At 72.9% G+C, this 57,086-nt stretch carries 51 protein-coding genes (1 of these 51 running past the window's edge); 24 read left to right on the top strand and 27 right to left on the bottom strand.

The features are described 5' to 3' along the window. The 4 genes from ACZ6S5_RS02855 to ACZ6S5_RS02840 all read right to left on the bottom strand — a co-directional run. Positions 1–9 carry the 5' end (the start) of a DinB family protein gene (locus ACZ6S5_RS02855; protein WP_465997089.1) on the bottom strand. It extends 564 nt beyond the left edge of the window, so only the first 9 of its 573 coding nucleotides appear in the window; the start codon lies at positions 7–9; its stop codon lies off the left edge, out of view. Between the two features lie 258 nt (positions 10–267). Then, positions 268–741 carry an HIT family protein gene (locus tag ACZ6S5_RS02850; protein ID WP_465997087.1) on the bottom strand — a complete coding sequence of 158 codons (474 nt, stop codon included), beginning with the start codon at positions 739–741 and terminating at the stop codon, positions 268–270. Positions 742–827: 86 nt separating this feature from the next. Next, the gene (locus ACZ6S5_RS02845) at positions 828–4,331 is read right to left on the bottom strand and encodes a glycosyl hydrolase (protein WP_465997085.1); all 3,504 of its coding nucleotides are present in this window, start codon (positions 4,329–4,331) and stop codon (positions 828–830) included. A 412-nt stretch (positions 4,332–4,743) separates the two neighbouring features. Further along, entirely contained in the window at positions 4,744–5,097 is a 354-nt protein-coding gene (locus tag ACZ6S5_RS02840) for a hypothetical protein (protein WP_465997083.1), read from the bottom strand. A gap of 119 nt (positions 5,098–5,216) precedes the next feature. Between ACZ6S5_RS02840 and ACZ6S5_RS02835 the strand changes: the two genes are divergently transcribed. After that, a complete protein-coding gene (locus ACZ6S5_RS02835) occupies positions 5,217–5,837 on the top strand; it encodes an L-threonylcarbamoyladenylate synthase (protein WP_465997081.1) in 621 nt (206 codons plus the stop codon). A gap of 50 nt (positions 5,838–5,887) precedes the next feature. On the opposite strand, the gene ACZ6S5_RS02830 is transcribed toward ACZ6S5_RS02835, so the two are convergent. Then, positions 5,888–6,286: a VOC family protein gene (locus tag ACZ6S5_RS02830; RefSeq protein ID WP_465997079.1), complete on the bottom strand. Its 399-nt coding sequence runs from the start codon at positions 6,284–6,286 to the stop codon at positions 5,888–5,890. Positions 6,287–6,370: 84 nt separating this feature from the next. On the opposite strand from ACZ6S5_RS02830, the gene ACZ6S5_RS02825 reads away from it, so the two are divergent. The 5 genes from ACZ6S5_RS02825 to ACZ6S5_RS02805 all read left to right on the top strand — a co-directional run bounded on the left by ACZ6S5_RS02825 (position 6,371) and on the right by ACZ6S5_RS02805 (position 12,301). Beyond that, on the top strand, positions 6,371–7,135 hold the full coding sequence (locus tag ACZ6S5_RS02825) for a TetR/AcrR family transcriptional regulator (protein ID WP_465997077.1): 765 nt from the start codon (positions 6,371–6,373) through the stop codon (positions 7,133–7,135). 95 nt (positions 7,136–7,230) lie between these two features. Further along, entirely contained in the window at positions 7,231–8,805 is a 1,575-nt protein-coding gene (locus ACZ6S5_RS02820; RefSeq protein ID WP_465997075.1) for a Na+/H+ antiporter, read from the top strand. 107 nt (positions 8,806–8,912) lie between these two features. Further along, positions 8,913–10,253 carry a nicotinate phosphoribosyltransferase gene (locus ACZ6S5_RS02815; protein ID WP_465997073.1) on the top strand — a complete coding sequence of 447 codons (1,341 nt, stop codon included), beginning with the start codon at positions 8,913–8,915 and terminating at the stop codon, positions 10,251–10,253. Positions 10,254–10,407: 154 nt separating this feature from the next. Next, positions 10,408–10,740, top strand: coding sequence for a nuclear transport factor 2 family protein (locus tag ACZ6S5_RS02810; RefSeq protein WP_465997071.1), 333 nt, complete (start codon positions 10,408–10,410; stop codon positions 10,738–10,740). A 163-nt stretch (positions 10,741–10,903) separates the two neighbouring features. Continuing rightward, positions 10,904–12,301 carry an acyltransferase family protein gene (locus ACZ6S5_RS02805; RefSeq protein WP_465997069.1) on the top strand — a complete coding sequence of 466 codons (1,398 nt, stop codon included), beginning with the start codon at positions 10,904–10,906 and terminating at the stop codon, positions 12,299–12,301. 123 nt (positions 12,302–12,424) lie between these two features. Here ACZ6S5_RS02805 and ACZ6S5_RS02800 read toward each other — a convergent pair whose 3' ends face one another. Then, the gene (locus ACZ6S5_RS02800; protein WP_465997067.1) at positions 12,425–13,258 is read right to left on the bottom strand and encodes an alpha/beta fold hydrolase; all 834 of its coding nucleotides are present in this window, start codon (positions 13,256–13,258) and stop codon (positions 12,425–12,427) included. A gap of 98 nt (positions 13,259–13,356) precedes the next feature. After that, positions 13,357–14,121: a DUF427 domain-containing protein gene (locus ACZ6S5_RS02795; protein ID WP_465997065.1), complete on the bottom strand. Its 765-nt coding sequence runs from the start codon at positions 14,119–14,121 to the stop codon at positions 13,357–13,359. Between the two features lie 135 nt (positions 14,122–14,256). Here ACZ6S5_RS02795 and ACZ6S5_RS02790 point away from each other — a divergent pair, with 135 nt between their 5' ends. Then, the gene (locus ACZ6S5_RS02790; RefSeq protein ID WP_465997063.1) at positions 14,257–15,552 is read left to right on the top strand and encodes a multidrug effflux MFS transporter; all 1,296 of its coding nucleotides are present in this window, start codon (positions 14,257–14,259) and stop codon (positions 15,550–15,552) included. 23 nt (positions 15,553–15,575) lie between these two features. Here the strand turns inward: ACZ6S5_RS02790 and ACZ6S5_RS02785 are convergent, their stop codons facing one another. Together ACZ6S5_RS02785 and ACZ6S5_RS02780 are read right to left on the bottom strand one after the other, a co-directional pair. After that, the gene (locus ACZ6S5_RS02785) at positions 15,576–16,790 is read right to left on the bottom strand and encodes a M23 family metallopeptidase (RefSeq protein WP_465997061.1); all 1,215 of its coding nucleotides are present in this window, start codon (positions 16,788–16,790) and stop codon (positions 15,576–15,578) included. A 33-nt stretch (positions 16,791–16,823) separates the two neighbouring features. After that, entirely contained in the window at positions 16,824–17,489 is a 666-nt protein-coding gene (locus ACZ6S5_RS02780) for a hypothetical protein (protein ID WP_465997059.1), read from the bottom strand. Between the two features lie 291 nt (positions 17,490–17,780). On the opposite strand from ACZ6S5_RS02780, the gene ACZ6S5_RS02775 reads away from it, so the two are divergent. After that, entirely contained in the window at positions 17,781–18,275 is a 495-nt protein-coding gene (locus ACZ6S5_RS02775; protein ID WP_465997057.1) for a DUF2690 domain-containing protein, read from the top strand. Positions 18,276–18,514: 239 nt separating this feature from the next. On the opposite strand, the gene ACZ6S5_RS02770 is transcribed toward ACZ6S5_RS02775, so the two are convergent. Both ACZ6S5_RS02770 and ACZ6S5_RS02765 read right to left on the bottom strand, forming a co-directional pair. Further along, on the bottom strand, positions 18,515–19,171 hold the full coding sequence (locus ACZ6S5_RS02770) for a methyltransferase domain-containing protein (protein ID WP_465997055.1): 657 nt from the start codon (positions 19,169–19,171) through the stop codon (positions 18,515–18,517). A 69-nt stretch (positions 19,172–19,240) separates the two neighbouring features. Continuing rightward, positions 19,241–20,494, bottom strand: coding sequence for a YncE family protein (locus tag ACZ6S5_RS02765; RefSeq protein WP_465997053.1), 1,254 nt, complete (start codon positions 20,492–20,494; stop codon positions 19,241–19,243). Between the two features lie 102 nt (positions 20,495–20,596). On the opposite strand from ACZ6S5_RS02765, the gene ACZ6S5_RS02760 reads away from it, so the two are divergent. The 3 genes from ACZ6S5_RS02760 to ACZ6S5_RS02750 all read left to right on the top strand — a co-directional run bounded on the left by ACZ6S5_RS02760 (position 20,597) and on the right by ACZ6S5_RS02750 (position 22,441). Next, complete coding sequence (locus ACZ6S5_RS02760) at positions 20,597–21,151, top strand: RNA polymerase sigma factor (RefSeq protein ID WP_465997414.1); 555 nt, start codon at positions 20,597–20,599, stop codon at positions 21,149–21,151. Continuing rightward, positions 21,144–21,863: a hypothetical protein gene (locus tag ACZ6S5_RS02755; RefSeq protein WP_465997051.1), complete on the top strand. Its 720-nt coding sequence runs from the start codon at positions 21,144–21,146 to the stop codon at positions 21,861–21,863. The genes ACZ6S5_RS02760 and ACZ6S5_RS02755 overlap by 8 nt, the downstream gene beginning before the upstream one ends. Positions 21,864–21,928: 65 nt before the next feature. Next, entirely contained in the window at positions 21,929–22,441 is a 513-nt protein-coding gene (locus tag ACZ6S5_RS02750) for a hypothetical protein (RefSeq protein WP_465997049.1), read from the top strand. Between the two features lie 33 nt (positions 22,442–22,474). On the opposite strand, the gene ACZ6S5_RS02745 is transcribed toward ACZ6S5_RS02750, so the two are convergent. After that, positions 22,475–22,807 carry a putative quinol monooxygenase gene (locus ACZ6S5_RS02745; RefSeq protein WP_465997047.1) on the bottom strand — a complete coding sequence of 111 codons (333 nt, stop codon included), beginning with the start codon at positions 22,805–22,807 and terminating at the stop codon, positions 22,475–22,477. Between the two features lie 55 nt (positions 22,808–22,862). Next, a complete protein-coding gene (locus tag ACZ6S5_RS02740) occupies positions 22,863–23,297 on the bottom strand; it encodes a hypothetical protein (protein ID WP_465997045.1) in 435 nt (144 codons plus the stop codon). 220 nt (positions 23,298–23,517) lie between these two features. On the opposite strand from ACZ6S5_RS02740, the gene ACZ6S5_RS02735 reads away from it, so the two are divergent. Together ACZ6S5_RS02735 and ACZ6S5_RS02730 are read left to right on the top strand one after the other, a co-directional pair. Further along, entirely contained in the window at positions 23,518–23,832 is a 315-nt protein-coding gene (locus tag ACZ6S5_RS02735; protein ID WP_465997043.1) for a DUF1330 domain-containing protein, read from the top strand. Positions 23,833–23,974: 142 nt separating this feature from the next. Continuing rightward, complete coding sequence (locus ACZ6S5_RS02730; protein ID WP_465997041.1) at positions 23,975–26,017, top strand: hypothetical protein; 2,043 nt, start codon at positions 23,975–23,977, stop codon at positions 26,015–26,017. Positions 26,018–26,039: 22 nt separating this feature from the next. Here the strand turns inward: ACZ6S5_RS02730 and ACZ6S5_RS02725 are convergent, their stop codons facing one another. The 5 genes from ACZ6S5_RS02725 to ACZ6S5_RS02705 form a co-directional block, all read right to left on the bottom strand. Then, the gene (locus ACZ6S5_RS02725) at positions 26,040–26,783 is read right to left on the bottom strand and encodes a hypothetical protein (protein ID WP_465997039.1); all 744 of its coding nucleotides are present in this window, start codon (positions 26,781–26,783) and stop codon (positions 26,040–26,042) included. 198 nt (positions 26,784–26,981) lie between these two features. Next, the gene (locus ACZ6S5_RS02720) at positions 26,982–27,998 is read right to left on the bottom strand and encodes a class 1 isoprenoid biosynthesis enzyme (RefSeq protein WP_465997037.1); all 1,017 of its coding nucleotides are present in this window, start codon (positions 27,996–27,998) and stop codon (positions 26,982–26,984) included. Positions 27,999–28,234: 236 nt separating this feature from the next. Beyond that, complete coding sequence (locus ACZ6S5_RS02715) at positions 28,235–28,981, bottom strand: N-acetyltransferase (protein ID WP_465997035.1); 747 nt, start codon at positions 28,979–28,981, stop codon at positions 28,235–28,237. Positions 28,982–29,044: 63 nt separating this feature from the next. Further along, complete coding sequence (locus ACZ6S5_RS02710) at positions 29,045–30,118, bottom strand: alcohol dehydrogenase catalytic domain-containing protein (protein ID WP_465997033.1); 1,074 nt, start codon at positions 30,116–30,118, stop codon at positions 29,045–29,047. Continuing rightward, positions 30,115–31,533 (bottom strand): aldehyde dehydrogenase family protein, encoded by a 1,419-nt coding sequence (locus ACZ6S5_RS02705; protein WP_465997031.1) that lies wholly within the window; start codon positions 31,531–31,533, stop codon positions 30,115–30,117. The genes ACZ6S5_RS02710 and ACZ6S5_RS02705 overlap by 4 nt, the downstream gene beginning before the upstream one ends. A 175-nt stretch (positions 31,534–31,708) precedes the next feature. Between ACZ6S5_RS02705 and ACZ6S5_RS02700 the strand changes: the two genes are divergently transcribed. Together ACZ6S5_RS02700 and ACZ6S5_RS02695 are read left to right on the top strand one after the other, a co-directional pair. Further along, entirely contained in the window at positions 31,709–32,881 is a 1,173-nt protein-coding gene (locus ACZ6S5_RS02700) for an acyl-CoA dehydrogenase family protein (RefSeq protein ID WP_465997029.1), read from the top strand. 34 nt (positions 32,882–32,915) lie between these two features. Further along, positions 32,916–33,338: an acyl-CoA thioesterase gene (locus ACZ6S5_RS02695; protein WP_465997027.1), complete on the top strand. Its 423-nt coding sequence runs from the start codon at positions 32,916–32,918 to the stop codon at positions 33,336–33,338. 17 nt (positions 33,339–33,355) lie between these two features. Here the strand turns inward: ACZ6S5_RS02695 and ACZ6S5_RS02690 are convergent, their stop codons facing one another. Next, on the bottom strand, positions 33,356–33,826 hold the full coding sequence (locus ACZ6S5_RS02690; RefSeq protein WP_465997025.1) for a hypothetical protein: 471 nt from the start codon (positions 33,824–33,826) through the stop codon (positions 33,356–33,358). A 144-nt stretch (positions 33,827–33,970) separates the two neighbouring features. On the opposite strand from ACZ6S5_RS02690, the gene ACZ6S5_RS02685 reads away from it, so the two are divergent. After that, entirely contained in the window at positions 33,971–34,258 is a 288-nt protein-coding gene (locus ACZ6S5_RS02685; protein ID WP_465997023.1) for a DUF1905 domain-containing protein, read from the top strand. Between the two features lie 40 nt (positions 34,259–34,298). Here the strand turns inward: ACZ6S5_RS02685 and ACZ6S5_RS02680 are convergent, their stop codons facing one another. From ACZ6S5_RS02680 to ACZ6S5_RS02670, 3 genes are all read right to left on the bottom strand, one after another. After that, entirely contained in the window at positions 34,299–35,141 is an 843-nt protein-coding gene (locus tag ACZ6S5_RS02680) for an SAM-dependent methyltransferase (protein ID WP_465997021.1), read from the bottom strand. Between the two features lie 89 nt (positions 35,142–35,230). Further along, a complete protein-coding gene (locus ACZ6S5_RS02675) occupies positions 35,231–36,859 on the bottom strand; it encodes an isovaleryl-CoA dehydrogenase (RefSeq protein WP_465997019.1) in 1,629 nt (542 codons plus the stop codon). Beyond that, the gene (locus ACZ6S5_RS02670; RefSeq protein ID WP_465997017.1) at positions 36,856–37,455 is read right to left on the bottom strand and encodes a TetR/AcrR family transcriptional regulator; all 600 of its coding nucleotides are present in this window, start codon (positions 37,453–37,455) and stop codon (positions 36,856–36,858) included. The genes ACZ6S5_RS02675 and ACZ6S5_RS02670 overlap by 4 nt, the downstream gene beginning before the upstream one ends. Positions 37,456–37,679: 224 nt before the next feature. Between ACZ6S5_RS02670 and ACZ6S5_RS02665 the strand changes: the two genes are divergently transcribed. The 4 genes from ACZ6S5_RS02665 to ACZ6S5_RS02650 all read left to right on the top strand — a co-directional run bounded on the left by ACZ6S5_RS02665 (position 37,680) and on the right by ACZ6S5_RS02650 (position 41,931). Continuing rightward, the gene (locus ACZ6S5_RS02665) at positions 37,680–38,498 is read left to right on the top strand and encodes a basic amino acid ABC transporter substrate-binding protein (RefSeq protein WP_465997015.1); all 819 of its coding nucleotides are present in this window, start codon (positions 37,680–37,682) and stop codon (positions 38,496–38,498) included. A gap of 82 nt (positions 38,499–38,580) precedes the next feature. Beyond that, the gene (locus ACZ6S5_RS02660) at positions 38,581–39,375 is read left to right on the top strand and encodes an amino acid ABC transporter permease (protein ID WP_465997013.1); all 795 of its coding nucleotides are present in this window, start codon (positions 38,581–38,583) and stop codon (positions 39,373–39,375) included. Positions 39,376–39,380: 5 nt separating this feature from the next. Continuing rightward, a complete protein-coding gene (locus ACZ6S5_RS02655; protein WP_465997011.1) occupies positions 39,381–40,220 on the top strand; it encodes an amino acid ABC transporter ATP-binding protein in 840 nt (279 codons plus the stop codon). Between the two features lie 94 nt (positions 40,221–40,314). Then, a complete protein-coding gene (locus tag ACZ6S5_RS02650) occupies positions 40,315–41,931 on the top strand; it encodes an FAD-dependent monooxygenase (RefSeq protein WP_465997009.1) in 1,617 nt (538 codons plus the stop codon). A 54-nt stretch (positions 41,932–41,985) separates the two neighbouring features. Here ACZ6S5_RS02650 and ACZ6S5_RS02645 read toward each other — a convergent pair whose 3' ends face one another. From ACZ6S5_RS02645 to ACZ6S5_RS02635, 3 genes are all read right to left on the bottom strand, one after another. Then, complete coding sequence (locus ACZ6S5_RS02645) at positions 41,986–44,229, bottom strand: hypothetical protein (protein WP_465997007.1); 2,244 nt, start codon at positions 44,227–44,229, stop codon at positions 41,986–41,988. A 119-nt stretch (positions 44,230–44,348) separates the two neighbouring features. Next, the gene (locus ACZ6S5_RS02640; RefSeq protein ID WP_465997005.1) at positions 44,349–45,245 is read right to left on the bottom strand and encodes a universal stress protein; all 897 of its coding nucleotides are present in this window, start codon (positions 45,243–45,245) and stop codon (positions 44,349–44,351) included. Then, positions 45,242–47,941, bottom strand: a complete 2,700-nt coding sequence (locus tag ACZ6S5_RS02635; protein ID WP_465997003.1) for a cation-translocating P-type ATPase — start codon at positions 47,939–47,941, stop codon at positions 45,242–45,244. Before ACZ6S5_RS02635 ends, ACZ6S5_RS02640 begins: the two co-directional genes overlap by 4 nt. A gap of 166 nt (positions 47,942–48,107) precedes the next feature. Here ACZ6S5_RS02635 and ACZ6S5_RS02630 point away from each other — a divergent pair, with 166 nt between their 5' ends. Continuing rightward, positions 48,108–48,854 carry a hypothetical protein gene (locus tag ACZ6S5_RS02630; RefSeq protein ID WP_465997001.1) on the top strand — a complete coding sequence of 249 codons (747 nt, stop codon included), beginning with the start codon at positions 48,108–48,110 and terminating at the stop codon, positions 48,852–48,854. 7 nt (positions 48,855–48,861) lie between these two features. On the opposite strand, the gene ACZ6S5_RS02625 is transcribed toward ACZ6S5_RS02630, so the two are convergent. Next, complete coding sequence (locus ACZ6S5_RS02625; RefSeq protein WP_465996999.1) at positions 48,862–50,127, bottom strand: ROK family transcriptional regulator; 1,266 nt, start codon at positions 50,125–50,127, stop codon at positions 48,862–48,864. A 77-nt stretch (positions 50,128–50,204) separates the two neighbouring features. Then, positions 50,205–51,245, bottom strand: coding sequence for a LacI family DNA-binding transcriptional regulator (locus ACZ6S5_RS02620; RefSeq protein WP_465996997.1), 1,041 nt, complete (start codon positions 51,243–51,245; stop codon positions 50,205–50,207). A gap of 278 nt (positions 51,246–51,523) precedes the next feature. Here ACZ6S5_RS02620 and ACZ6S5_RS02615 point away from each other — a divergent pair, with 278 nt between their 5' ends. The 3 genes from ACZ6S5_RS02615 to ACZ6S5_RS02605 all read left to right on the top strand — a co-directional run bounded on the left by ACZ6S5_RS02615 (position 51,524) and on the right by ACZ6S5_RS02605 (position 56,990). After that, on the top strand, positions 51,524–52,474 hold the full coding sequence (locus ACZ6S5_RS02615; RefSeq protein WP_465996995.1) for a LamG-like jellyroll fold domain-containing protein: 951 nt from the start codon (positions 51,524–51,526) through the stop codon (positions 52,472–52,474). 39 nt (positions 52,475–52,513) lie between these two features. Next, positions 52,514–54,619, top strand: a complete 2,106-nt coding sequence (locus ACZ6S5_RS02610) for a PQQ-dependent sugar dehydrogenase (RefSeq protein ID WP_465996994.1) — start codon at positions 52,514–52,516, stop codon at positions 54,617–54,619. Positions 54,620–54,944: 325 nt separating this feature from the next. Then, a complete protein-coding gene (locus ACZ6S5_RS02605; RefSeq protein WP_465996993.1) occupies positions 54,945–56,990 on the top strand; it encodes a ThuA domain-containing protein in 2,046 nt (681 codons plus the stop codon). The last annotated feature ends 96 nt before the right edge of the window (positions 56,991–57,086 follow it).

Genomic DNA, 57,086 nt, shown 5'->3' with positions numbered 1-57,086 from the left:
AACGTCCACGGCGCCGACACTAGCCTCAGAGCGTGTGGAGAAGGGGTGCCCCCTTGAGGTCGTCGAGGGGCCAGGCCCTGCTGACGTGTCGCGGGCCCGCCGTGGGCGAGACGGCGAACCATGCCGTGGACAACGGCCCGGCGAATCATCGCCTCGGAGGTGGTGGGGTGGCGCTTGTGGTCGCCTGCCCACCCGTTCGGGTGGTGGCGGCAGTGGTTCGATCAGCGCCCACTGTTCTGCGGACTTGTGCGCCTGGCCGAGGGTTGTTCAGCAGGGCTCGCGATCGTTCAGGTAGCGGGTGATGGTGGCGCGAAGGTGGTCGTGCTGCGGCCCGAGGGCGGTGTTCGGATCGTGCCACCGCTCCCGTGGATAGAGCCAGACCGGCATGCCGACGCGCTCGGCCGGCTCCCACTCGTACCGAGGCCAGATGTGGGCGTGCAGGTAGGGATCGGTGTTGCCGAGGATCTCCAGATTGATCCGGCGGAAGGCTGGATCGAGTTCGGCGCAGGCCCGCTCGACCGCCTCGCCGAGCCGTTCCATGCTCTCGAGGAACGCCAGCCGGGCCGGTCGGGGGAGGTCGGTCAGCCGTCCTACGCCCGGCTTGTCGCTGAGCAGCAGGCAGTAGCCGGGCAGCATCTGCACGTCGCCGATGACCGCGAAGCCCTGCGGCAGGCGGGCCAGCACGGTCGGGTTCGCTCCGCGCAGGGCCGAGCTGATGCGGTCGGTTCGCCAGTCCGTCATCGTGCCATCCTGCCCGCGCCGCCGGGAAGAGATCAACAGGAAGGGCGCCCCGACCGTACGGTCGGGGCGCCCGTGAAGACCTGCGGTCAGCCGGTGTACGGCAGGGTCACCTTGGACCGGTTGCCGACGCCGAGGGTGGTGTCGGTGCTGCCGATGGCGTTCCAGACCTCGACCTTGATCGTGCCGTTGGCCAGGTTGCCGAGGGTACCCACCCCCGACCAGAGGCCCTTGGCCTCGGTGTAGTGCTCCCAGCCGTTGACCGGGTCGGTGGCGAAGTAGTTGTACGTCTCCACCCGGTCGAAGGTGCCGTCCCCGGTCAGGTCGTAGGAGACCCGTACCTCGGTGCCGTTGCCGACGTTCGTGACGGCGTCGAGGAAGAGGTCGAAGCGGGTCTGCCCGCCGGCGTAGGTGGCGGTGACGCCGGTGGCGGTGTAGACCAGCGGGTTGTGCGGGCTGCCGACCCAGCTGCCGTTCGCGGCGGCGACCGTGGCGGTGGCGGCGGTGCCCGCCACGCCGGAGAGCGTCTGGCCGGTCAGGTACAGGTCCGCGGCGAAGCCGGTCGGGGGACCGGTCGGCGACGGCGACGTGGTCGGGCTGGTGCCGGTGTACGGGAGGACCAGCTGGGACGCGTTGCCGATGCCCAGCGTGGTGGCCGCGCTGCCGATGGCGTTCCAGACCTCGACCTTGACCGTGCCGCCGGACAGGTTGCCGAGCGTGCCGGTGGCCGACTTCAGGCCCTGGGTCTGCCGGTAGTGCTCGACCCCGGTGACCGGGTCGGTGGCGTAGTAGTTGTACGTCTCCACCCGGTCGAAGCTGCCGTCGCCGGTCAGGTCGTACGAGACCCGGGCCTGGACGCCGTTGCCGACCGCGGTGCCCGCGTCCACGGCTAGGTCGAAGGCGGTCGAACCGCCGTTGTACGTGCCGGTCAGCCCGGTGACGGTGAACACCTGCGGGTTGGCCGGCGTGCCGTCGTGGTTGCCGTTCGCCGCGGCCACCGACACCGTGCCGGCGGTGCCCGCCGTGCCGCCGAGCGCTCCACCGGCGAGCAGGTACTGGGTCGGGTTCAGCGACGGGGGCGGGCTGGTCGGACTCGGGCTCGGGCTGGTCGGGGTCGGGCTCGGGCTGGTCGGCGTCGGCGACGGGGAGTCCGTGGGCGGCGGACCGGTCGGCACGACGACGCCGCCAGTGGCGTTGCCGCCGCTCCAGGTCAGCGCGCCGGAGGTGACGGTCTTCCCGGCCGGCACGGCCAGCGTGGTGCCGTCGGAGAAGGTCACGGTCAGCGGCTGGGCGGTGATGTTCGACGCCACGTACGTGCGGGCGGTGCCCTTCTTGAACACCTTGGCGAGCGGGTGGTTCGCGGTGATCGCCGGCTCGACGTTGCCCAGCGCGGCCAGGTTGCGGATCCAGTGGAAGGTGTGCGCCTTGCTCTCGCCCTCCTCGCTGGCGAAGGTGCTGTTGGCCCGGAAGTTCTGCAGCGCCTGGTCGCCGTCGCCGAGGGCGAGGAACTCCCAGAGGATGTCCTGCCAGACCGTCGGTGGGCCGCCCTTGTTGGTGACCAGCTCGTTGTAGTTGGCCTTCACGTAGGCGGGGTCGTTGCCGAGGTAGAAGTGGCCGCCGGTGATCGGCAGCATGTTGATGCCCTGGATCATCTCGGGCGCGGAGGAGAACCAGGTGGCGTACGCCCCGCCGTCACCCCAGACCATGCCCACGGTCCGGTGGCCGAAGGCGGCCGGGAAGTTCTCGTCGTGCACGTCGAACCAGTACTCGGAGATCGCCGCGGCCTGCGTGGTCCAGATGTAGATGCCGGCGTCGCGGACGGCGGTGTCGCCGGTCGCCTGCCCCCACTGGATCAGGGCGTTGGCGAAGTTCATCCCCTCCGACGACGACTCCTGGTTGTTGCCGGCGAAGAACGGGGCCAGGCCGGAGGCCCAGTCGTGGCCAGCGTATATGTCGAAGTCGCGCAGGTACGGGAAGCGGCTGTCGGCGCGGTCGTAGTTGTTGGCGTCGCGGATCAGCATGTCCACCATGCCGCCGTACTGGCTGTCGGCGGCCCAGGCCGGATCGAACTTGGCGACCGTGGCCGCGGCCGCGACGAAGTAGCCGTAGTGGAAGTGGTGGTCGTTGAGGTCCTCGTCGGAGCCGTACGAGGCGGGGTAGCCGATCAGCGTGCCCCAGTTCCTGTCGTAGTAGAAGAGCTGGCCGGTCTCGCCGGAACCGGCGGTGAGCCAGTTGGTCAACCGGGCCTTCATGGCGCTGACGGCGGCGTCGCGGACGCTGGTGAGGCCGAGCTGGTCGGCGATCTCGGCGATCCGGGCCGCCCGGCCGAGGCCCTTGCCGGCCCAGTAGGTGTCCTTGCCGCTGACGCCCTCCGGGTTGGCCAGCTCGGCGTTGAGGTAGTTGGTGATCGTGCTGAGGTCGGCTCCGGTGGAGTCGCCAACCGCCGGCACCTCCGGCAGCACGCCGGTGTATCTCATGCTGGTGCTGAAGGCGGAGACGCCGGTGAGCACCCGCATCGCGCCGCGCGGGGAGACGTACGTCGGGGTGATCGGGGTGGCGCCGACGAGGCTGCGCCACTGGTGCGGGTAGAGCGCCACGATGGTTTTCGTCTCGCTGCCCTCGCGGGGCGTGGTGGTGAAGGTGTACGTGGTGCGCACCGTGCTGCTGGCCGGGTCGTAGGCGTAGGTCATGTTCGTGCCGGTGACGTGCGCGTGGGCGTACTTGCCGTACTCGGTGGCGAGGGCGGCCTTGTCGGCGCCGGCGGGGAGCACGGCGACCGAGAAGTAGTTCTTCCCGCCGAGGGTGGAGCTGATGCCGGCGCCGTTGACCGACCAGGTCGCGCCGGTCGGGGCGTACGCGACGTAGTCGTGGCCGTTGACCGTGAAGCCGATCGTGGAGCCGGAGTTCGACCAGACGGTCGGCGCGGTGGCGGCGGTGATCTGTGCGTTGCCGCCGCTGATGGTGTAGTAGCTGAACGGCAGGCCGTGGCCGATGGTGGCCCGCATGCTGCGCGCGCCGTCGTTCCAGTCGGCGGTGACGGTCCAGTCCGTCCAGTCGGCGGCCTTGACCACCGGCGCGCCGAGCCCGGCGACCCCGACCCGGATGTCCTCGGCGTACGGGTAGTGGTATTCGCCGACCCCGGTGGAGGTGCCGCTGATCGTGGCCGTGGTGGTGTACGACAGGCCGAGCCCGTTGTTCTCCGCGTGGTACGCCAGCGGGTGGGCCTGCATGTTCTCGCTGGTGGCGCAGTTGTTGCGCTTCCACAGCAGCGACGACCACCAGTCGTTGGTGGGGATCGCGCCCTTCGGGGCGTTGGTGGTCACGAAGAGCCGCGGGTTGGTGCTGATCTCGCCGCAGCCCTTGGGCAGTGCGGTGCCCGGGGGCTGCGTCTCGGTGTAGCTGCCGGCGCCGACGGTGCCGGCCGCGGCGGTGCCGCCGCCGGCCACGACGACGCCGAGGACGCCGGCGGCCAGGACGGATGCGGTCGCCAGGGCGAGGGCGCGCAGGCCGCGGGGGCGGCGGCCGGCCGGGGGTGGGACGGGTGTCGGTTGAGGACAGTCACCGGGGGAGAAGTCCCGGAGCGGGAGTGTCATGGGGGTTCCCTTCGCGATGAGGGATCGGGGTGGGGTGTGGGCCGACGAACAACTCGTGAGAGCGCTCTCTTGAAGGGCGAGGTTAGGTTTCGGTTACGCGGTCGTCAATGGCTCGTTGCGCCAGAGAGCGCTCTCTCAGCCGGCGTCGGAGGCCGTCGAGGCGGCCCTCGGTTCACGCCTGAGCAGGGCGAAGCATGTCCACAATGATCGATCGGTACGGCGGTCGGGTGGCCGAAACACGATGGAAATTTCTCGACCATTGATCGTGGACCCGGCCCCTGGGCGCGCTCCCGCCCCGAAGGGCAGGGAGAACGTTCCTCCCGCGCGGCACCGCCGTCGAGGAAGCGCTGTGCGGCCCGGCGGGGTCACCCCGCCGGGCCGGCCGTGGAACGCGTTGCTGCTGGAGCGGCTGTCAGGCGGCGAAGGTGACGGCCAGCTGCTCCAGGCGGGCGGGCGGCGCCGCCAGTTCCGGTCGGGCGGCCGGGATCAGTCCGGTGGACCACCCGGTCAACGGGTCGTCGCGGCGCTCGCCGATGACGTCGGCGGGCGCCGCGGGCGCGGGCTGCGCGGACCGGGCCGCGCGTAGCCCGTCCTGGGCGCTGTTCCAGGCGGCGCACGGCCAGGCCGCACCGACGCAGCTCGGGCTGACGCAGACCCGGTCGTCGTCGGGCTGGTGCCCGTCGGCCACCGCGGCGGCCAGGTCCCACAGCAGTGGGTCGGTCACCTCGGTGGGGCGGTCGGCGCGGTCTGTGCTGGCTTCGGACATGTGTGGTCCCCCCTCTTCGAGCGGCCCCACCTTTTCCGGTCCGGCGGCGCGCCAAACCTCCGACCGGTGACTTTTTCCGCCACTCGCGGTCCGGCCGGGCGCGGCATAGGCTCTCCGGTGTGGCGCGGTACTACGACCTGCACCCGGACAACCCCCAACCCCGGGTGCTCCGGCAGATCGTCGACCTGCTCCGGGACGACGGTCTGATCGCCTATCCGACGGACTCCTGCTACGCGCTGGGCTGCCAGCTCGGCAACCGGTCCGGGGTGGAGCGGATCCGGGAGATCCGCAAGCTCGACGACCGGCACCCGTTCACGCTGGTCTGCGCCGAATTTGCCCAGCTCGGCCAGTTCGTCAAGCTCAGCAACTCGGTGTTCCGGCAGGTCAAGGCCGCCATCCCGGGCCAGTACACGTTCATCCTGCCGGCCACCGCCGAGGTGCCCCGCCGGTTGCAGGACCCCCGCCGGCGCACCGTCGGGGTGCGGGTGCCGAAGCACACCGTCACCCAGGCGCTGCTCGCCGAGCTCGGTGAGCCGCTGCTGTCCAGCACCCTGCTGCTCCCCGGCGAGGAGGAGCCGATGACCCAGGGCTGGGAGATCAAGGAGCGGTTGGACCATCAGGTCGACGCGGTGGTCGACGCGGGCGACTGCGGGCTGGAGCCCACCACGGTGGTCGACCTGTCCGGCCCCGAGCCCGTGATCCTTCGTCGGGGCGCCGGCGACCCGGCCCGCTTCGAGTGACGTCCTCCCCGCCCGTGCGAAACGGGCGGGGAGAAGCTGACCTCGCCGGATCAGCCGGCCTCGGCCGGGGTGTGCACCCAGTGCACCAACTGGAGGATGACCCCGTTCGGGTCGGTGACCTGGAAGAAGCGCTCGCCCCAGGGCTCGGTCTGGATCGGGGTGGTGATCGGGACGCCGGCCGCCTGGATCCGGGCGTACTCGGTGTCGATGTCGTCCACCACGAAGGCGACGATCAGGCCCTCGGCGCGCTGCCCACGCAGGCGGTCCGGCTGGATGCTGGGCAGCCCGGCGCGCAGGAAGATCAGGTTGAAGCCGACCCCGTCGCGGGCCAGCGACACGAAGCCGTCGGCCGCCATCTCCTGGGTGAAGCCGAAGTGTTGCTGGACGAACGCGGCCGAGGCGGCCACGTCGTCGACGTTGAGCGAGAGGGCCGAGGCGGTGATCTGCACGTGGTTCTCCCTGGGGTCGAGGGGATTACTCCGTACATTGTACATCGTACCGCGTACGGGATTTCGATCTGAGAGGATCACCAGGTGCCCAACCACCGCAGCGGAGCCGGCGATCCGGCGCGTACCCTGCGCCTGCTCTGGCGGCAACCGGAGGAGGGCGCGCGCCGAGGGCCTCGCCCCGGCCGCTCGCTGGACGACATCGTCACCGCCGCGATCGAGCTGGCGGACGCCGACGGGCTGGACGCGGTGACCATGCGGTCGGTCGGCCAGGCGGTCGGCGTGGCGCCGATGACCCTCTACACGTACGTGCCGGGCAAGGCCGAACTGCTCGACCTGATGCTGGACCACTGCTACGCGCGGATGCCCCGGCCGGACCGCTCCGGTGAACCGTGGCGGTCCCGGGTGGCGGGGGTCGCCACGGACAATCGGGAGCTGTTCCAGGCCCACCCGTGGGCGGCCGAGGTCTCCACGAGCCGGCCACCGCTCGGCCCGGGGTTGATGGCCAAGTACGAGTACGAGCTGCGCGCCTTCGACGGCACCGGCCTGGACGACGTGCAACGGGACGCGGCGTTGACCTACGTCCTCGACTTTGTCCGGGCCGCGGCCCGCTCGGCGGCCGAGGTGCGGCTCGCTCACCAGCAGGACACGTGGAGCGACGAGCAGTGGTGGGCGGCGAACGCCCCGCTGCTCGCCCAGGTGCTCGACGAACAGCGGTACCCGACCGCCGTCCGGGTCGGCGCGGCGGCCGGATCGGCGCACAACGCCGCGTACAGCCCGGACCACGCCTACGAGTTCGGCCTGGCCCGGGTGCTCGACGGCCTGGGTGTCCTGATCGACGGCGGGCGCTGACCCGCACCGCGTGCGGGCTCTTGCGCCATTCCACCGCGCGAGCCGCCGCGGATGAGGCAGCGTGGGACCCGGCGGGCGGCTGACGGGGGTACGACGTGGGCGCACTCGTGCTGATCGCGGTGCTGGGTGCCACCGTGCTCATCGGCACCACCATCGGCGGCCGGTACCGGGTCGCCCCGCCCGTGCTGCTCATCTTCTTCGGCGCGCTGCTCGGCCTGCTACCGCCCTTCGAACACGTGGTGCTCGAACCCGAGGTGGTGCTGCTGCTCTTCCTGCCCGCGATCCTCTACCGGGAGAGCCTGGTCATCAGCCTCCGCGAGATCCGGGCCAACCTCGCGGTCATCGCCCTGCTCGCGGTCGCGCTGGTGATCATCACGACGGTCGCCGTCGCGTACGTCGCCCGCGCGCTCGGCGTCGACCCGGCGGCGGCCTGGGTGCTCGGCGCGGTCCTCGCCCCTACCGACGCCGCCGCGGTGGCCGGCCTGGCCAAGCGGATGCCGCGCGGCATCCTCACCACGCTGCGCGCGGAGAGCCTGATCAACGACGGTACGGCGCTGGTGCTCTTCGCCGTCACCGTGGGCGTGATCGCCGGCGGCGCGATCCCGGGGGCGCTCGCCCTGGGCGGCCAGTTCGTCGGCAAGTCCCTCGGCGGGATCGCCGCCGGGCTGCTCGTCGGCGGCGCGGTCATCCTGATCCGCAAGCACGTCGACGACCCGTTGCGCGAGGGCGGGCTGAGCATCCTCACCCCGTTCGTGGCGTTCCTGCTCGCCGAACTGGTGCACGCCAGCGGTGTCCTCGCCGTCGTGGTAGCCGGCCTGCTGCTGTCGTACGCGGGCCCCCGGGTGATCCGGGCCCGCTCCCGGATCACCGCCTACGCGTTCTGGGACCTGTCCACCTTCATGATCAACGGTAGCCTCTTCGTGCTGCTCGGGATGCAGGTGCCGCGCTCCCTGCGCGCCATCACCAGCCACTCGCCGACGACGTCGTTGGGCATCGCGGTGCTGGTCGCCCTGGTGGTGACGCTCGTCCGGCTGGTCTGGGTGCAGCTGTCCGTGTCCACCCTGCAGGGCCTCGACCGGCGCGAGTCCCGCCGGGCCCGCCGGTTCGACTTCCGGGTCCGTACCGCCGCCGGCTGGGCCGGCTTCCGCGGCGCGGTCTCCCTCGCCGCCGCGCTCGCGGTGCCGGTCACCACGCACGCCGGCACCCCGGTACGCGAGCGCGACCTGATCATCTTCGTCACGGTCGTGGTGATCGTGCTGATCATGTTGGTGCAGGGCACCACCCTGCCGCTCGTCGTCGGCTGGGCCGGGCTGATGGGCGACCGGGAACGCGAACACGAGGTGCGCTGGGCGCGGATCCGGGCCACCGAGGCGGCCCTCGCCGCGCTGCCGCAGGTCGCCGCGGAAGTCGGCGCGTCGCCGGACGCCGTCGACCGGCTCCGCTCCGACTACCAGGACCACCTGGACGACGTCCGGTCGCCGCAGACCGAGCAGACCGAGCAGGAACGCGAACTTGGCCGCCGACTGCACCTCGGCGTGCTCGACCACAAGCGGCGGGAGGTCACCCGGCTGCGCGACCGCAACGAGATCGACGACGCGGTGCTGCGCCAGCTGCAGGCCGCCATCGACATCGAGGAGATCCGGCTGATCGGGCCGGAACCCGAGGACTGACCCGTCGCGCCGCGGGACGGTGAAGTCCACCCTTCCGGGGAGTACCGCGAGACCGCCGGTGACGTCTCCCGGCCGACCACGATGATGAGGGCGACCGAGGAGGTGACATGACCGGACTGCGCACCGACCTGTACGAGCTGCGGATGGCCGCCAGTTACCTGCGCCGCGGGATGACGGAGCGCGCCACCTTCAGCCTCTTCGTCCGCCGCCTGCCGCACCGGCGAGGCTTCCTGGTCGCGGCCGGCCTGGCCGAGGCGCTGGCCTTCCTGGAGAGCTTCGCCTTCGACGACGACGAGCTGGGCTACCTGCGCGACGCCGTCGGGCTCGACGAGCGGACCGTGGCGACGCTGGCCGGGCTGCGGTTCACCGGGGACGTGTGGGCCGTACCGGAAGGGCGCGTCGTGTTCGCCGACGAGCCGCTGCTGGAGGTCACCGCCCCGATCGCGGAGGCGCAACTGGTGGAGACCGGGGTGCTGAACCTCATCACCTTCCACACCACGGTGGCCACCAAGTCCGCCCGCTGCCGGCTCGCGGCCGGCGACGCGCAGCTGATCGACTTCGCCTTCCGCCGCACGCACGGCATCGACGCCGGGGCGGGGGTGGCGCGGGCGTCGGCCATCGCCGGCTTCGCGGCGACCAGTCACGTGGAGGCCGCCCGGCGTTACGGCCTCGAGCCGTCCGGCACGATGGCCCACTCGTACGTCGAGGCGTTCCCCGACGAGCGGGCGGCGTTCCGGGCGTTCGCCACCGACTTCCCCACCAACCCGATCTTCCTCGTCGACACCTACGACACGCCGGCCGGAGTCCGGGCCGCCGTCGACGTCGTCGCCGAACTCGGGCTGACCGGGCCGGTCGGCGTACGGCTCGACTCCGGAGACCTCGCCGCGCTGGCCCGGCAGACCCGCGCGATCCTCGACGACGCCGGGCTGCGGCAGGCCCGGATCGTCGCCAGCGGCAGCCTCGACGAGGACGTCATCGCCGGGCTCGTCGCCGAGGGTGCGCCGATCGACGGGTACGGCGTGGGCACCAAAATGGGCGTCTCCTATGACGCGCCGTCGCTGGACAGCGCCTACAAGCTGGTCGCGTACGGCGAGCGACCCGTGCTCAAGCAGTCGCCGGGCAAGGCCACCCTGCCCGGCCCGAAGCAGGTCTTCCGTGATCCCGCCGGCGCCAGCGGCGACATCGTCGGATTGCGTGACGAGCCGCCGCCGGCGGGCCGGGACCTGCTCCTCGTACCGGTCATGCGCGACGGCCGCCGCGTCGAGGCCGCCGACCCGGCCGGCGAGGTGCGCGCCGCCCGCGGCCGGTTCGACGCCGATCTCGCCTGGCTGCCCGACGCGGCGCGCCGGCTGGCCGATCCGGTCCCGCTCACCGCCACGGTGAGCCCGGCGCTGGCCGCGCTCCATGACCGGGTGACCGCACGGCTGGCCGCGGCCGACAGCTCCTGACACCGGCGTTTGTCCTGCCCGAGACGGGGAAACGGCACCGCGCCGTGGACCAGCGGACTGTGCGCTCTGCAGCGGGCCTCCGCCCGCCGGCCGATGGGCGTACCGGGCCCGTGCGGCGCCACGTGAAAGCGGGCTCCGACGTGAGGAGAGAGACATGACCGTCACGATTCCCGACGTGATCGTCCGCTACTACCAGCTGATCGGCGAGACCGACGTGGACGCCTTCGTCGCGTGTTTCACCGATAACGCGATCGTCGCCGACGAGGACCGGACCTACCAGGGTCCGGCGGCGATCCGGGCCTGGCGCGAGCGGACCGCGGCCGAGTACGAGTACGACGCCGTGCCGGAGTCGGTCGAGGAGGAGGCCGGCGGGAACATCGTGGTGACCGCGCTCGTGTCAGGCACGTTCCCGGGCAGCCCGGTCCGGCTGCGCCATCGCTTCACCCTTCGCGACGGCCTGATCGGCGCCCTCGACATCCGGCCCTAGGGTCGACCATGGCCGGGCCGGCGGCTGGGCCCGGGGCAGCAGGCGGAGTCGCCCCGGGTGAGCAGGCCCAGCCGGCGTCCGCGACAGCGCAGCCCAGCCCGTCAGCGAGGGCCTGGTGGTGAAAGCCCACCGCCGTCGCCCGGCCCTGGCATAGCGTGGTCTCATGGGTCGCGTGCGGCAGCTCGCCGAGCTGACGCCGCCCGGACGGGAGCGCTACGTCGACCTGCTCCGGGCGCTGGCGATCAGCCTGGTGGTCCTCGGCCACTGGACGGACGTCGTCGTCGCCTACGACCGGTCCGGTCATCTCACCGGCTACTTCACGCTGTCCGAACTCCGTCCGGCCTATCCGTTGAGCTGGATCTTCCAGGTGATTCCGGTCTTCTTCCTGGTCGGCGGCTTCGCCAATGCCGCCTCGCTGAACACCCACCGAGCACGCGGTGGCACTCCCACCGAGTGGTTGCTCGACCGCAGCAGCCGATTGATCCGCCCGACCACGCTCCTGCTCGTCGCCCTTGTCGCCAGCAGTCTGCTGGCGAGCTCGCTCGGGACAGACCCGGCCGAAATCGGGCTAGCCGTCTCGTTCGCCACCATTCCGCTGTGGTTCCTCACGGCCTACATAGCCGTGTTGGCCCTGACCCCGATCATGTATGCGCTGCACCGCCGGTTCGGGTTCGTCGTACCACTGGTGCTGCTGGCATTGGTGGCCGCCGGCGATCTCGGACGGTTGCTCGGCCCCGGTCGGCTCTCCGGCGGCAACTTCCTCTTCGGTTGGCTCGTCATCCACCAGATCGGCTTCGCCTGGTACGACACCCATGCCGCGGCGGCGACGGGCGACGGCACGAAGGGTGACCCGCGGAGCGGGCGTGGTGGTCTGTTCGCTCACCGGCTGCCGATGGGTCGGCCGGTCGCCGTAGCCCTACTGACGGCGGGTCTCGTGGCGTTGCTGCTGCTCACTGTCGTCGGCCCCTATCCGGTCACCATGCTCAACCTGCCCGGCGAGCGGCTCAACAACGCCTCGCCGCCCAGCCTGGCGTTGCTCGCCCTGGCCACCCTCCAGCTCGGGGTGATCCTGCTGCTGCGCCGCCGCGCCGAACGATGGTTACGGCGCCGCTGCCCATGGCGGGCGGTGATCGGGATGAATTCCGTCGTCCTGACCACCTTCCTGTGGCATCTGACCGCCGTGCTGCTGCTGGCCGGCGCGCTCAACACGGTGCACTGGCTGCCCGCCCCGCCCGTCGACACGGCGAGGTGGTGGGCTTGGCGACTGCCCTGGGTGCTCGCGTTGACCGTGACACTGCTGGCGCTCGTCGCCGTCTTCGGTCCGGTCGAGGTACGCAGCGGCCACCGCCTGCGGGAACACGACGGCGATCGGAGGGGCATGGTTCGGTCGGCCGCCGTTCGGGCCGTCCTCACCACTGCCGGCTACGCGGCGGTGGTGCTCGGCCTGTTGATCAACACCATGACAGGAGCGTCCGGGCCCGAACCGCTGGGAATACCACCGATCGCGCTCGTGGCCTATCTGGTCGGGGCCGGCGCCTTACGACTTCTCCGATCGGTCTGATCCTCACGCGGCAACCGGTGCCAGCAGGCATCGTGCACGGATCGCCGGCCGCGCCCGTCACATACCACCAGCCGATCACCGAGGTCCTCGCCCCGTACGGCTGACCATCCCGGAACCGCCCGGTCAGCTCGGCTGGTCGTCGAGGAAGGCGAGGGTGGCGGCGGCGAACAGCGGCGAGCTGAAGATGCTGTAGTGGGTCAGCCCGGGCAGGATCGCCAGCGCGTGGCCGCCCTTCGGCCGTCCCTCGTTCATCCAGCCGCCGTCGCGCAGGCCCCCGTCGAGCAGCGCGAACGCCTCGACGTAGTGGCTCGGCGGGGCCATGTCGGCGTCGGCGGCCATGAGCAGCGTCGGCACCCGCAGGCCGCGGACGTCGTCGGTGAGGTCGAAGTCCTGCGCCATCAGCGCGCCGATCTTGTCGAGCAGCCGGGGGAAGTCCTCCGGGCGCGGCGCCACCCGCTCGTAGAGCTGGTACATCGGGGTTTCCTTCATGAACTCGGCCGCGGCCGCGCTTACCTGGCCCTGCTGTGCGCGCATCTCTGGGTAGACGGCGTCGGAGCGCAGGTGCGCCGAGGCCGCGACCAGCCGGCGGATCCTCTCCGGATATTTCACCGCGGCGCGCAGCGCCACCCCGCCGCCGAGCGAGTAGCCGACCAGGTCGGGCTTGTCCAGCTCGAGGTGGTCGATGAGCGCGGCGATGTCGTCGGCCATGAACTGCAGGTCGAGTGGTCGGTCGATGTCCGCGGTGCGGCCGTGCCCCTGCAGGTCGACCGCGACGACCCGGTGCCGTTCGGCCAGTGCGGGCAGGACGGGCCCGAACATCTCGCCCGAGCCGAGCCCGCCGTGCAGCAGGATCAGCGGGTGCCCGGTCCCGTGCGTCTCGAAGTAGAGATTGATGCCGTTGACCTCGGCGTACCGGCCGGTGCCCTCGACCCCGGCGGTCCAATCGGTGGCGGTCACAGCGACGTTTCCCCCGTCCTCGCTGGTGCTCCGATGGGCGTTTCCGTCTCACCGTAGACACGCGGTGTGACGCTCGCCGCCCTGCCGCGTCGGGCACGTCAGGAGAAGTGCGTCTTCGGCCGGGCGAGTCGCTCGCCGTCGACGATGAGGTCCACCTTCTCGTTGTAGAAGGCGACCAGGCCGGCGATCGGCAGCAGCGCGGCGGTGGGGAAGCCGTACGACCAGGCGAGGTCCGGGTGGACCGTGCCGCTGCTGCGGACCGACCACCAGGCGGTGGTCCGCCCCTTGTACGGGCAGGCGGTGCGGGTCTCCGACGGAACGAGGTGCCCGAAGTCCACGTCGGTGCGGTTCAGGTAGTAGCGGGTCGGCAGGCCGGTCTCGAAGACCAGCACGGGGGAGGAGGACTCGGCCAGCACCGTGCCGTCCAGCTCCACCCGCACCCGGCGGGTGGAGCGCAGCGCGTCGACCCGCGCGTACGGGTTGCGAGGGTGGACGAAGACCTCCTCGTCCTCCTCGAACCAGGCGTCCAGGGCGGCCCACTCGAACCGGATCGTGTCGGCCAGCCCGGGCAGCGCGTCGTCGTTGTACCACCGGGCGCAGGAATCCCGGATCGTGTCACCGACCAGCAGACCGTGCACCCAGGCGGTGCCGCGCCGGGACTCCGCCGTGCGGCCCTCGTCGACGAGGAACTCGCGGCGCACGTCGGCGACCGGGATGTAGTACTGCGGGTAGAACGGCCACTCCCAGACGTACTTCGCCCGGGTGGTGTCCAGCACCGGCTGGCCGGCGAGGAACGCGCGGACGCGGCGCGGCACCGGCTCGATCCGGTCGACCGTGGCGATGGCCTTCGGGTAGTCCGACACCGCGTCCTCCACTGCTGCGATAACGGGTATCGGTTCAACGATCGGCGCGGCGCGCGGTCGTCGGCGGGCGTGTGACCTGACGCACCTTTTCCTGGTCCGGGAATCAGATCACCCGGCGACGATTTGCTGCCAGGTGTGAGCGTTGCAGAAATCCCCGCCACGGACGTGACCCCCGCCGCCGAGCCGATCGAGACACCAGGTGACCTGATGAGCCCCCGGCAACGGCTGCGGCTCGTCCTCGTCCTCGGCTCGCTCATCGCGATCGGGCCACTGACCATCGACATGTACCTGCCCGCGCTGCCCGCCATCGCCGTCGACCTGCACACCACCTCCGCGGCCGTGCAGCTCACCCTGACCGGCACGCTCGCCGGCCTCGCCCTCGGTCAACTGCTGATCGGGCCGCTCTCGGACGCGGTCGGCCGGCGCCTGCCGCTGCTCGCCGGCATCGCGCTGCACATCGTGGCCTCGGTGCTCTGCGTCCTCGCGCCGAACATCGCCGTCGTCGGCGTGCTGCGGGTGCTCCAGGGGCTGGGTGTCGCGGCCGCCTCGGTGGTGGCCATGGCGGTCGTCCGTGACCTGTTCAGCGGCGCCTCGTTCGCCCGGCTGTTCTCCCGGCTGATGCTGGTGATGGGGGCGGCCCCGGTCCTCGCCCCGACCCTCGGCAGCGGGCTGCTGCGCTGGTCGGACTGGCGCGGCGTGTTCGTCGCGCTCGCGGTGTTCGGCGTCCTGCTGGCCACGGTCGCGGCGTTCGGGCTCGCCGAGACCCTGCCGCCCGCGCGGCGGCGCCACGGCGGCGTCACCACCATCCTCCGGGACTACCGGGCGCTGCTGCGCGACCGGACGTTCGTCGGGCTCGTCCTGGTCGCCGGCCTGGCCATGGCGGCGCTGTTCGCGTACGTGTCCGGCTCGTCGTTCGTCTTCCAGCAGCGGTACGGGCTGGACGAGCAGCAGTTCGGGCTGGCCTTCGGCGCCGGCGCGGTCGGCCTGATCGGCGCCACCCAGTGGAACGTCCGACTGCTGCGCCGGTACACGCCGCAGCGCATCCTGGTCACCGCCCTCGGGATGGGTGCCGCGGCCGGCCTGGTGCTGGTCGCCTTCGCGGCCACCGGCGTCGGTGGTCTCCCCGCCATCCTGGTGTCGCTGTGGGTGGTGCTCGCCGCGGCCGGGCTCGCCCTGCCGAACGCGCCCGCCCTGGCGCTGTCCCGGCACGGCGAGGCGGCGGGTACGGCCGCCGCGCTGCTCGGCGCGGTCCAGTTCGGCGTCGGCGCGGTGGCCGCGCCACTGGTCGGCGTCCTGGGTACCGGCAGCATGGCGATGGCCTCCGTGGTGGCCGGCGGGATGCTCGCGGCGATGGCCGTGCTGCTCACCGTCGTCGGGCGGGCCCGGCTGACCGGGGTGGAGGCGGGCGCCGTGGCGGTGGCCGCGCACTGAGCGCAGGGCGGCCGGCGGCCGGGTCAGACCCAGGACAGCGGGTCCACGGCCCGGCCGCCGAGGCGTACCTCGAAGTGCAGGTGGGGGCCGGTCGAGGCGCCGGTCGAGCCGACCAGCCCGATCACCTGGCCGGCCCGGACCCGCTGTCCCGGTGACACCAGCAGCCGCGACTGGTGGCCGTAACAGGTGGAGAGGCGCTGGCCGTCCGCCCGGCCGTGGTCGAGGCAGGTGTAGTTGCCGTAGCCGCCGTACCACCCGGCCCGGGTGACCCGGCCGTCCGCCGCCGCGACGATCGGGGTCCCGGCCGGGGCGGCGAGATCCACCCCGGGATGGAGCTGCCACACGTGGTAGTACGGGTCGAGCCGGACGCCGAACCGGCTGGTGAGCCGGCCCGCCAGCGGACGGCCGAGCAGCCGCGCCCCGCCCCGAGCGGTGACAGCGCGAGCCGGCGTTGCGGCCTCGGCCGGGACCGGGGCGGATCGAGCTGCCCGGTCGATCTCCTGCCGGATCCTCGTCTCGTCCTGCTGCCTCCGGGTGAGTTCGGCCTGCCCGGAGGCGAACGCGGCGGACAACGCGGCGGCCCGCCCGGTGGGCGTGTCGACCAGGTCCACGGAGTCTGCCCCGGCGATCGCCGGCACGCCGCCCGGTTCCCCACCGGCGGTGAGCGCGGTCAGCAACTGCAGCACCGGATCCGGATCCCGCTGCGCCCGCGCCAGGTCGTCGCGGGTGCGGGCGAGGACGTTCCGCAGGTACTGGATCCGGTGCTCGACCTCGGTCAGCCGGGCGACCCGGCGGGCCTGGGGCGTGGCGGCGGCGTCGACGGGCGGCTGCGGGTAGAGGTCCGCACCGGGGTCGGCGCTGATCAGCGCGGCGGCGGAGCCCGGGCTGATCAGCGGGTCGGCCGGGGAGTCCGGGCCGGGGGACGGGGGTGCGCCGCCAGCGGTCGACGGGTTCGTGGTGGTCGGCGCGGTGGGCCGGCTCGTCGGTCCGGAGGTCGGTGACGGCACGATCGGCGGCGGGAGCGGCGGCAGCGACGATGGCTTGACCAGGGAAGACGTGGGCGAGGGGAGCGGCAGCGGCGGCAGCGACAGGGACAACGACGGGCTGGGCAGGGGGAGCGGGCCCAGGGTGCCGGCCGCCGCGCGGTCCGGTGAGGCCGGCAGGGCCAGCGCGGTCATCGTCAGCGTCGCCGCCACGGTTCCCGCTGTCAGCGTCGCCCGCCGTCGCCGTCGCCCCATGCCGCACACTCCTGCTGCCGATGCCCTCAACTGCTACATCGGATCCGGCCCCCCGGCCGCAACAGGCGGTGGCACCTGGGGCGGGCCGGCTCCCGGGCGCCGGCGCCGACGGGCGAGCACCGCCACGCCCACCACGAGAACAGCGGCCCCCAGCGCCGACAGGGCCACGGCCAGCGTCGACCGCCGATGTGGCGGTTCGGGGGCGACCGCCTGCAGCGACGCCGCCGTAGCGCTGGTCGGGGTCGCTCCCGGCAGCAGGTACGCGTTGCTGGCCACCTGGGCGTCGTCGTCGGCGAACTCCGCCGAGGTGAGGGTGACCCGGTTGCGGACCAACCCGCCCGGCGCCGCGCCGTCGCGGATGCGGCCGGTGATCGTGACCCGGGGCGCCGCCGCACCGGAGGCCAGCCGCACGTCGCCGAGGTCGCAGACCACGGTACGGCTGGACACCGAGCACCGGCCGGGTTCGGCGCGGGCGGTGATGTCCTCCAGCTCGGCCGTGGTGGTGAAGGTGATCCGGCCGGCGGTCAGGGCCGCCGTACCGGAGATGGTGACCGTGTGGGTGACCTGCTGCCCGGGCAGCGCGCCGAACGGGGTGGTGGTCAGCACCGGCGTCGCGTCGACCGACGCCGTCGGCGTGGGGCCGGCCAGCACCGCGACGGCGGCCATTCCCGCCATCAACGCGGCCAGCGGTTCCCCCATGCAGACACTGTAGGCCTGTCGACGACGGTCCGCCGGGCGTACCGGAACCCTGTCCACCTCTGCCCGGCGGCCGGAAGGGCCGGGGTGCGACGGCGCCCCCGCCTCTCAAGATCATGGATGTGCCGCCCGGCTGCGGTGGCGTTCGTGGTGCTGCGGCACTCGCGCCGGCGGCGGCGATGGGTGGCCGATGACGCCGTGATGGCAGATCGATGGCCGCCGGTCCTACGGTTCCCGCGCATCAGATTCGGCTACCGACCGGCAACACGGTCGGCAGAGGGGACGGTTGGGACAATGAGCATCGGAAACGGTCGGCGCGGTGGCCGCAGGGCACTGTTGGCCCTGGCGGCAGCGCTGGTGGGCATGGCCGTCGGTGTGTCGACCGCGCCGACGGGCGCGCTCGCCGCGACCAGTGGCTGCGGCAGTTCCTGTGACGGGAAGGATCCGCAGACGTACGTGGCGACGGTCGACGGTTACGCCGGGTACTGCTACATGGACGCGAAGACGGTGGCGACGGCGACCAACGTCGAGCTGCGGTACAGCCCGTGGTGCCGCACCGCGTGGGCCAGGTACACCGGGTCCTACCACTACCACACGACTCAGATCAAGAGCTACTACACCAGTGGATCGCTGCGGAAGACGTACAGCTACGAGCCCTTCGCCGGGTCGTGGACGGCGATGGTCAACGATGCCGGGCTCCTCGCGCAGGCCTGCGTCACCTGGTACGAGAGTGAAGCCGACGAGGTCAACAACAACCCCACCGGCTCCGCGTGCACCAGTAAGTACTGAAGCGCGACCGGCCCGGGCGGAGCCGATGGCCGGCCCGGGCCGGCCACCGAACAGGTGGGCAGGGCTTGACTCTCCGGTTCGGCCTCCTCGGCGAGGATCTCGACGCGGCCCACCAGCGGGCGCTGGACGGCGGGCGAGCGAGCTGTATCCGCCCGTCGAGCGGCCGTGGAAGCCGAGATCCTCCTGCGTGATCGACCCGAGCGGCAACTACCTCGACCTCTACCAGAGCTGAACCGCCGTCATTCCGTCGTACCGGGCCTGCGGGCCAGGAGGCAGGCCTGCGGCCGCTTCAGCCGCCCGTCGGGTTCCTGGATCTGCCGCGCGGTGACGACCATCCCGGCGTCGCGCAGCAGCTCGGCGATCTCATCCGGGGCCAGCAGATAGGCGTCGTAGGAGACGGGGTGCCCGTACGCCCGCTCGGGACGCAGGTGCTCGTCGCCGACGTGGAACCCCAGCAGTAGGAGGCCGCCGGGGGCCAGGGCGCGCCGGAAGCGGGCGAAGACCGCCGGCAGCACCTCCGGCGGCAGGTGGAAGATTGACCACCAGGCGACGATGCCGGCCAGGTGGCCGTCGGGCACGTCCAGCGCGGTCATGGACCCGACCTCGAACCGCAGGGCCGGGTACGTCCGGCGGGCGATCTCCACCATCTGTGGTGACAGGTCGACGCCGAAGACCGGCAGGCCGAGCGCGGCCAGGTGGGCGGTGACGTGGCCGGGGCCGCACCCCAGATCGGCGACCGGCCGACCGTCCTGGGCCGGGACGAGTTCGGCGAACGCCGCCAGCATCCCGCGGCCCAACGCATCCTCCGCGAACCGGGGCGGCACGATCGTCATGTAGTCCTCGGCGACCCGGTCGTACGACTCCCGGGCCGCGGTCAGGTAGGCGGGCTCGGTCATCCGGCCGACCCTAGCCGAGGCGGTCGCCGGGCACCGCCCCGAGCGGTTCCGGTGTCGGTTGGAGCGGGGTCACCCTTGCCCCGCGATGCCGTGCATCGCGACCAGACCGGGTACGGCCACGCGGCCGAGTTCCGCGCCGGTGGCCGGGTCGTGCCAGCTCACCGCGTTGGCCCGGCCCAGGTAGAGGCGGCTGCCGTCGCGGCCGGGCACGAGGCCGCAGACCGGCTCGGGGACCTGCCACTCGCCGGTGCGGGCGAGGCTGGCCCGGTCGAGCACGCGTACCGTCGGGCCGGCGCCGATGAACAGGCGGCCGCCGTCGGTGGCGGTGTGGGCGGTGCCGGCGACGCGGGCGTGGGTGACCGTCCGGCGTACCGTCAGTTCCTCGGTGGAGATCTCCGCGACGGTGCCCGACGCGCCGTCGGTGACGTAGAGGCTCCGCCCGTCGGGGCTGATCGCGACGGCGTGGCCGGCGGCGTCCCCTTCCCCGAACGGGTGCGGCAGGTCGATGCAGTATGCCCACCGGGCGTCGAGGCTGAGCGTGTGCACGAACGCGTGCGCGTTGCCCGGCCGTCCGCTGACCAGGTCGCGGGTGTGCCGGTGGTCCGGCTGGTGGGTGTAGAGGGTGTAGAGGGTGGCCCGGTCGGGGGCGAGCACCGCCTGGCGTCCGTCGCCGCGCATCTCCTCCTCGGCGCCGGGCGGGATCGGCGACTTGTCGCGGGTGGAGAGCGGGCCGGGCCTCCCGGTGGCGAGGTCGACGACGCGGACGCGGTAGCGGTCCGGCGCCGCCGGGGGGAGCCAGTCGAGGACGAACAGCCCGGTCAGGTCCGCGGTGAACGCCTCCGGAACGACGTTGCCCGGCAGGTCCAGCCGGTACCGGACCCCGGTGGCATCGGCGATCAGCACCGGGGTGACTGTCCGGCCGGCCGGGCGTCCGCCGGTGACGTCCTGCCGGTTCGGGGTGAGCGCGATCAGGATGTTGGTGGCCGAGACGCACTGCGGCACCCAGCGCCCGGGCAGCCGGACCCGCTCGGTGGCGCGGCCGGTGGCGGTGTCGACCCGCCACAGCGCGGTGTCCGGACCGGCGGGCGTGGTCGCGTAGGCCACGAGCCCGTCCGCGCTGGCGATCGCCCGCGGGATGGTCTGCCGCTCGCCGCCGCGCAGGACGCCGAGGTCGTCGCCGACCTCGACGAGCAGCGCGTCGGGGATCGTCACCGCGGGTGCCGCGGTCGACGACCGGGTGGGTTTGCAGCCGGTCAGCGTGGCGGCGCCGGCGCCGGCGAGCAGGGTCAGCATCGTGCGCCGCGAGATCGTGGTGGGCGTCATGTTCCGGTGACACCGTGGACGGTGGGGAAGTTCCTCCTTCCGGAGGTGGAACCCGCTCGGCGCGGGCGGTGTCATGAGGGGTGAGCCGACCGGAGGTTCCCCCTGGACGACGACGAGCTTGTCACCCGCGCACGGGCCGGTGACCTGGAGGCGTACGACCTCCTGGTCGCCCGGCACACCGCGTCCGCGTACCGGACGGCGGTGCTGCTCGGCGCCGGGCCGGACGCGGAGGACGTCATCCAGGAGGCGTTCGTGAAGGGATACCGCAAGCTTTCCCGCTACCGGGGCGAGTCGTCCTTTCGGTCGTGGCTGCTCGCCATCGTCGCCAACGAGACCCGCAACCTGCACCGGTCGCGCAGCCGGCGGGACGGGTTGGTGCTGCGGGCCGCGGTGGCGGACCCGGGGTCCGAGCTGGCCGAGGACGACGCGCTCGGCGCCGTCCTCGCCGCCGAGCGGCGCGCCGCGCTGGTGGAGGCGCTGCGCCGGTTGCCGGTCAAGGACCGTGAGGTGATCGTCTGCCGGTACTTTCTCGACCTGAGCGAGGACGAGACGGTGACCATGCTGGGGCTGCCCCGGGGCACGGTGAAGTCGCGGACGTACCGGGCGTTGGCGAAGCTGCGCGGCCTGCTCGACCGCGAGGTGGTGCACCGTGGATGACCTCGAGCGGGACCTGCGGGACCTCGCCCCGTGGCTGGAGACGCCCCCGCCCCCGGACGTGACCAGCCGGGTCCGTGCCCGCCTGGCCTCGCCCGCCGCGCGGCGCCGCCGCTGGCGCTACTGGCTGGCCGTCGCGCTGGCCGCGCTGCTCGTCGCGGTGCTGCCGCCCGGGCGGGCCGCCCTCGCCGACGCCGTGGCCGGGCTGCTGCGCTTCTCCGGGATCGTCATCGGTACGTCGCCGGCGCCGGTGCTGCCCTCCGGCACCCCGTCGCCGTTGCCGGCGCAGCGGCCCGTCGCCCTCGACGAGGCGCAGCGGAAGGTGCGCTTCCCCATCAAGGTGCCGGCGGCGCTGGGCCCGCCCGATCGGGTGCTGGTCGCCGACGCCGACGGCACGGGCACCTACCGGGTGGCCACGCTGCTCTACCGGGGCGGGACGCTGCGCCTGGACGCCTTCGACGGCCGCTTGGACCCGGTGTTCCAGAAGCAGGCCGCCGGCCCGGACGTGGAGTGGACCCAGGTCGACGGCGGCTTCGCGGTGTGGATCGGCCGCCCGCACGCGCTGGCGTATGTGGATCGCGGCGGGACGGTCCGGGTGGAGACCGCACGGCTCGCCGCCGCGACCCTGATCTGGGAGGAGGCCGGGGTGAGCTACCGGCTGGAGGGCGACCTCACCCGGGACGGGGCGATCGCGATCGCGAACTCGCTGCGTTGACGGGAACCGGTCCGCCCCGGCCGGTGTCCTGCTGGTGAGTCGTCACGTCGATCGGGGGGTGTCGGATGGGTTCCAGGGGCAGGGTGGTGCTGGCGTCGGTGGTCCTGCTGGCCGGATGCACGGCCGGGAGCCGGCCGGCCACCTCGGCCACGCCGGCCACGCCGGCCGGCACGGCGACCGCGGCGACAGGCTGCCACTCCCGGATCGAGACCGGACCGCTGCCGGACTGGGCGGACACCGGCTTCCACGGGGACACCCGGGTGCCGCACGTCTTCGGGGCGAAGGGCGGCATCGTGGCGGTGCTGTTCGGTCAACCGCTCACCCACGGCCGGGCCGACGGCCCGACCAACAAGATCCTCTGGGTGTCCCGGCCGGCCACCGTGTCACCCGACCCGACCGCGTCCGCCACCCTGGTGATCACTGCGACGCTGGACGGCACCGACACCCGGGTCACCCGCGAGGTGGCGGGCGGCCCCGGCCCGTCGACCGTCGACATGCCGCAGGCCGGCTGCTGGCATCTCGTGCTGCGCTGGTCCGGCCGCACGGACACCATGGACCTCGTGTACGCGGAGCGCTGACCGCCCTGCGGCGACGACGTCGCGTGGCCTCGCTCAGCCTTCCTCCGCGACCGCCATCTCGCCGAGCAGCGACCAGTCCTGCTGGGGCACGGTGACGTTCACGATCCGGGGCGTCTCGGCCAGGTGCAGCGGGAGGGTGCGCTGCGCCTCGCGGAAGTGCTCCGACTGCACGTGCGCGGCGCCGGCCTCGTCGTCCCGGAACGCCTCGACCAGGACGTACTCGTTCGGGTCGTCAAGGCTGCGGGACCAGTCGAACCAGAGACAGCCGGGCTCGGCCCGGGTGGCCTCGGTGAACGCGGCGGCGATCTGCGGCCACCGGTCGGCGTCCTCGGGACGTACGCGGAACTTGGCGGTGATGAAGATCATGGGCTCCAGGCTACCCAGCCCACCGTCGCTCGGCAGCGGCTCGCCGGGCGGCCGGTCAGCGCTTCGTGACGGGGCTGAGCAGTTCCGACGCCCGGCGGTCGGCGAACGCGGTGACCGCCTGCTGGCCGGCGCCGAAGACGATCGCGATCCCCAGCAGCGCGGCGGTGCTGTTCACCGTGGTCTCCACCAGGCCGCCGATCACCAGCATGATCCCGACGACCGCGACCAGTGGACCGATCGCGAGCTTCAGCAGCCGTTGCTGGAACGGCAGCTTGTACGGCAGGCCACCCGAGGGCGACGTGATCATCGAGGGGAGGGCGCTGATGAACGCGCCCAGTGCGCCGGCGATCAGGACGAAGAACAGCAGCCGCCACGCCGGCACGCCGGCCGCGTCGGTGGGCGCCCTGAGCAGTCGCACGTCCCGGCTGCGCCACTGCACGAGCACCATCAGCGTCTCGGCGACCAGCGCGAAGACGGACAGGCCCAGCATCCGATTGCGTAGCCTGCTCGCTGCCGGCGCCGGCGGGCGGGGCGACGGTCTCGGTGGACATGATCGGCCTCCAGTCGTCGGGTGCGCCGTCCGACGTGGGCGACACGCGCCTCTATCCACAGTATCCGCAGGTCAAAGTCGTTGCGGCAGGGCGGATGGCCGCTTGACGGATTGCCGACCGGCGGCACCCGACACGCTTACCCACGAGTGACATGAGGCGGTGACCGTCTTCGCCCTCGCGCATATCGCCATCCACGACCGGGCGCGCTACGACCGGTACGCCGCCGGGTTCCGGCCGGTCCTCTCCCGCTACGGCGGCCGGCTGCTCGCCGCCGACGAGTCCCCCGAGGTGGTGGAGGGGGCCTGGTCGTACCAGAAGGTGATTGTGATGTCGTTCGATCGCCAGGAGGACTTCGAGCGGTGGTCGAACTCCGCCGAATACCGGGAGATCTCCGGTGACCGGGAGGCCGCCACCGAGGGCGTCGTCCTGCTGGTCGACGGCCTCCCGGGCTCACGGCGGGTCGACGCCGGCTGAGCGGCTGCCTTTACCACCCGCGCCCGACGTGGCACGCTTCGTAGTGCCCTCAAGGGTCTCGCGACCCCGTCGAAGCGGTGCGCACGGTAGGACGACCGGGGAGCCGATGGCGAACATGTGGCGACGCAGGACGGCGTATCCGTTGCTTCTCTGGCTCGTGCTGGCCGCCGTCATCGCCGGGGCGTGGATGCGGTTCGGCAGCTCCAACCTGACCACCGTCCTGACGATCGTGTCCACTCTGGTCGCCCTGCTGCCCGTGCTGAAGGTCGGACCGTTGAGCTGGTCTGCCCCGGGCCGGCACAGCACGCCGGAGCAGGTCGACCGGGCGGTGCAGGTGCTCGCCATCGAGGTGCGCAAGCAATGGGACGAGGAGGCGCGCCGCCGCCAGCTCCAGGAGGCGCGCCAGATGCCGGTCCGCTGGGAGGTGGCCGACCGGCCGAACGACCGGGTACGGCTCCCGCCGGCCGGGCAATTACCGCGGTTGATCGACGAGTTCGTCGGGCAGCCCCGTCCGATGGTGGTCATCGGCGAACCGGGGTCGGGCAAGACCGGTCTGTGTGTCATCCTCCTGCTGGACCTGCTGAAGGAAGCGTCCGGGCGGGTGCCGGTGCTGTTGCAGATCGCCACTTGGGATCCGAGCGAGAACCTCGACGACTGGCTGGTCCGCCGGTTGACGGAGGACTACCCGTTCCTCGGCAACGAGGCCCGATTCGGTGCGGGCGCCACCCGCGAAATGGTCACCCAGCGGCTGGTGTTGCCCATCCTGGACGGTCTCGACGAGATGCCGCCCGAGCTGCGGCCTGTCGCGTTGCGCGCGCTCGACGACGACTGGTCCGCCGACCGGCCGTTCGTGCTGACCTGCCGCACCGAGGAGTTCCTGGCGGCCAACGCGCAGAACCTGCTGGTCGGCGTGCTGGTCGTGCGCCTACGGCCGCTGGAGCCCCAGGCAGCGGCGAACTTCCTGCTCGACGCCACCGCCGACGCCCGGCTGGAGGAGTGGGAGCCGGTCCTGGCGGAGCTGGTCGCGCACCCGTCGGACGATCTCGCGCTGACGCTCACCAACCCGCTGATGCTCGCGTTGGCCCGCACGGTCTACGAGGCCGAGGACGTGTCGCCCCGGGAGCTGCTCGACCGGCGCCGGTTCCCCCGGCAGCACGACGTGGAGGAGTATCTCCTCGACCGGTTCATCCCCACCGTGTTCCGTACCCGCCCGCACCGGGCGGTGCCCAGCCCGACCCGGGTGTCGCGTCGGTGGGACCCGGCCGTCGCCCAGCGGGCGCTGGTCTTCCTGGCCGTCCACCTGCAGACCCTGGGGACCCGCGACCTCGCGTGGTGGCAGCTGCAGCGGGCGGTGCCCCGTCCCGTCTCGCGGGTCGTGCGGATCACCGTGGGCACGGTGGGTTGCGCCCTGCTGGGCTGGATGATGTTCGGGCTGTTCGGTCGGCCCCGGTTCGGGCTGGCGTTCGGCCTGCTGGTCGGCTTCTTCGCCGCCCTTCCAATGGGCAGGTTGCGGGACAAGAAGCCGCGACGGTTTGTACCCCGGATTTTCCGCCGCGCGGAGTTGGCGCCGGAGTTCCTGGTGCGGGACATCGGCTTCGGCATCGTCGGGGTGCTCGTCGGCGGGCTCATCGTGGGCCTGCTGTTCAGCGTCGGATACGGCGTGCTGATCGGTCTGTTCTTCGGGCTCGTCTTCGGCATGGTGCGTCGGTTCACCGAGCCGACCGAGTCCAAGGAACCGGCCAGCCCGGGCAACGTGCTGCGCAGTGACCGCAGCACCGTGCTCTACGGCGCCGCGTTGGGGGGAACGGCCGGCGCGCTGGTCGGCGGTTTCCTGGGTGGTGTCGTCGGCGCCGAGCAGTACGGGTTGATCTTCCACCTCGACCCCATGGCGGAAGGGCTGCTCGGTGCCGGCGTCGGACTGCTGCTCGGGGCCGCCGGTCTCGGGATGATGGTCTACACCACCAGCGCGTGGGCGCAGTTCGTGCTGGCCCGGCTCTGGCTCAGCCACCGTGGCCGGACCCCGCTGCGGCTCATGACGTTCCTCCAGGACGCGCACAAACTCGGCGTGCTGCGCCAGGTGGGACCGGTCTTCCAGTTCCGGCACGCGTTGCTTCAGGAACGGCTGGTGCGGCCCCCGTCGGCGGCCCTCGAAGCACCCGAGCCGGAGACGGCGATCCAGGGGTGACCCGGGCGGCCGGCGGGGTCCGCTACGCCGCCCGGGCGGTGGTGAGCTGCACCGGACCGACCAGGGACCAGTGTGCGACGCGGCCGGGCCAGCAGCCGCCCGACCCGCCGGCGCCGGTGACCGTGACATACCGGGCCCGAGGGAATCGGATGCGCGCCCGGGTGATCGGCGCGTCCACGGGGTGGACCTGCAGGTCCGCCAGGCGCCTCCGCACGCTGTCGCTGCTCCGACCGGAGCCACCGGTCTCCCAGTAGCCAAATTCGATGCGGGCGTGCAAGGGGCCGTCGGCGCCGGCGGCGGCCTGCTGTTCGAGCAGCCAGGCGACGTCGGACGGGTTGGTCAGGTCGACGGCGCGGATGCCGGAGGCCGACTTGTCGCCGGCCACCTGCACCCGGACCGTGACCACCTCGAAGGGATGGCGCCGCAGCCGGCGTGACTGGTCGTCGAGCCACCCCCACTCGAAGGCGTACTGCCGCCGCTCGACGACCACCAGCGCCGCGGCGCGCACGATCGTGTACGCGACCAGGGCGATGGCGACGCCGGTCGCCGGTGCGTCGTGGACCAGCAGACGGCTGGCGATCACGGCCAGCACGGCGGCCCCCAGCCAGCCCAGGGTGACGTTGCGGGCCCGCTCGAAGGTCGACCAGCCGGGACCCACGGTGAGCCGCCGCAACAACCGGGCGGGGCCGGCCAGCGGTGCCGGAGGTATCGGAACCTCCGGCCGCGTGCTGCCCGGGTCGGTCAGCACCACCTCTGTCGTCCGCACCGCCTGCCGCCTCTCCCCGGCGTCCTGCCCGCACTGTCGCCGCCGTCTGCGGCTCGGCCGGGGCGGCACGCGTCGTCCGCCCGGCAGTTCGTGTCGCGGGGGCGGCCGCCAGGCGGGTACGCCCTCCGCGGTCACTGTACCGGCCGCCACCGTGGCGGGACCGAACGTGAGAACGCCAAGCTGGCATGATGCGCACAATCAGCCGGTTCCGCTGGTCGGGGCGCTCTCGGCCGGGAAGATGTTGCCGGCCGGCCGGAACAGCAACCGGTGGGCCTGACGCTCGCCCGGGTCGGGTCCCGAGGGCGGCCCTCCGCCCCGGGGCGGGGCGCCTGGGCGGTGCCGGCGCTGGTCGACCAGGTGATGGAGCAGGGCCCGCGCCAGCATCATGAACAACATGCCGAACAGCCGGTCGCGGCAGCACCGCGGGTGCTGCCGGCGGAACTCCCGGTGCAGCCACCCGATCTGTCGGCTGGTCTCGATGAGCGTGACCGTACCCAGGGTGACCTCGGTGCTGACGCCGGCGGAGCGGTCCAGGGCGACGTCGTGGTAGTCGTCCAGGACCTGCAGGACGTCGCCGAGTTCCATGAGCAGCCGGTGTTCGTCCGGCGGCAGCGCCGGGCGGAGCAGCCCGAACAGTGCTGTCGTGCCGAGCCCGCCCTTGCCGCGGGTGATCCGGCGCAGGTCCGGCCCGCCGACGACGGAGCCTCGTTGGCGCCGCGACTGGATCTGGAACTGGTGCATCCGGCGCAGGGCGGCGTAGACCGGCTCGGCGTTCTGGTGCCGCAGCGCCGCATCGATGCTGTCGTACAGCGCCAGGAGCAGTGCCTCGGCGTCCGACTGCGGCTGAAAGCGGCCGCCCTCGAACAGGACCGTCAGCCGTTCGTCGAGCCGAGGGCTGCGGAAGTTGTCGAACAGGTCGTCGTACACGCGGGTGAAGGAGCTGCCCAGTACGGCGCGGTCGGCCTGGAACGCGATCCCGGTGGCCTGCGCGTACCCGGACATCGCGAGGCTGACCTTGACGCTGGTGCCGAGCAGGATCCGTGCGACCTCCTGCTGCCGGCGGGTGCCATCGATGCTCCGGTCGACGATCGGCCGCACCGTCCGGTCGAAGACCTCGACGATCTGGTCGACCTCGCGCCGCACGAACCGGTACACGCTCGGCCACCCGGCCGCCAGCGGCGCGAGCCGCAGAACGGCGAGGACCTCAGTGGACACGGCCGGCTCACTCGGCCTGGGCCGACGAGGGCCGCCCCGCTCCGCGCGCCGTCCCCGTCGTCGAGTTCCATCGTGGACCTGATCGGTGTCTTGTGACTTGTTCTCGACACTGGCGCATGCATCGACAGTATCGAAGGTTATCACCGCCAGTGTTCGGCCGATGACGCGTCGGTTTTCGCACGGCGTCGGTCCGCGCCGTCGCCGGCGGTTGTGGAGTTCGCGCCAGTCGGGGCTCGTTACAGCCGGTGCCGCACCCAGACGTTCGGCTCGACGTAGACGGCGTAGTCGTGCGCGACGTCGCAGAGCACCGGCACCAGCGCGCCCGGCACGTGCACCGGCCCGCTGGTGTCGAACGGCAGGCCCGTCCAGCGCCGCCATTCTGCGAGGGTGCCGGTGATGGTCATCGACCGGGTGGCGACGCGCTCGATCCGCCCACCGGCCCGTACGTGCACCCGCAGCCACGGGTCCACCGGCAGGCCGTCCGCGCGGACCTGGGCCGCGTACTCGGCCGTGGGCAGGTCCGGCTGGGTGTGCTTGCCGCTCGGGCGGACCGGCGCCACGAGGGTGTCGAGGCCGCGCTTGGCGACCGCGGTCCGCATGGCGTCCAGCATCAGCGCGGACACGCCGCCGCCGCGCCGGTCGGGGCGGATGGTGATCTCCAGCGCCGAGGCCATCGTCGGTTGCCGTCCGAGGTGGCGGTCGACGGTGGACCGCTGGATCATCCGGTCCCAGCCGCCCTCGGGCAGGTCCGGCTCCGGCCAGTGCACGGGCACGGCGTACCCGCGGGCCACGGCCCGTCCCGGTTCGGTCGGGTCGATCGCGGCGAGCACCAGGTCGGGGTAGACGTCGTCGGCGACCCCGTAGTACACCGAGCTCATCATGTCCTGGAGCATGAAGGTCGGCCACGCCCCGTCGAAGTCGGCGTTGGTCAGCAGCGGCGCGAGGTCGGGACGGTCGGCCAGGCTCACGATCTCCAGAGTCACGGGCCGGATGGTAGAGCGGTCCCGGTCGGGACCGCACGTGAAATACGCCCGCGCCGGTCGCCCTCAGGGCAGGACGACGGTGCGGGCGCCCTCGCCGCGGGCCATCCGGTCGAAGCCCGCGGCGGCGCCGTCCAGCGTGGTCCGGTCCGTGATCAGAGGAGCCAGGTCGAGGGTGCCGTCGAGTACGGCCCGGGCCAGTTCGGGCACGTCCCGGTCCGGATCGGACGATCCGTAGACCGAGGAGCGCAGCGTACGGGCCGAGTGGAAGATGTCCAGGGCGCTCAGGCCGACGATGTCGTCCTTGGCGCCCATGCCGACCACGGTGACCTGCCCGCCCCGGCGGGTGGCCCGCCAGGCGGTGCGGATCGTCTCGCTGCGCCCGACGCACTCCAGGGCGTGGTCGACGCCCCGGCCGCCGGTGCGCGCGCGGACCGCCCGGTTGACGGACTCGTCGGCGAGCAGGAAGTCGGTGGCGCCCGCGGCGGCGGCCAGCTTCGCCTTGGCCGGCGACACGTCGACGGCGAGCACCGGGTCGGCGCCGGCTGCCCGGGCGGCGGTGACCACCGACAGGCCCACCCCGCCGAGCCCGATCACGGCGACCGAGTCGCCGGCGGCGACGCCGGCGGTGCGGCGGACCGCGCCGACGCCGGTGAGCACGGCGCAGCCGAGCAGCGCGGCGGCCTCGAAGGGCAGTTCGGCCGGGACCGGGATCACCGCCTGCTCCGGCACCACCACCTGTTCGGCGAGGGCGCCGAGGCCGAGGGTGACGTGCAGCGGCTCGCCGGCCGGGGTGCGGCCGCGGGCGGTGGCGGGCGCGCCGCCGCGTTCGCAGAGCCACGGCTCGCCGTGCCCGCAGTACCAGCACGTACGGCACGGTGGCGCCCAGTTCAGCACGACGTGGGCGCCGGGGGAGACCCGGGTGACGCCGCCACCGACCGCGGCCACCACGCCCGCCGCCTCGTGCCCGAGCACCAGCGGGTACGGCGGCGCGAGGGTGCCGTTGACCATGGACAGGTCGGAGTGGCAGACCCCGGCGGCCCGGATGTCGACCCGTACCTCGCCCGGGCCGGGGGGCGGCAGTTCGACGTCCTCGACCCGCAGCGGCGCGCCGGCGGCCCGGGCGACCAGGGCCCTCATCGCTGGATGGTCTTGGTCTGGCGGAACTCGTCCAGGCCGTAGGTGCCCAGCTCCCGGCCGAGGCCGGACTGCTTGTAGCCGCCGAACGGGGCGAGCGGGTTGAACGGGGCGCCGTTGATGTCGACCGCGCCGGTACGCATGCCGCGGGCCACCCGCAGCGCCCGCTCCCGGTCGCCGGACCAGACCGCGCCGGCCAGCCCGTACTGGGAGTTGTTGGCCACCGCGACGGCGTGTTCGTCGTCGTCCACGGGCAGCACCGACAGGACAGGCCCGAAGATCTCCTCCTGCGCCAGTGCGCTGTCCGGGTCGACGTCGGCGATCACGGTGGGGGCGACGAAGAAGCCCCGGCCCGGCGCCGCGGCGTCCGGTCCACCGGCGACCAGCCGGGCCCCATCGGACAGTCCCTTCGCGATGTGGTCGCGGACGCGCTGCCGCTGCGCCGCCGAGACCAGCGGGCCGAGTCGGGTGGCCGGGTCGAAGGGGTCGCCGAGCCGGTACGCCTCGGCGGCCTGCGCGGCGAGGGTGACGGCCTCGTCGTAGCGGGACCGGTGCACCAGCATCCGGGTCCAGGCGGTGCAGGTCTGCCCGGAGTTGAGGAAGGCGTTGCCCACACCCACCTTGACCGCGGTGGCGAGGTCGGCGTCGTCGAGGATCAGGTTCGCCGACTTGCCGCCCAGTTCCAGTGCGACCCGGGCGATGCGGTCGGCGGCGAGGTGGGAGATCCGCCGGCCGGTGGCGGTGGAGCCGGTGAAGGAGACCATGTCGACGTCGGGGTGGGCGGCGAGGGCCTCGCCGGCGACTGGGCCGGTGCCGGTGACCAGGTTGACCACGCCGGGCGGCAGGCCGGCCTCGGCGATCGCGTCGAAGAGCAGGTACGCCGTCAACGGGGTCAGTTCGCTGGGTTTGAGCACCACGGTGCAGCCGGCGGCCAGGGCCGGAGCGACCTTGGCGACGACCTGGTGCAGCGGGTAGTTCCACGGGGTGATCGCGCCGACCACGCCGACCGGCTCGTGAAGCACCAGCGAGTTGCCGATGGTCTCCTCGGCGGGCGGTCGCGCGGCCAGCTCGACGTAGCTGCGCAGAACGGTGAGCGGGAGGCCGGCCTGCACCCGGGTGGCCACCTTAAGCGGGGTGCCCAACTCCAGGGCGACGGTCCGGGCGATCTCGTCGGCCCGGGCGGCCAGCGCGGCGTGCAGCCGGTCCAGGTGGGCCGCCCGGTCGCCCGGCGCGGTGCCGGCCCAGCCGGGGAAGGCGGCCCGGGCGGCGGCGACGGCCCGGTCGACGTCGGACGCCGTGCCGGCCGGGACGGTCGCGATGATCTCCTCGGTCGCCGGGTTCTGCACCGGGATGGCCTCGCCAGTGGACGCGGTGACCCAGTGGCCGTCGAGGTAGAGGTCGGTCCGTGCGAGATCCATCGCGCTCCCCTCACGTACGTCACCGGAAACTACCGGCGGAAGGTTGCCGCCGGCGGGCGTGGCTGACTCTGCCACATCCGGGTCTGGACGAACTAAAACTTGCACCGATAGTTTGAGGCCCGTGGGACCTCCCGCGCGCTGTGCGGTGCCCCGACCGAGAGGATCCGGAGGAGAGATGGACTTCGCGCTGTCCGACGAGGAACGGGCGGTCCGGGAAACCGCGCGTGCCTTCATCACCCGTGAGGTGATGCCGCTGGAGCAGGAGGTGCTGCGCCGCGAGCGCGCCCACCGGCCCAGCCTGGACCGGTCCGAGCTGCGCGAACTTCAGCTCAAGGCGCGCACGTTCGGCTTCTGGGGGCTGGCCACGCCGGAGCAGTACGGCGGGATGGACCTGCCGGCGGTCATGCAGTCGCTGATCTGGACCGAGCTGGGGCGTACCTTCGTGCCGTTCCGGTTCGGCGGCGAGGCGGACAACATCCTCTTCCACGCCACCGAGGAGCAGAAGCGGGAGTTCCTGATCCCGACCATCGAGGGGGAACGGATCTCCTGCTTCGCGATCACCGAGCCGGGCGCCGGCTCGGATGCGGCGAACATCCGGTTGCGCGCCCGCCGCGACGGCGACGACTGGGTGCTCGACGGGGAGAAGACCTTCATCACCAACGGCAACGACGCCGACTTCGCCATCGTCATCGCGGTGACCGACCCGGCGAAGGGCGCCCGCAACGGCGGCGCCACCGCGTTCCTGGTGGACCGGGAGATGGGCTGGCGGTCGGAGTTCATCCAGACCATGGGGGAGGGCGGCCCCGCGTCGCTGATCTTCGACGGCGTACGGGTGCCGCACCGCAACATCCTCGGCGCGGAGGGGCAGGGCTTCGCGCTCGGGATGGAGTGGATCGGCAAGGGCCGCTACACCATCCCCTCGCACGCCATCGGCATCGCCGAGCGGGTGTTGCAGATGGCCGTCGACCAGGCCAACACCCGGGAGACGTTCGGCGCGAAGATCGGCACCAACCAGGCCATCCAGTGGATGATCGCCGATTCGGAGACCGAGCTGGAGGCCGCCCGTTGGCTGGTGCTCAAGGCGGCGTGGACGGTCGACCAGGGCCTGGACCCGCGGCACGCCTCCTCGATGTGCAAGCTCTACGGCGCGGGCATGGTGAACCGGGTGGTGGACCGGGCGCTGCAGATCCACGGCGGCATGGGCTACACCCGCGAGCTGCCCATCGAGCGCTGGTACCGGCAGGTCCGGCTGTACCGGATCTTCGAGGGCACCGACGAGATGCAGCGGCTGATCATCTCCCGCGACCTGCTGCGCGGCCACACGAGGATCGGCGGTCACCTGGCCTGAGGGCCTCGCCGGAGCCGCCGTTAGGCTCGTGGGCATGGGAGATCCGTTCCGGGTGCGCATCACCATCCGCGGCTACGAGCTCGACACGCAGGGCCACCTGAATCAGGCCGTCTACCTGCAGTACAGCGAGCACGCCCGGTGGGAGTGCCTGCGCGCGGCCGGGATCTCGCAGGACCGGCTCATAGCCAGTGGCGTGGGCCCGGTGGCCCTGGAGGTCACCGTCCGGTACCTGCGGGAGCTGCGTGGCGGCGACGAGGTGGACGTGTCCTGCGAGTTCCGTTGGGGTGAGGGCAAGACCTTCCAGATCGTGCAGGAGCTGACCCGGCCGGACGGCACCCAGGTCGCCACGGTGACCGGGGTGGGCGGCCTGCTCGACCTGTCCGCCCGGCGGCTGGTGCCCGACCCGCGCGAGCGGTTCCGGGAGCTGGCCGGCGACCCCGGCCCGCTGAATCTCTGACCGGGCTGGCCGTGCCCTCAGTCGAGGTGGAGGGTCACCAGCGTCCCGTGGAGTTCCGCCTCGGCGTACTGCCGGGCGTCCTCGTCGGCGACCCAGAGGAAATAGCTGTCCTGCGCGGTCGGTACGCCCTTGACCGCGAACCAGAACCGGCACGTGCCGTCGGTGAGCGCCCGACCGTCGGTCAGCTGCCCGGTGGCCATCGTCCCGCCGCCGGCGGCGAGGAGCACCGGGGCGCCGTCCCGGACGCCGGCGTGACCGCCCGTGCCGGCGCAGCCGCCCTGGTCGTCCCGGGTGAAGGACGTGCCGGCGCCGAGCACCGCCGCGCCGGTGACCACGAAATTCCCCGTGGCCGGTCGGCTCGGCGGGGTGACGCTGTGCGGCCGCTGGGCGCCCAGGAACGACGTGAGGGCGAGTCCGAGCCCGGCGGCGCCGCCCGCCCACATCCAGACGTTGTTCCGTCGGGTCGGGGCCGTCTGTAACGGCTGCATGCGGAATCCTCTGTCGGCTCGGTCCCCGCCGGCGCGGGCGCGACGGTCAGCGGGAAGTGTCGTCGAAGATCGTTGATCTCCGCAACCCCGGAACTCAGGAGTGCGCGCGCTAGATGTCGGCCGGGCGGCCCCTATCCTGAGCCGATGATCCTGGAGTTCACCGGCGAGCTGTGGTTCTGGCGGGGCCCGGCGCCGTGGCACTTCGTCACCGTCCCCGAGGAGCAGTGCGGCGAGCTGGAAGCGGCCTCGGCGCTGGTGACCTACGGCTGGGGCATGATCCCGGTGACGGCGCGGATCGGGGACACCGGCTGGCAGACGTCGTTGTGGCCGAAGGACGGCCGGTACATCGTGCCGGTGAAGGCGTCCGTGCGGAAGGTGGAGGGGCTGGAGGTCGGCGACCCGGTGACGGTCCGCCTCACCGTCGACGCCTGAACCGCCGCCCCGGTTCCCGCCGCCGTCCGCGTCCCTCGGGTCAGGGCTTGCGGGCGATCGCCGCGTACATGGCCGCGTGCGCCACGGGTGGCCGCTGCTCCGGGGCGTCGTCCGGCCGCCACTCCGTCACCGGGCTGATGCCTGGCTCGACGAACTCCAGGCCGTCGAAGAATGTGCCGAACTCGTCGCGGTTCCGGAACGCCATGTCGATCATGCTGGCCTTGGTTGCCGGCGCCGCGGTCGCCGCGAGGTCCTGGGGCACCATGTCGAGGGTCGTGTGGGAGATCGCCAGGTAGCTGCCCGACGGGAGCGCCTCGACCAGCCGCCGGGTGATCCCGTACGGGTCGTCGGCGTCGGTGAGGAAGTGCAGGATCGCCACCAGCATCAGCCCGACCGGCCGGTCGAAGTCGATCGTGGCCCGTACGTCGGGGTGGGCGAGGATCTTCTCCGGCTCCCGCAGGTCCGCGTCGACGTACGCGGTGGCCCCTGCCGGCGTGCTGGTGAGCAGGGCGCGGGCGTGCGCGAGCACGATCGGGTCGTTGTCGACGTACGCGACCCGCGCGTCGGGGGCGACGGCCTGGGCGACCTCATGCATGTTCGGGCTGGTCGGAATGCCGGTGCCGATGTCCAGGAACTGCCGGATGCCAGCCGTGCCGGCCAGGTAGCGGGTGGCCCGGTGCATGAACCGCCGGTTCTCGATCACGGTGGTCCGGATCGGCGGATAGGCAGCGGCGATCGCGTCGCCGGAGCGCCGGTCGGCCGCGAAGTTGTCCTTGCCGCCCAGCCAGTAGTCGTAGCGGCGGGCCGGGTGCGGCACGGACGGGTCGATCCGCGACGACGGTTGCTCCGGCACCGGGCGTACCCCTGACGTCGTGTCGGCCACCGCGACCTCCCTGTCCATAGTGGGCGTGCCCGCCGATCCTAGCGGCCGGCGCCGCCGTCGGCCGACCCCCTGGACCGCCTCCGCCGTGGTCAGCCCAGCTTGGGCGCGGCCCGGGAGATGATCGCGGCGAAGTCGACACCGGCCGGCAGGGTGCCGAAGGCCTGGCCGTGGTCGCCGCCGAGGCGGGAGGCGCAGAAGGCGTCGGCGACGGCCGGGTGGCCGTGCCGGACCAGCAGCGAGCCCTGCAGGACCAGGGCGAGCCGTTCGACGACGCGGCGGCCCCGCAGTTCGAGGTCGCGGTGGTCGGACAGGTCGGCCCGCACCTGGCGTACGGCGGCGTCGAGCCGGGGGTCGGCGCCGGTGGCGGCGGTGACCTCGGCCTGGAACGCCGCCATGACCTCGGGCTCCCTGGCCAGGGCGCGCAGCACGTCCAGCGCGGCGACGTTGCCGGAGCCCTCCCAGATCGAGTTCAGCGGCGACTCGCGGAACAGCCGGGGCATGCCCGACTCCTCGACGTAGCCGTTGCCGCCGAGGCATTCGAGGGCCTCGGCGGCGTGTGCCGGCCAGCGCTTGCAGACCCAGTACTTGCCGACGGCGAGGGCGAGCCGTTTGAAGGCGGTCTCGCCGGCGTCGCCGCGCGCGGACCGGTCGGTCGCTCCCGCGAGCCGCGTCATCAGGACGGTGGCGGCCTCGGACTCGACCGCGAGGTCGGCGAGCACGTTGCGCATCAGCGGCTGGTCGACGAGGTACCGGCCGAACGCCTGCCGGTGGGTGGCGTGGTGGACGGCGGTGATCACCCCTTGGCGCATGCCGGCTGCCGCGCCGATGACGCAGTCGAGCCGGGTCAGGTTGACCATGTCGATGATGGTGCGCACGCCGCGGCCCTCGTCCCCGACGCGCCAGGCGGTCGCGTGCTCGTACTCGATCTCCGCCGAGGCGTTGGACCGGTTGCCGAGCTTGTCCTTGAGGCGCATCAGCCGCATCGGGTTGCGGCTGCCGTCGGGCAGGACGCGCGGGACGAGGAAGCAGGTGAGCCCGCCCGGCGCCTGGGCGAGGGTCAGGAAGAGGTCGCACATCGGCGCCGAGGTGAACCACTTGTGCCCGACGAGCCGGTAGCTGCCGTCCGGGTCGGGGTGGGCGGTGGTGGTGTTGGCCCGTACGTCGGAGCCGCCCTGCTTCTCCGTCATCGACATGCCGGCCAGCAGCCCCCGCTTGGCCAGCGGGGGACGCAGCCCGAAGTCGTACGTGCCGGCGGTGAGCAGCGGTTCGTACCGCGCGGCCAGGTCCGGGTCGTGCCGCAGCGCCGGCACGGCCGCGTAGGTCATCGAGATCGGGCAGCCGTGGCCGGCGTCGGGGCGCCAGGTGTAGAACTTGGCCGCCCGGGCGACGTGCGCGCCCGGCCGGCCGTCGGCCCATGGTGCGGCGTGCAGGCCGTGCGTGACCGCGGTGCGCATCAGCTCGTGCCAGGCCGGGTGGAACTCCACTTCGTCGATGCGGTGGCCGTAGCGGTCGTGGGTACGCAGGACCGGCGGGTGTTCGTTGGCCAGCCGCCCGTACTCGATCGCCTGCTCGCTGCCGCCGAGGCGGCCGAGCTCGTGCAGCTCGGCGGCGGCCCAGCCGGCGCCCTCGCGCGCGAGCCCGTCGAGCAGCGCCGGGTCGTCGGCGGCGTCGTAGCCGACCAGCGGGGGAACCTGGTTGCGGACCTCGTGTGTCGTCACGGCGTTGCTCCCAGCGCGCGGTGGATGAAGGTGACCAGGTTGGGGATGGTGCCGGGGCCGGTGACCCCGGCGGCCAGTGGACCGACCATGGCCTCGGCCAGGGCGCCGACCAGGGCGGTCGCGGTCAGGTCCGGGTCCTGCGGGGGCAGTTCGCCGCTCACCACCCCCGCCGCGACGTAGCCGGCGATCAGGTCGGCGTACGCCCGGCGGAAGACGAGCCGCTCGGCGTCGACTGCCGGGTCGACCGGCTCGGCGAGCAGGGCGTACGCCAACCGGGGGGAGCGCAGCGCGCGACCGGAGAACGTCTCGGCGACGGCGGACACCTGCGCGGCGGCGGTGGCGCGTAGTGCCGCGGCGCGGGCGACGGCGTCCACCTCGCGCCGGGAGGCGGTGCGGAACACCTCGGCGAACAGGTCGGCCTTGGTGGGGAAGTGGCGGTAGACGCTGCCGGTGGCCACGCCGGCCCGCTCGGCGACGGCGGCGATCGAGCATCCGGCGTACCCGTGCCCGGCCATGATCTCGAGCGCGGCGGCGATGATCCGCTCGCGGGAGGCGTTCAGTCGGGCTTTGACCCGCTCGGTGCTCCGGTACGGCACGCAAGAAGTGAACCACCGTTCAAACCTTGGCCGCAAGGGGTCCTCGTGTCCGGTTCCGCGTCGGGTGCCGGGTTCGGCTGAGCGGAAACGGTCACAGGTTGGACGCGGTGCCCCCTTGTGATCTTGGTGCGACTCCGCCGTTCGGGTAGCGTCCCCCGAGCACACCGTCTTTGCACCAGCCCTGGCTGCACGTCGGACCGGGGTCGAACGAGAGGGACACTGCCGTGAAGGTCCGTAGCGCAGTCCGCAGGGCTGGCGTCGTCGTGGCGATCGCCGCCCTCGCGGTGACCGCCGGTTGCGCCAAGAAGGAGCAGGGCGAGGTCCAGGCGGGCGGCGTCAAGCTCATCGAGAAGGGCAAGCTGACCGTCTGCACCCACCTGCCGTACGCGCCGTTCCAGTCCAAGGACGCCAGCGGCAAGGTGATCGGCTTCGACGTCGACATCATGGACCTGGTCGCCAAGGACCTGGGCGTCGAGCAGACGATCGTCGACACCCCGTTCGAGGGCATCAAGTCCGGCCAGGACCTGAACACCGGCAAGTGCGACGCGGCCGCCGCCGGCATGACGATCACCGAAGAGCGGCAGAAGGTCATGGACTTCTCCAGCCCGTACTTCGACGCCACCCAGGCGATGCTCGTCAAGGCCGGCAAGCCGTACAAGTCGCTGGACGACCTCAAGGGCAAGAAGCTCGGCGTCCAGGCCGCGACGACCGGCCGTGACTACGCCAAGAAGCTCGCCGACGAGAAGGGCCTGCAGCTCGTCGAGTTCGAGGACCTCGCCGCCGAGCAGCAGGCGCTGGCCAACGGCCAGATCGAGGCCGCGATCAACGACCTGCCGGTCTGGACCGAGTACATCAAGGAGCACCAGGGCGGCTTCGAGGTGGCGGCCGAGTTCGACACCGGTGAGCAGTACGGCTTCTCGGTGAAGAAGGGCGGCAACCCGGAGCTGCTCAAGAAGATCAACGACGTGCTCGCCAAGGCCAAGCAGGACGGCACGTACGACTCGATCTACGAGAAGTGGATCGGCAAGAAGCCGAACGCCTGATCCACCCTTCCGGCCGGAGGGCGCGCCCGCGCGGCGCGCCCTCCGCGTCGGCAACGTCCGCACAGTCAAGGAGCGTCGAACCGTGAAGCTGCGCCGCCGCCAGCGAGAACGGCTGTCCCTCTGGCTCCAGTACCTGGCCTTCGTCGCCGTCATCGCCGTGGTGCTCCTCGCCGCGGACTGGGGCCGGCTGCGGGAAGCGTTCTTCCGCGTCGACATCATCGAGTCGATGTTCCCGACGGTCATCACCGTCGCGCTGCGCAACACCGTCCTCTACACCCTGGGCGCCTTCGCCTTCGGCCTGGTGTTCGGCACCCTCCTCGCGCTGATGCGGCTGTCCCGGGTGGCGCCCTACCGCTGGGTCGCGACCGCGTACATCGAGCTGTTCCGGGGCCTGCCGGCGCTGCTGGTGCTCTTCCTCGTCGGGTACGGCATCCCCATCGCCTTCCCGGAGCGGGAGATCCCGGGCGGCGTGTTCGGGTCGATCACGATCGGCCTCGGCCTGACCGCCGCGGCGTACATGGCCGAGACCATCCGGGCCGGCATCCAGGCCGTGCCGAAGGGGCAGATGGAGGCGGCCCGCACCCTCGGCATGTCGCACTTCACCGCGATGCGCACCATCGTCATCCCGCAGGCGTTCCGGATCGTGATCCCGCCGCTGACGAACGAGCTCATCCTGCTCACCAAGGACTCGTCGCTCGCCTACGTGCTCGGCGTGACGGCGCAGACCATCGAGGTCACCAAGTTCGGCCGCGACACGCTGAACGACCGGGTGAACGCCACCCCGCTGCTGGTGGCCGGCCTCACCTACCTGATCATCACCCTGCCCCTGTCCCAGGTGGTACGGCGCCTCGAACTCCGCTACGCCAAGGCTCGGTGATCCAGATGACGACTACCCCGTCCCGGCCCGCCGTCGAGATCCGCGACCTGCACAAGTCCTTCGGCTCGCTCGAAGTGCTCAAGGGCATCGACTTCGAGGTCGGCCACGGCGAAGTGGTGTGCGTCATCGGGCCGTCCGGCTCCGGCAAGTCGACCCTGCTGCGCTGCGTCAACCTCCTGGAGGAGCCGACCGCCGGCAAGATCTGGGTCAACGGCACCGAGATGACCGACCCGGACGTCGAGATCGACGCGGTACGCCGCGGCATCGGCATGGTCTTCCAGTCGTTCAACCTCTTCCCGCACCTGACCGTGCTGGACAACCTCACCATCGCCCAGCGCCGGGTGCTGCGCCGCGGCCGCGCCGAGGCCGGACGGGTCGCCCGGGACAACCTGGCGCGGGTCGGCCTGACCGACAAGGCCGGCGCCTACCCGGCACAGCTGTCCGGCGGGCAGCAGCAGCGGGTGGCGATCGCCCGGTCGCTGTCGATGGACCCCAAGCTGATGCTCTTCGACGAGCCGACCTCCGCGCTCGACCCCGAACTGGTCGGCGACGTCCTCACCGTCATGCGCCAGCTCGCTGAGGAGGGCATGACCATGATGGTGGTGACCCACGAGATGGCGTTCGCCCGCGACGTCGCCGACCGGGTCGTCTTCATGGACGGCGGCGTGGTGGTCGAGCAGGGGCCGCCGCAGGAGGTCCTCGGCGCGCCGCAGCACGAGCGGACCCGCTCTTTCCTCTCCCGGGTCCTCGACCCGACCCATGTCGCGCAGCTCGGCCAGCCCGACCAGTCCGCCGAGCCGCCCGCCTCGCCCGGCCTCCCGGCCGACGACCGCCACAACATCTGACCCCCCTCCGGCGGCCGGAAGCCGTGTCGCACCGTCGACCGCCGGCCGGCGGTGACACCATCGAAGGCGAGACCGACGAGTCGGGAGAGCCGAGATGGCCGAGCACGGCGCAGTGGTCCCGGCCCGCGCGGACGGGACCGACGTCCTGGTGGTGGGCGCCGGCCCGACCGGCCTGGCGCTGGCCGGCCGGCTGGCCGCCGCCGGCGTCCGGTTCCGCCTGATCGACCGCGCCACGGACCGGGTCCACGAATCGCGGGCGCTGGCGATCCAGCCCCGCACCCTGGAGGTGCTCGCCGGCCTCGGCGTGACGGGCGACCTGGTGGCTGCCGGCAACACGACGGTCCGGCTGTGCCTGCACGCGGGCGGCCGGGCCCGGTCGGTGCCGCTGTTCGACCTCGGCCTGAAGGACACCGCGTATCCGTACCTGCTGCTCCTGTCGCAGGCCGAGACCGAGCGGATCCTGGGGGAGCGCCTGGGCACGGCCGGGCTGGGCGTGGAACGCGGTGCCGAGCTGGTCGGACTGGACCGCACCGGCGACGGCGTGCTGGCCACCCTGCGGCACGCCGACGGCCGCGCGGAGCGGCTGCCGGCCCGGTACGTGGTGGGCTGCGACGGCGCGCACAGCACCGTCCGGCACCTCGCGGGGATCGGCTTCGCGGGCGGCGCGTACCCGCAGACGTTCGTCCTGGCCGACCTCGACGCCGACGGCCTCGAGCCGGGTATGGCGCACGTGTTCCTGTCGGGGCCGGGGATGCTGCTCTTCTTCCCCCTCGAGCACCCCGCCGGCTGGCGGCTGCTGGTCATGCGGCCGCCCACCGACGTGGTCGCGCCGGACGCCCCGGTGACCCTGGCGGAGGTGCAGGCGTTCGCCGACGCCTACACCGGCGGGACCGTGCGACTGCGCCAGCCGGTCTGGATGACCAACTTCCGGCTGCACCACCGCGCCGCCACCCGCTACCGGGCCGGCCCGATCTTCCTGGCCGGCGACGCCGCCCACATCCACAGCCCGGCCGGCGCGCAGGGCATGAACACCGGCATCCAGGACGCCGTCAACCTCGGTTGGAAGCTCGTCCAGACGGTGCGCGGCGAGGCCGACCCGGGCCTGCTCGACACCTACGAGGCGGAACGGGGGCCGGTCGGCCGGCTGGTGCTGCGCTTCACCGACCGGGCGTTCACCGTCGCCACCTCCACCAACCCGGTCGTCCGGTTCGTCCGTACCCGGGTCGCGCCGGCCCTGGTCCCCGTCGTGCTCGCCCCCCGATTCGTCCGGTCCACCGCCTTCCGCACGGTGTCCCAGCTGGCCATCACCTACCGGAACAGCCCGCTGTCGACGGACGGGCCGAACCCGCCGCGCGGGGGCCCACGGGCCGGCGACCGGCTGCCCGACGCGCCGCTGGCGCAGGGCGGCACGCTCCACCAGCTGACGGCCGAGCCCCGATGGCACCTGCTGCTGTGCGGGCCGCCCGACGCGTGGTCCGGCGACGAGACCGCGACGCTGAGCGAGCGGTACGCCGACCAGCTCGACGTGCACCGGCTCGCCGGGCCTGATGCCACGGACGCGACCGCCGGGCAGGTGTCGCGCCGGCTCGGCCTCACCCGCGGTGCCAGCGGCCAGTACCTGGTCCGGCCCGACGGGTACGTCGGCTACCGGGCCGGCGGCAGCGACCTGACCGGGCTGCTGGCCTACTTGGCATGCTGGCTCCCCGGGTAGCCGCGGTCCGGCGCACGCTTCTCGACCAGCGCGGGCGGTGCCGGCGCGAGCGGATCACTCGTCCCGTGGCGGCGTGCGGCGCAACCGGTCGGCGAGCTCGCGGACGGCGTCGGCGAAGCGTGGGTCGTACTCGCCGGGCCAGTGCCCGACGATCGAGGGTGGGACCGTGTCGCTGGGCGGGGTCACCACGTCCGAGGGGTCGCGCAGCCGGCGGTCCACCGACGCCGGCGGTCCGGGGACGGTGGCCGGCTCGCCCGGCCGGTGCGGCGAGAAGACCCAGCCGCCTATCGGGTCGGTGTCCCGCCACAGGTTGATCCACCGCCAGCCGACCCGCCGCCCGAGCTCGCACAGCACCTCGTGGTGGACGTACGCGGGGAACCACCGCGCGTACAGCCGGTGCATGGGAGAGCCGTACGTCAACAGGGCCACCCGGCCGACGGTCTGCGGCGGCAGTTGCAGCACCGCCGCGGCGAGCAGTATCGAGCCGTGGCTGTGCCCGGTCAGCAGCACGCCCTGGCCCTGCCCGGTCAGGTAGGTGATCCGGCGGCTGAGCTCCGGCACGGCCCGCTCGGCGTAGCAGGGTGGCGCGAACGGGTGCGCGACCCGGGGCCAGAACGTGCCCACGTCCCACAACACGCCGACGTAGCGGCGGAACTCCGAGGTCCGGTACGCGAAGATACCGCCGATGATCAGGCCGAGGACGACGGCGGCGATGACGTAGCTGCCCAGGACGAGGCCGAAGTTGACCAGGGCCGCGGGGATCGGGGTCCAGCGGTCGATCAAATCGCCGGGATGCTGCTTGACCATGCCGAGCGTGCTGGTGGCCATGCCGAGCCCGGCGAGCCCAGCGTAGGTGAGGGCGAGCGGGGTCAGCCGCTCGGTGAACCGGGCCCGGGCGATCACCTTTCCCACATCTTGCAGCCGGGGGCCGGACTCGGGCGGCGCGTCGGGGAAGTCGCGGGCGAGGATCTCCGCCGCCGCGCGCCGACGGGCCGGTCCGGACACCACCGCCACCACCACCGCGGCCGCCGACGCGACCGCCACCGCCAGGAAGAAGCCGAAGATCGCCCACTTGTACGCCAGCGGTGGGCTACTGGCCAGTCGCTCGGCGGTCGGGGCGCTGCGGTCCAGCAGGTCCGCCACCCGGTATACCAGTTCGGCGGAGAAGGCGATGGCCAGTCCGGTGGCGACCGCGCCCATGACCGGGGAGCCGAGCGCCCGCAACCGGGAACCGCCCGGTGCCCGGCCCCGAGCCCAGAGGACCACCACCCCGAGCACGACCAGCAGGGCGGTCTGGGTCAGGAAGAGCGCGCCGACGATCACCGGGTACGCCGGCAGGTTGGTGATGGCCGGCCAGGGGGCCGGATCGACGGCCACCGCGACCAGCACCGCGACGGTGAGAATCAGCGCCGCCGTCTTCAGGTGCCGCACGCTCCGGTCGGTGGCCGGGCTTCGCTCGGTCCGGTCGATGACCGGGTGCGCGCAGACCAGCACGACACAGGCGGCGAGGACAGCTCCGGTGAGTACGGCCAGCGGCATGGTCCAGGCCGCCGCGGCGCTGCCGGTAGCCCGCGCGGCGAGCAGCACGGCGTCGAGGGTGGCCAGGGCGGCGGTGATATGGAGCGCGCGCAGCCGGGAGACCACCGGTGCGACGTCCCACTGACCGACCGCCGTGAGTTGGTGCTGGCCCGAGGTCGTCAACGGGCCGCGGAACTCCGCGAAGGTCCATCCCGGCCGGGTGCCGAGCCGCCAGACCAGGGCGACCGCAGCGGTCGGGACCAGCGCGAGCAGCGCCAGGCGGAGCCCGACCGGGCGCCCGCCCAGCCAGGACAGCCAGCTCCGGCCGGCCAGGCACCGGTGGGACGCCATGCACTTCCAGGCGACCAGGTCCAGGGCCACCCCGGCCACGGCGAGCACGTACAGCGCAGTGAGGGTCAGCGCGAGCACCCGGCACAGGCCCTTCATGATGGCGCCCGGCATGTCGTTGCTGGCCGGGCGCATCCAGATCGCCATGTTGCAGAGCATGAACGGCAGCAGGAACACCAGCGACAGCGTGCGCACGGCCGTACCGGACGGCAGGTCCCGCCACCGGTACGCCTCCAGGATCACTCCGCCCGCGCCCGTGGTGTCCGGGTAGCCGGGGCGGGGGCGGTAGAAGCCGCCGCTGCGGTCCCCGGCGACCTGCCGTACGTGCGGCCGGTCCAGCACCTGCTCCGCTGCGGCGCCCGACACGCCGTGCACCCGCAGCTCGACGACCTCCTCCGGTGGCCGGTCCGCCCGCGCTGGCGCTTCCGACATCCGTCCCCCGAGTTGTCGTGACACCGATGCTGTGCAACCACGGTCGTCGGGCCGCACGGCGCGGTGGTCTACCCGTTCCGCGCCTGATCACACGTCACCCGCGGCCGGCGTGGCCGGGTTCAAGACCGAGCGACGGTTCGTGAGTGCCGCACGATGACCACCGGCGAGTGCGCGTGGTGCAGCACGGCATGGCTGACCGAACCGAGCAGCAGCCCGGCGAGGGCCCCTCGGCCGTGGGCGCCGACGACCACGAGCTGGGCGTTCTTCGACTCCTCGACCAGGGCTGCCGCGGCGGAGCCGCGCACGAGCCGCTGCCGGACCGACACGTCGGGGTACCGCTCGGCGAAGCCGGCGACGGACTCGGCGAGAAGTCGTTCCTCTTCCGCCGCGAGCGCGTCCAGGTCGTAGACCAGCGGCAGCATGTCGCCCGGGGCGACCGGCGTCGGGTAGAGCCAGGCGTGCACCGCGACCAGCGTGGCGCCGCGCCGGGCCGCCTCGTCGAACGCCAACCCGACCGCCTCGGTGGAGCACTCGGAGCCGTCCACGCCGACCACCACCGGACCGTCCGCGCGCGGCTCGCCCCGGACGACCAGCACCGGGCATTGCGCGCGGGCGGACACCTGCACGGTGACCGAGCCGATCAGCAGGCCGGCGAAGCCGCCGAGTCCGCGGTTGCCGAGCACCAGCAGCGCGGCGTCGCGGGCCTCGTCGAGCAGCACCGGGACTGGTGGACCGTCGACCACCGCGCCGGTGACCCGCACGTCCGGCGCCATCTTGCCGGCCTCGGCGACCGCCTCGGCGACGTACCGCTCGGCCGCGTGACGCAGGCCGGCGCTGGCCGGGCCGCCCGGGTCCGGGCCGACCGGTACGCCCATCAACGGCCAGATGAACGCGTGCACGATCCGCAGCGGCCGCTGCCGCAGTGCCGCGCTCCGGGCGGCGCTGCGGACCGCGTCCAGCGCGATCGCCGAACCGTCGACACCCACGAGGACCGGGGCGCCGCTGTCGCTGGTCATGCCGACTCACTCCCTCCGGTTGCCGCTCCACTCGATTCCATCCTGACCTCCTCGGCACCGGTGGCGGGCGCGGTCGCGCCGCCGGTGCCGCCCGATGTCGGCCGCCGGGTGGTCCGGGGCGTCCTGCCGCGCGTCAGCCGCAGCACGAGGCCGGGCAGCGTGCTCACCGCGGCACAGGCCAGCAGCTCCGTCGCGCCCAGCGGCTCGGTGCCGAGCAGGCCCCGCAGCGGCGGCAGCAGCACGCCGGCCACCTGCAGCAGCGCCGAGACCGCCACGGCGGCCGGCAGGGCACGGTTGCGGCGCCGCGCGCCGCGCGTTCGGGGTACCCGTACCGCGAGCGCGACGCCGAGCTGCGCCAGGCCCAGCACCACGAAGACCACCGACTGCCAGGGGCGGTTCCCCTGCGCGGCGAGCAACCCCGCGCCGAGCACCACGGCCGCGATCAGCCCACCGGTGAGCAGCACGTCGCGGCCGAGCCCGGCGCCGAGCACCGACTCCTGCGGGGAACGGGGTGCGCGGCGCAGGATGCCCGGCTCCGCCGGCTCCGCGCCCAGCGCCACCCCCGGCACCCCGTGGGTGAGCAGGTTGACCCAGAGGATCTGCGCCGGCAGCAGCGGCACGGCCAGCCCGAACAGCGGGCCGAGCAGCATCACCGCGATCTCGGCGACCCCGCCGGAGAGGGCGTAGCGCAGGAATCGGCGAATGTTGGCGTAGATCCGGCGACCCTCGCCGATCGCGGTCGCCACGGTGGACAGGTCGTCGTCGACCAGCACGAGGTCGGCCGCCTGCCGGGCCACCTCGGTGCCGCCGCCCATGGCCACCCCGATGTCGGCCCGGCGCAGCGCCGGGGCGTCGTTCACCCCGTCCCCGGTCATCGCCACCACGTGCCCCTGGGACTGCAGCCCGGCGATGATGTCGAGCTTCTGCTCCGGCTGCGTGCGCGCGTACACCCGGGTCCGCGGATGCGCCTGCGCCAGGTCACCGTCGTCACCGCTGGCCAGCGGGTCACCGTCGTGCCAGAGGCCGAGCTGCCCGCCGATCGCGGCGGCGGTGGCCGGGTGGTCGCCGGTGATCAGCACCAGGCGTACGCCGGCCGCGTCGAAGCTGCCGGCGATGTCGGTGGCGCCGGCGCGCAGCGGGTCGCCGATCGCCACCAGCCCGGCCGGGTGCAACCCGGTCGGGCGGGCCGGGTCGGCCGGCGGGCAATCCACGATCGCGGAGGCGACCGCGAGCACCCGCAGGCCCTCGCCGGCGAGCCGGCGCGCGGCGGCGGTCAGCCCGGCGAGCTCCGCCGTGGTCGCGTCGACCAGCGGCGCGGTCAGGACATTCTCCGGCGCCCCCTTGCAGGCCACCAGGTACCGGCCGTCGCACGTCCGGTGCACGGTGGTCATCCGCCGCAGGTCCTGGTCGAACGGGTGCTCCGCGATGCGCGGCCAGGCGGCTCGGGTGCTCTCCGGGTCCAGGCCGCAGCGGGCGGCGAACGCGACCAGCGCCGCTTCGAGCGGGTCGCCGACGGCGGCCCACTCCGGCCGTTCCCCGGTGGGCGGGGCCAGCGTCGCGTCGTTGCACAGCAGCCCGGCCCGCGCCAGCCGGCGCAGTTCCTCCGGCACCGTCACCGGTCGCCCGCGGTGGCGCACCGCGCCGTCCGGCGCGTACCCCCGGCCGGTGACCCCGTACCGGGACCCGTCCCGGGTGATGGCGTGCTGCACGGCCATCCGGCCCTCGGTGAGCGTCCCGGTCTTGTCCGAGGCGATCACGGTGATCGAGCCGAGGGTCTCGACCGCGTGCAGCCGGCGGGGAATCGCCCGTGCCCCGGCCATCCGCCGGGCGCCGAGCGCGAGAGCGAGGGTGACCACGGCCGGTAGCGACTCGGGCACCGCCGCGACCACCAGGCTCACCGCGGTGACCGCCATGTCCACCACCGGCCGGCCGCCGAGCACGCCGATGATGAACACCAGGCCGGACAGCACCACCGCCGCGAGGCCGAGGACCCGGCCGAGGGAGGCCAGCCGGCGTTGCAGCGGGGTGGCGACGGGTCGGGTGGCCGAGACCAGGGCGGTGATCCGGCCCAGCGCGCTCGCCGCTCCGGTACGCGCGACCGTGCCGGTGGCCCGGCCGGTGGTGACCACCGTGCCCGCGCTCACCTCGTCGCCGGCGACCCGCGCGACCGGCACCGACTCGCCGGTCAGTGCCGATTCGTCGAGGTGCAGCCGGGCGGCGTCGGTGAGCAGCAGATCGGCGGGAACCACGTCGCCGGCCTCGACGCGGACCAGATCACCCCGGACCAGGTCGGCAGCGGGCAGGACGAGATCCCGGCCGTCGCGGACCACCCGCGCGGTCGGCGCGGCGAGCCGGTCCAGCGCGGCGATCGCCCGGTCCGCCCGAACTTCCTGCACCACGCCGATCGCGGTGTTGACCAGCACCACCAGCACGATCACCGCGGTGTCCGGGTAGTCCCGCAGCACCGTGGTGACCACCGCGGCGGCCAGCAGCAGCGCGACGAGCGGATCGGTGAGCTGGCGCAGGATCCGGGTGGCCAGGTGCCGGCGGGGCGGCGCGGTCGCGCTGTTGGGACCGTCGGCGCTCAGCCGGGCCGCCGCCTCGGCCGAGTTGAGGCCGGTCACGCTCCTGCGCGTGACGCGACGATCGGTGGGCGGAAGGATCTGGGCCGCACCGGTCACCGGCTGTGCCGCCATCACGCTCCATCCTCCCTGGGCCGCGCCGCCGAACCCTCACTCTCACGTTCGTTCGTCCGGCCCGGGCCCACCAGTGAAGATCGGCACCGCGGACCGGGACCTTGTGCCCTCGGCTCCGCACTGCCGGAGGGCGTTGATCGGTGACCGGATCGGGTACGCGGGGCGAATGGCCGAGATCCTCGAGGACGGTGACATCTACTTCCTCTACCGGCCCCGGGTGGAGGAGGAGCACGTCGACTCGCTGGCCGAGGTGCAGCGGCTGCTGGTGGTGCTGCATCCCTGGCACGGGCGGCACCTGCGGCTGCTGGTGGTGGGGCGCAAGCGGCTGCCCGACGTCGGGGAGCACGACCGTTTCTGGGCGTTCGTCGACGAGGTGGTGGACCGGCCGGAGCAGTTGCACAAGACGTTGCAGGCGCGCCGGTACCGGACCGCGACCCGTGGCGGGCGGGAGCAGCCGCCGGCCCGGCCCGTGGCGGAGGGGGCGTACGTGATCGCCCGGCACGACGACCACACCCATCTCGCCTACGAACTGGAACTGCCGGTGCGTCCCGGTGCGGCGCAGCGCGACCTCGACATCGAGCCGGAGGCGAGCTACATCGTCACGGTCAAGAATCCCCGCGCACCCTCGCCACCCGGCGTCGGGCTCGCCCGGGATCGCAAGGTGCGGCTGCCCGCCGCGCTGCAGGAGCAGTTCCACGGTCGCCGGTTCGCCCCGCTCGATCCGCCCGGCTTCCTCGACCATCCCGGGACCGAGATGGTGCTCATCGGGGCCGCCCACGACGCCTCCGCGGAGCTGCGGATCGACCTGGACGCGGAGGTCGAGCGGGCGGAGCGGAGCACGATCTTCGGAGACCTGCGGATCGGGCGCCGGGAGCGTCCGGTCGCCCCGTTGTTCACCGGCGAGTGGGCCTGAGCCGACGCTACCGGGAGGCGGTCGCGGCGGTGGGCGACGCCGCCGCGCGGGCGAGGGCCCCCAGCGGGTCGGCCATCAGCGCGGAGAAGCCGAGTTCGGCGGCGCCGACGAGGGTGGCGTCGTCGCCGAGCACCGAGGTGCGCAACCGGACCCGTTCCCTGGCGACCGGCAGGACGTTGGCGGCGATGCGGGCGCGGACCGGTTCGGCCATGCCGGGATACACGTCCCGCAGCATCCCGCCGAAGATGACGATGCCCGGGTTGAACAGGTTGATCAGGTTGGCCACGCCGATGCCGAGCCAGTCGCCGACGCGGCGCAGCGCGTCCCGGGCCACCGGGTCACCGCGGTCGGCGTCGGTCACCACGTCACAAAGCGCCTCGCGGCCGATCAGGTCGGCGGGCCGGCGGGCCGCGTCGAGCAGGGCGCGTTCGCCGACCTCCGCCTCCAGGCAGCCGTGGGAGCCGCAGCCGCAGGCCCGTCCGTGGTAGGGATTCACCACCATGTGCCCGAGTTCGCAGCCGTAGCCGCCCTCGCCGTCCAGCAGCTTGCCGCCGACGATGATCCCGCCGCCCACGCCGACGTCGCCGTGCAGATAGATCAGGTTTCGGAAGCCGACACCGGCGCCGCGCTGCTGCTCGGCCTGCGCCCCGAGGTGGGCCCCGTTGCCCACCGACACCGGCAGGCCGAGCCCGAGCCGGCGGCCGAGTTCGGCGCCGAACGCCTGGTCCACCCAGCCCATGTCCGGTCCGTACCGGACCATGCCGTCGCCCGGCCGGATCATGCCGCAGTACGACGCGCCCACTCCCACGCAGACCGAGTCGGGCGGCGCCGCGCCGTGCAGTCGGCGGCCGAAGTCGGCGAGCACCCGGACCACCCGGTCGAGGTCCGCGCCAGCCCGCGGGCGGGGCGCCTGCCGGCGGTCGAGGATGACGCCGCCCAGCCCGACCCGGGCGGCGACCAGCCAGTCCACGGCGACGTCGAACGCCAGCACGTACGCCCGGGCGGCCTCGGGCCGGACCACGAGCGACGGCCGGCCCGCCCGGCCGGTGTCCGCCGGCATCTCCTCGTGGACCAGACCGGCGGCGGTGAGTTCCCCGGTCAGTGCCATGACGGTGCTGCGGTTCACGCCCATCCGCTCGGCCAGCGCGGCGCGCGAGACGGAACCGCCCAGGTGGACGTGTCGCAGCAGCGTGCCGAGATTGCGCCGCCGAATTTCCTCCTGCACCACCCCAACCTCCGCGCGTCGTCCGGTGTCGCACTCCCCGGATCCCATTATCCCGGGCGCAGGTGCTGGTCTGCCGCGACGGCGGGTGTCCCGGGGCCCGCGGCCGTCGTCCGACGGTGCCGGGGTCAGCCGCCGGGTGCGGGGGCGGGGCCGGTCGAGTCGCGGACGATCAGCGTGTGCCCGGTCGGCCGCCGTCGGGGGCGGGTCGCCTTCGGCTTCAGCGCGAGCTGGAGCGCCATCCGCCCCATCTCGGTCATCGGCAGCCGGACGGTGGTCAGGCTGGGCGCCAGGTCGGCGGCGACCGACACGTCGTCGAAGCCGACCACCGACATGCGTTCCGGCACGGCGATGCGCCGGGCCCGCAGGATGGACAGCACGCCGATCGCCATCGCGTCGTTGAGCGCGATGATCGCGGTGCTGTCGGGGTGGCGGCGCAGGATCTGCTCGGCCGCCACCCGGCCACCGTCGCGGGTGAAGTCGGAGTGGACGACGGGCAGTTCGTCCAGGGCGAGCCCGTGCGCGGTCAGCGCGGCGGCGACGCCGGAGAGCCGGTCGGCCACGGTGGTCAGGCCCGGGGTGCCGGCGGCGACGGCGATCCGCCGGTGGCCGAGGGCCACCAGGTGCTCGCCGATGGCGCGTCCGCCGGCCTCGTTGTCGGGTACGACGGCGTCGACGCCGAGGGCGTGCCGGCCGATGACGGCCACCCGGCCGCCGGCGCGCTGGAATCCCGCGAGTTCGGTGCGGGCCTCGGTCTCCACGCGCGGGTCGTCGTAGCCCGAGCCGGCGATCAGAATGATGCCGACCCGCTGCGCGATGAGGTGCCGCAGTTGGCGCAGCTCGTGGTGCGGGTCGCGGCCGGAATGGGCGATCTGGACCAGGAGTCCCTCGGTGGCGGCGACCTCGATCACTCCGCTGGCGATCTCGGAGAAGTACGGGTCGTCGATCTGGTGGACGATCAGGCCGACGGTGGAGCTGGCGCCGCCGGCGAGGTTGCGGGCGTACGGGTTGGCGACGTATCCGAGCTCGCGGGAGACCTGCCGGACGTGGTTGGCGACCTCTTCGCTGACGCCCTCGCGGCCGGCCAGGGCGCGCGAGGCGGTCGCCAGGGAGACGCCGGCGCGTTCCGCCACGTCGGCGAGGCGTAGCCGGGGGCCGGGTCTGGGCATCAGTCACTCCTGAGAAACATTGATCCGCACCGCGCTCTTGCCTGTGGCGTGAGGCACAGCATAGGCTACGTAAGCGCTTACGTAAGCGCTTACGTACACGCTGTGCCGCTGTCCGACCACCGTCCGGCGAGCCTCACTCTCGACGGTCCGGTGGCCTGGCGGCCCACCGTCCCGTCCGGACACACCCCCAACTACACGCGACCCCAGGGCATCGCCACGACCGTCCTGAAAGCGCTTTCGTGAGCCCATCGCGCATCGACGAAGGGAGCACCACCACCATGAGAAGACCCAGCCGAGCCGCGGTCGCGGCCAGCGGCCTGCTGGCCCTGGCCCTGACGGTGGGGGCCACCCCCGCCCAGGCCGACCGCCCCGGCCCGTACGACGTCCACCCCGCCCTCTGGTCGCACCTGGTCGCCATGTACGACTTCGACCACCCGGCACCCGGCGACGCCGCCCTCGAGCAGGACCAGGGCTACTCCGGCACCCAGATCGAACTGGTCAACGGCGGCGCGGCCATGCGGGTGCCCGACGAGGCGTACAAGGGCAGCGGCGACGCCCTGCAGACCGGGCAGGTCAACCCGGCGGTCGCCGGCAACGACGACTGGAAGGCCGGTGTCTTCTCCGCCACCGGCGTGCCGACCCTGAACGCGTTCAGCAGCGCCGAGGGTGCCACCGTCATGGGTTGGTTCAAGCGCGACATGGACGGCCCGGCCCTCAACTCCACCACCGCCAACCCGACGGACCGGTACAACGCGATCGGCCTGGCCGGCGTGCTGACCGGCGACTCCGACGGGCACGCCGTGCGGGCCCTGCTCGAACTCATCGACGTCAGCGGCGAGCTGCGCCTGGTCGCCCTCGGCCGGCGCCTCGACGGTGGCTCCTCACAGACCTTCGCCGCGAGCGAGGACTGGCGGACCCTGCTGCCCAAGGGGGAGTGGGTGCACCTGGCCGCCACCTACGACTTCACCAACGGCACCATGGCGCTCTACCGCAACGGCGAGCCGGTGGACGGCTTCTACACCACCGCCGGTGACCCGTGGAAGGTGTCCGGGCCCGGCCCGCACGTCACCAGCGCCACCGACTCGCGCGGCATCAAGATCGGCGGCAGCTTCCCGCAGAACACCCTTGAGCGCAACCCGTGCGACTGCCGCATGGACGGCCTCATGTTCCTCGACAGCGTCATCCCGGCGAGCGACATCGCCAAGCAGTACCGCTACATGGCCCGCTGACCATCCCTCGGCACCGTCCCACCGAGAAGGAGAACCCGCGTGTTCATTCGCGCTGGCAGCACCGGCCGGCTCCGCAGAGCCGCGCTGACCGCCGGAGTCACTGCCGCCACCCTCGTCCTGTCCACCCTGGTCGCCGCGCCCGCCCGGGCCGCCGGCGCCGTCTACGACCCGATCCCCGAGACGCCGACGCAGTCCCAGCTCGGGCTGGTCCTGCAGGAGTACGCCAGCTTCCCGCAGTCCACCCCGAACCCGGCCCCGGTCGACCAGCGGCTGGTCCGCAAGGCCCGGATCAACACCATCAACGAACTGCCCGACGGCTCCGGCCGCCGCGCGGTGCCGGACCTCAACGGCAACCTCTACTTCGTCGAGAACGGCGTGCCGCACGTCTACCTCGACGTGGCGGCGACGTTCGCGCCGGCGTTCTTCTCCGGTCGCGGCCTCGGCCAGGGCTTCGGGTACGTCGCGTTCCACCCGGACTTCGCGCACAACGGCCGCTTCTACACCATCCACACCGAGCAGGCGTCGCTGGCCACCCGGACGCCGGACTACGCCCAGCCGAACACCATCTACCAGGCCGTGATCAGCGAGTGGACGGCCACCGACCCGGCCGCGGACACGTTCTCCGGCACCCACCGGGAGGTGCTGCGGATCGGCTTCGGTGGCCAGATCCACGGCGTCCAGGAGATCAACTTCAACCCGACCGCGAAGCCGGGCGACAGCGACTACGGCATGCTCTACCTCGCGGTCGGTGACGGCGGGCAGGGCTACCGCAACGGCGACCCGCAGAACATGGGCCTGCCGCACGGCAAGCTGCTGCGCATCGACCCGCACGGCACCGACGCGCCCAACGGCCGGTACGGCATCCCCGCGGACAACCCGTTCGTCGGCAAGGCCGGCGCGCTCGGCGAGATCTACGCGGTGGGCTTCCGCGACCCGCACCGGTTCAGCTGGGACCAGGCCACCGGCCGGATGTTCCTCGGCCACATCGGCGAGCACGCCGTCGAGTCGATCTACGAGGTGCGGGCCGGGGACAACTTCGGCTGGAGCGAGCGCGAGGGCTCCTGGGTCTTCGACAAGACCGCGACCAACCCCTGCGACAAGCTCTACCCGCTGCCGGCCGACGACGCCAAGTACGGCTACACCTACCCGGTCGCCGCGTACGACCACGACCCGGCCCCGGGCTGGAACTGCACCTCGGATGTCGGCGTCGCGGTGGCCGGCGGGTTCGTCTACCGCGGCCACACCCTCCCGCACCTGATCGGCAAGTACATCTTCGGTGACCTGGTAGCCGGCACCGTCCTCTACACCGAGGCCAACGAGATGCGCCGCGGCGAGGGGCTCGCCCCGATCCACCGGCTCGCCCTGTACACCACCGCCGGTGACCTGGTACGCATGCAGGACCTGTCCAGCCCGGGCGCGCCCGGCGACCCGAACCGCGTCGACCTGCGCTTCGGCACCGACGCGGCCGGCGAGATCTACATCGTGGCCAAGGCCAACGGCAAGATCTGGAAGGTGGTCGGCACGAAGACCGTGGCGGAGGGCGATGTGGGCGACGCCAAGGCGCTGCACACCGGCGGCGCGGACAACTGGACGCCGGTGACCCCGTCCAAGTGGCAGTTCGACGGCGACGAGGTGATCCTCGCCGAGGCTGGCGTCAGCCGCCCCGGCCCGCGCCGGCCGTTCGAGTACGCCATCCTCAACAAGGGCCCGGCCTGGTCGTCGGTGCAGATCGACGCCCGCGTACGCCTCGACACGCCCGTCGAGGTCACTAACCGGGACGTGATCATCATCTTCGGCTGGCAGTCGGACACGCAGTACTACTACGCGCACCTGTCCACCGACAACACGATCTACCCGCACAACGGCATCTTCAAGGTCAACAACGCCGACCGGGAACGCATCGACCACCAGTGGAACGGCCGCTCCCGCGGCGCCAACCCGGCGATCACCGACGCCGACTGGCACAAGGTACGGGTCGTGCACCTGCCCGCCACCGGTGAGATCGCCGTCTACGTCGACAACGACCAGGACCCGCTGATGACGGCGAAGGACACCACCTTCACCTCCGGTCGGGTGGGCTTCGGCTCGTTCGACAACATCGGCCGTACGCGTCTGTTCACGGTGACCGGCACGCCGGCCGCCTGACGAACACGAACGACCAGCGCAGGGGCGGCGGCCAGGAGGTCGCCGCCCCTGCCGTTTCTGCTCGGACTTCAGCGTCAACCGTCCGTAACTTCTGATGATTCATCTCAAAGTTTCGTTGTCTCGCATCTAGCTTCCTGCTATTTCCGGGGATAGCGTCTCGCCGAGAGCACATCGCGATTGCTTGGCTCGTCGAGATCCGTCTCCACTTCCTGCCCCGGAGCTGGAAAGGAACCGCATGTCCAGCCACCACCCGCTTGCCAGAACCCGGAAAGCACACCCGTCCCGCCGAGCGGGCGCAGACAGCCGCCGGCGTCTGCTGCGCTTCGTGGTCGCCGCCGTCCTACCGGCCGCGTCCCTGTCCGTCGGCTCGCTCGCCGTCAGTACCCCGGCATGGGCCGCGCCCACCAGCGCGCCGGCCATCCTCACCCCGACCGCCGCTACCGGGACCAACGGCTTCTACCGGGGCCCGGTCACCCTGAACCTGTCCGCGACCGACGAGGTCAACGGTGTCCAGCGCCTGGAGTACCGGCTCGGCAACTCGGCGCCGTTCCAGACCGCGGCGTCCGCGGCCGCCCCGTACCCCGTAAGCCTGGCCGGCTCCGTCCAGATCAGCCAGCAGGGCACCACCGCCGTCGGCTACCGGGCCATCGGCGGCGACGGATCGGTGGAGTCCGTCCGCACCATCACCATCCGGATCGACACCGTCGCCCCGGTGGTCAGCTGGCCGGGCATCGTCGACGGGCACGTCGGCCACACCGCCACCCTGATCCCGACCCGGACCGATCCCGCGCCCGGCTCCGGCGGCGTCTTCATCCATCGCATGTGGGTCGACGGGACCGAGGTCACCCCGCTGCCCGTCACCGCCTCCACCCTGGCCACCGGCGGGCACACCATCAGCGTGGTGGCCAGCGACGCGGCCGGCAACGCCGCCCGTTTCGACCAGGCGTTCGTGGTCACCACGTCCTTCGCCGACCTCGATACCCTCATCGCCGGCTACGTCACCAGCGGCGCACTCGACGCCGCCGCCGGCGACAACCTGCGCGCCACCCTCGCCCAGGCGGCCGGCCTGGCCGAGACAGGCGACAGCGACGCGGCGGCCACCCTGCTCAACCAGTTCGTCGCGGCCGCGCAACGCGCCACCGAACCCGGAGCAGCCCGCGACACCCTGGTCGGTGACGCCCGCTACCTGAAGCAGCAGGTCACCGGCACGCTGCCGGCGGACCCGCTCACCGGCATGACCGTCACACCGGCCACCGGCCCCAACCCGATCCCCGCCGCGACGCCGCTCGCCGCATCCACGAACTTCCCCGACGCCAGCTACCGGGTGCTGTACTTCTCGGCCACCAAGGGCTTCCGCCACGACCACATCCCCGACACCGCCCTGCTCGTGCAGCAACTCGGCAAGCAGTACGGCTTCGACGTCGACATCTGGGATCCGCGGCTGGCCCCCAACTCGCTGCCGAGCACACCGTTCACCTCCGCCGCCGACCTGGCGAAGTACAAGACCATCGTCTTCTCCTCGCCGGTGGACGGCACCAACCCCAACAGCACGCCGGACGCGGACGCCCTCAACGCCAGCGAGCTGGCCGCCTTCCAGGGATACATCCAGGCCGGCGGCGGCTACCTCGGGCTGCACGGGGCGTCCGACGCGATCCACAACGTGCCCTGGTACCGCGACCTGGTAGGAGCGTGGTTCACCAACCACCCCGGCGGCCAGAACGGCGAAGGCACCTGCGGCAGCTGCATCAACGTACGGGTCAACACCGAGGACCCCGCCAACCCGGCCGTCGCGCACCTGCCGAAGACCTGGCTCACCATCGACGAGCTGTACAACTTCGACCACAACCCGCGCGCCGAGGTGCACACGCTGCTGAGCCTCGACGAGTCGTCGTACCAGCGCAGCCTCAACAGCGGCAACGCCGCCACCAACCCGCTGCGGCTGATGAACGGCGACCACCCGATCGCCTGGTGCCAGGAGTACGACGGCGGACGTGAGTTCTCCCTCATCCTCGGCCACGACCGCGCGCAGTACTACCGCGACCCGTTCACTCGGATCCTGCTGGCCGGTATCCACTGGACCGCCGACCAGACCGAGGCGAACTGCTCGACCTACCGGCAGACCCGGACGCTGATCACCGCCCGCGCCGCCGACGGTGCCCTGGACCCCGCGTCCGCCGAGGCCGCCTCCGCGCTGCTCGACGGCGCCCAGGCCGCCTACCTCGGCCGGGACTACAACACCGCCACCACGTCGCTCAACCAGATCATCGCGATCGCCGGTAACCCCGCCGCCGGCAACAAGGCGGCGCGTACCGAACTCGACCGCCAGGCCCGCCAGTTGCGCGACTGGATGCTGACGCTGAAGCAGTCCTGACGCCGTGGGGGGGGGGGGGGGGGGGGGGGGGGGGGGGGGGGGGGGGGGGGGGGGGGGGGGGGGGGGGGGGGGGGGGGGGGGGGGGGGGGGGGGGGG

Source organism: Micromonospora sp. NPDC051924 (assembly GCF_055586005.1).
Note: the sequence above shows the minus strand (reverse complement) of the source record. Positions and strands in the feature narration are given on the sequence as shown.

Coding starts and splice junctions, on each gene's coding strand:
- ACZ6S5_RS02740 (WP_465997045.1), bottom strand. CDS start 23,297: ATGCTGGGCCTGTCCGTCTTCGCGCTGGTCGCCGAGACGCTGATGGTG.
- ACZ6S5_RS02770 (WP_465997055.1), bottom strand. CDS start 19,171: ATGACCGAGCCCGCCTACCTGACCGCGGCCCGGGAGTCGTACGACCGG.
- ACZ6S5_RS02620 (WP_465996997.1), bottom strand. CDS start 51,245: ATGCCCAGACCCGGCCCCCGGCTACGCCTCGCCGACGTGGCGGAACGC.
- ACZ6S5_RS02850 (WP_465997087.1), bottom strand. CDS start 741: ATGACGGACTGGCGAACCGACCGCATCAGCTCGGCCCTGCGCGGAGCG.
- ACZ6S5_RS02650 (WP_465997009.1), top strand. CDS start 40,315: ATGGCCGAGCACGGCGCAGTGGTCCCGGCCCGCGCGGACGGGACCGAC.
- ACZ6S5_RS02625 (WP_465996999.1), bottom strand. CDS start 50,127: ATGGGATCCGGGGAGTGCGACACCGGACGACGCGCGGAGGTTGGGGTG.
- ACZ6S5_RS02840 (WP_465997083.1), bottom strand. CDS start 5,097: ATGTCCGAAGCCAGCACAGACCGCGCCGACCGCCCCACCGAGGTGACC.
- ACZ6S5_RS02805 (WP_465997069.1), top strand. CDS start 10,904: ATGGGTCGCGTGCGGCAGCTCGCCGAGCTGACGCCGCCCGGACGGGAG.
- ACZ6S5_RS02685 (WP_465997023.1), top strand. CDS start 33,971: ATGATCCTGGAGTTCACCGGCGAGCTGTGGTTCTGGCGGGGCCCGGCG.
- ACZ6S5_RS02615 (WP_465996995.1), top strand. CDS start 51,524: ATGAGAAGACCCAGCCGAGCCGCGGTCGCGGCCAGCGGCCTGCTGGCC.
- ACZ6S5_RS02640 (WP_465997005.1), bottom strand. CDS start 45,245: ATGACCAGCGACAGCGGCGCCCCGGTCCTCGTGGGTGTCGACGGTTCG.
- ACZ6S5_RS02690 (WP_465997025.1), bottom strand. CDS start 33,826: ATGCAGCCGTTACAGACGGCCCCGACCCGACGGAACAACGTCTGGATG.
- ACZ6S5_RS02630 (WP_465997001.1), top strand. CDS start 48,108: ATGGCCGAGATCCTCGAGGACGGTGACATCTACTTCCTCTACCGGCCC.
- ACZ6S5_RS02750 (WP_465997049.1), top strand. CDS start 21,929: ATGGGTTCCAGGGGCAGGGTGGTGCTGGCGTCGGTGGTCCTGCTGGCC.
- ACZ6S5_RS02845 (WP_465997085.1), bottom strand. CDS start 4,331: ATGACACTCCCGCTCCGGGACTTCTCCCCCGGTGACTGTCCTCAACCG.
- ACZ6S5_RS02705 (WP_465997031.1), bottom strand. CDS start 31,533: ATGGATCTCGCACGGACCGACCTCTACCTCGACGGCCACTGGGTCACC.
- ACZ6S5_RS02815 (WP_465997073.1), top strand. CDS start 8,913: ATGACCGGACTGCGCACCGACCTGTACGAGCTGCGGATGGCCGCCAGT.
- ACZ6S5_RS02655 (WP_465997011.1), top strand. CDS start 39,381: ATGACGACTACCCCGTCCCGGCCCGCCGTCGAGATCCGCGACCTGCAC.
- ACZ6S5_RS02765 (WP_465997053.1), bottom strand. CDS start 20,494: ATGACGCCCACCACGATCTCGCGGCGCACGATGCTGACCCTGCTCGCC.
- ACZ6S5_RS02745 (WP_465997047.1), bottom strand. CDS start 22,807: ATGATCTTCATCACCGCCAAGTTCCGCGTACGTCCCGAGGACGCCGAC.
- ACZ6S5_RS02645 (WP_465997007.1), bottom strand. CDS start 44,229: ATGTCGGAAGCGCCAGCGCGGGCGGACCGGCCACCGGAGGAGGTCGTC.
- ACZ6S5_RS02810 (WP_465997071.1), top strand. CDS start 10,408: ATGACCGTCACGATTCCCGACGTGATCGTCCGCTACTACCAGCTGATC.
- ACZ6S5_RS02710 (WP_465997033.1), bottom strand. CDS start 30,118: ATGAGGGCCCTGGTCGCCCGGGCCGCCGGCGCGCCGCTGCGGGTCGAG.
- ACZ6S5_RS02635 (WP_465997003.1), bottom strand. CDS start 47,941: ATGGCGGCACAGCCGGTGACCGGTGCGGCCCAGATCCTTCCGCCCACC.
- ACZ6S5_RS02780 (WP_465997059.1), bottom strand. CDS start 17,489: ATGGGGGAACCGCTGGCCGCGTTGATGGCGGGAATGGCCGCCGTCGCG.
- ACZ6S5_RS02785 (WP_465997061.1), bottom strand. CDS start 16,790: ATGGGGCGACGGCGACGGCGGGCGACGCTGACAGCGGGAACCGTGGCG.
- ACZ6S5_RS02695 (WP_465997027.1), top strand. CDS start 32,916: ATGGGAGATCCGTTCCGGGTGCGCATCACCATCCGCGGCTACGAGCTC.
- ACZ6S5_RS02700 (WP_465997029.1), top strand. CDS start 31,709: ATGGACTTCGCGCTGTCCGACGAGGAACGGGCGGTCCGGGAAACCGCG.
- ACZ6S5_RS02775 (WP_465997057.1), top strand. CDS start 17,781: ATGAGCATCGGAAACGGTCGGCGCGGTGGCCGCAGGGCACTGTTGGCC.